This is a genomic window from Hymenobacter sp. HDW8, assembly GCF_011305775.1.
Lineage (GTDB): Bacteria > Bacteroidota > Bacteroidia > Cytophagales > Hymenobacteraceae > Hymenobacter > Hymenobacter radiodurans.
The window spans coordinates 3,217,137-3,273,470 of sequence record NZ_CP049907.1 but is presented as its reverse complement, the minus strand read 5'-3'; the positions used below and the strand labels follow the sequence as shown (position 1 = coordinate 3,273,470).

Genomic DNA, 56,334 nt, shown 5'->3' with positions numbered 1-56,334 from the left:
GCGTGGGCCTGATGGTTATTGTCTGGAGCCTTTGGACTATCTATAGAGCCTTGAGTTAATCAGTGCTTATTCCATAAAAAAAGCCCCCCATGATCAACTAGATAATATTTCCGTTCTGGTCACGACGGCGAAAAGCGTTTAACTCGGCAGGCCGACGATTCTGATAGAAGCGCTGCTCATCGTAGGAAGGTTGATTATAGAAAGTCTCAGAACCAGTTTCGGGTAACGGCAGCTTCAGGGCCCGCAACATCGCCTCTTCGTAGTCGCGGCTGATTTGAATCTCGGAATAAGGCGGATATTCCAATACCGATTCCATCGTCAGGGCCGGGACAAACACGTTATCCCCCTCTTCGTCTAAGGCAGCTACGCCAATGGGCAGCAGAATATGACGCTCGTTCTTGTTGATGCGCAAGTTGCTACTTAGCTCAATGTCGAGGTAGCGCACTTTCAGCGCGTCTTCTTCCACTATCAGCTCTGCTACTTCGCCAAATTTCTGTCCGTCGGCGCCGCGCACGCTCCAGCCGCGTACATCGGGGCTACTATCTGCTACTTCAAAATCGGTCAGGTCGCGCAGACGGCGTAGGTGCATACCCTCGGCAGGTGGAATAGGGCCAGAAGTTGGTTCCATGAGTAAAGCAATAAAAGGCAGATAGGTGAGCAGCTATTTCCGAGAAAAGCCGGTATTATTTCATGGATGAAATCAGACGGCAGGCTTGCTTAATGTGCTAACTACATCGGCGGCCCGCACCAGAAACTCCCGTACCGCGGGCACTTCCGCCTCTGTAATCTGATTGGGCAACTCGTCAGCTCGTTGTACCAGCTCAGCCACAGGGCGAGCTAAAGCAGGATAAGCTTTTTGCTGCATTGCCTGCATTAAAGCGGCTGCCGCCACCAACCCCGGTCGTATGCTAGCTTGGGGGTTCTCGCTCAAGCGACTAGTGGCACTGGTAAGGTCGTTGCGTTTTTCGGTTATGTTATTATCGCGCAAGTCGTTGCGGTCAGCTAGATCGACGAGCGTAGCCGTGAGCAGTTGGAGCCCACGCCGTCCATAATCGGGAGTATCATCTTCATCGGCCGCAAATCGGGCCAATTCCTCAGCCGAAGCCGGCGTTTCTTCGGCAGCCATGTCCGTAACGGCTTGCGTGCCGCCATCGGCGGGCGGGGGCGTAGCGCGTGCTTGTGCCTCCGCATTGGTATCGGCTGGGGCAATGGCGCCTGTTGCGGGCGGCGCAGTAGCGGCGGGCTCCGAATCAGCGCGAAGTAAAAAGTAGGCTCCTACTGCCAACGCTGCCAGCACTAGCAAAATCAGTAGCCACGGACTGAACGAGTTTTTTTTGCGTTGGATATTTATTTCTGCCATAAGTCAGGTTAAAGCAAGTATGTGGAATGCAGTACGGACGGCAGCCAAAATAGGTACTGAATGCGGCTGACAGCTATGAGCATTCAAGCTACCAGTATATATTAACACCTTGGAATACATAACTCTAACGCACCTCATTTAATATTACCACGGAAGTAAAAAAGCCCCCCAGACTAGTCTGGGGGGCTTTTTTACTTCCGTGGTAAGCGACAAGTTTAAGCAGGCACTTTCCGATACATCTTAGCCAACTGCTCAACGGCAAATTTGACTTCTTCCGCCGTATTGTACTTACTCATCGAGAAACGGATGGCGCCCCGCTTGGGGTCGCAGTTTAGGGCGCTCAGCACGTGTGAACCCGCATTGGCGCCGCTCGTACACGCTGACCCTCCGGATACCGACACCCGATTAATGTCGAGATTAAAGAGCAGCATCTCGTTTATATCTGAGGGGGGCAGGCTAACGTTTAGTACCGTGTACAAGCTCTGATCAGCTTCGGCGGAAGTACCATTAAACTGCACATCCTCGATTTCTGCCCGCAAAGACGTTATAAATAAGTCTTTCAAGCTTTGAATATGGCGCTGATGGTCCGCCATATCCCGATAGGCAATTTCCAGTGCCTTGGCTAGTCCTACAATGCCGTACACATTCTCAGTGCCAGCTCGCACGTTGCGCTCTTGGGAGCCGCCGTGGATCAAGGGAGTAACCTGCGTACCGGAGCGGGTATACAGAAATCCTACTCCTTTTGGGCCGTGAAATTTATGCGCCGAACCGACCAGAAAGTGCGTTTTGAGTTGCTGCACATCGTGGCGATAATGACCCATGGTCTGCACCGTATCCGTATGAAAAATAGCGTTATGCTGCAGACATAGCTCGGCAATAGATTCTACGTCGTTGAGATTACCGATCTCGTTATTGGCATGCATCAGACTAACGAAAGAGCGCGGATGTGCCGCCAATAGCTCAGCTAAATGCGCCAAGTCTAGGCGGCCACGCTCATCGTGCCGTACGTAACTCAACTCTATATCACCGCCTTTTTCCAGCGCCTGCAATGTATGCAGCACGGCATGGTGCTCTAGGGGCGAAGTAATAGCATGGCGCAGCCCCAGTGTACGAACACTTCCGAAAGCAGCATAATTATCAGCCTCAGTACCACCCGACGTAAAGGAAATCTCCGCGGGCGCCGCATTTATCAGATGCGCGATGGTCTTGCGCGCATTCTCGATAGCAGCCCTTACCTGTCGCCCATGCCCATGAATGCTGCTTGGGTTGCCGAAGTGGTTTTGCAGAAAGGGCATCATAGCCTCCAGCACCTCAGGGTCGAGGGAGGTGGTAGCGGCATTATCGAAATAAACGGCTTGCTGAGTCATAGGCACCGATAAATAGCACAGGGAAATGAGTACATGGAGTTGAGCTAGACAGCCAGCACAGAAACACCATTCCGTATCCAGCTATCTTATCAAATCTATGCTTTAGTGGAGAGAATCTCTTTGATGTCTCCGATGATCTTGTTAGCCAGATGATCGGCGGTAGCATTCGACTCCGACTCGGCGTAAATGCGGATAATGGGCTCCGTATTGGACTTGCGCAGATGCACCCACTCTTTATCAAACTCTATTTTAACGCCGTCGATGGTATTGATGGGCTGCTTCGAGTAGCGCTGCTGCACCTGCTCCAAAATCTTGTCGGTGTTGATGTCGGGCGTTAGCTCGATTTTATTTTTCGAGATGTGATAATTCGGATAGGACGCCCGTAAGCGCGTCATCGTCAACCCAGATTTTGCCAAGTGAGTCAGAAATAAAGCAATTCCCACTAGCGCGTCGCGGCCGTAGTGCAGCTCGGGGAAAATGATTCCCCCGTTACCCTCGCCACCAATAATAGCGTTGGTTTGCTTCATCATATTTACCACGTTCACCTCGCCAACGGCAGCAGCGGCATAATTGCCCCCCAGTCGTTCCGTCACGTCGCGCAGGGCACGGGTGCTGCTCAGATTGCTAACGGTATTGCCGCCACCGTTCTGCTTGAGCACATAATCAGCTACGGCCACTAAGGTGTACTCTTCGCCGAACATTTCGCCGTTTTCGCTTACCAGCGCCAAGCGGTCTACATCAGGGTCTACTACGATACCGAGGTCGTAGCTACCTTTCTCGAGCACTCGCGCAATATCCCGCAAGTTTTCGGGCAAGGGCTCTGGATTGTGGGCAAAGTCGCCAGTAGGCTCGCAGTGCAGCTTCTCGATTGTTGAGACGCCCAGAGCTTCCAACAAGAGTGGCACGGCTAGTCCGCCACTGGAGTTTACGCAATCAATTACCACCCGGAATTTTTTCGCCCGGATGGCCTCTACATCTACCAAAGGCAAAGCCAGTACGGCCTTCACGTGCTTTTTAAGGAAGCTTGAATCCGTGCTGTATTGGCCCAGCTTGTTTACCGGCGCAAAATTAAATTGCTCGGCATCGGCCAAGGCTAATACTTGCTGACCATCTTGGTCAGAAATAAACTCACCTTTATTATTGAGCAGCTTCAGCGCATTCCACTGCTTAGGGTTATGGGAAGCAGTCAGAATGATACCGCCACCGGCTTTCTTGGCGGGTACGGCCAGCTCTACAGTAGGCGTAGTGCTCAGGCCCAAATCTATTACATGGACGCCTAATCCCTGCAAGGTCGCGGCGACTAGTTTGCTCACCATTTCGCCCGAAATGCGGGCATCACGGCCAATAATGATGGTGTTGTTCTGCGTGGTATTCAGTACCCATGTTCCGAAAGCGGCAGCATATTTTACTACGTCGATGGGCGTAAGGCCCTCTCCCGCTGCGCCCCCAATGGTGCCCCGAATACCCGAAATTGATTTTATTAGTGCCACAAGCAATGGTTATTTTAAGACGCAAAAGTAGACAAACGCGCTGCTTTCTCTATGAAAGTAGTTTTAGGGTCATGACAATTTTTAGTCCTTAAATCATTTCCTATCGTTGATAATCGAGTGCTTTTGCCTGCAGAAATATTACTGTATGCTGAAAGTGAGCGTATATTTGATTTAATGGAAAATTCTTCCCCTTCTCGTCGTTCCGAGCAAATAGCTGCTTTTAGCCGTCTACTGGATGTGCTTGATCGGCTACGCGCTGAGTGCCCCTGGGACCGTAAGCAGACTATGCAAAGCTTACGACACCTCACTATTGAAGAAACCTATGAGCTTTCTGATGCTATTCTGCGCGATGACTTAGCAGATGTGCAAAAGGAACTCGGAGATGTATTTCTGCATTTGGCCTTTTATTCAAAAATAGCGTCCGAAAGTGGCCGTTTTGATATTGCTGACGTCCTTAACGCCCAATGCGATAAACTAATTTTTCGTCATCCGCATATTTATGGCGATACGCAAGTGGCGGATGAGGAGGAGGTGAAGCGCAACTGGGAGCAACTAAAGCTGAAAGAAAAAGGAAACACCTCCGTGCTGGGCGGAGTACCCGTATCACTGCCCGCGCTGGTGAAGGCTATGCGCATCCAAGAAAAAGCCCGCGGGGCAGGTTTTGATTGGGAAGAGCCAGCACAAGTCTGGGAGAAAGTACAAGAAGAATTAGGTGAGTTCGGAGCTGAATTTGCCCCCCAGAACGCTGAATCTATTGATTCGGAGCGGGCGGCAAGCGAGTTTGGCGACTTATTATTTTCGCTGGTAAATTTTGCTCGCTTTGCCGGAATTAACCCTGAAGAAGCACTAGAACGTACTAACCGTAAGTTTATTCAGCGCTTTCAATACCTTGAAACAGAAGCCGCCCGCGACGGGCATCAGCTCACCGATTTAACCCTGGCAGAGATGGATACGTACTGGGAAAGGGCCAAAAAACTGCCTGCTTCAGCTACGTCTGAACAGGGTGAAAAATAGCTTTTTTTTAAGTCGCACACCGTTTTAAACCGTTTAAACCCATATTTCATTTGGCGGCACGCTGGTTTTTATTTAGGTTTGCCATGCATAGACCTTCTGAGAAACTAGGCTCCGCACACGAGCAGACCCATATTTTATTCCCATTATTGGGGGGCAAATATGAGGGTGAGCGGAGCCGCTGCTGTCTTTAGGCTATTCTTTTTTCACCAAATACCCCATTCATTTTCTCCTTACCTCTTCAACCTTTCACTACCAACCCCCTAATCCTCCGGCACAATGGAACAGAAGAATGCCATGAACAAAAACGTGCGGCCTGCCGCCGCTACCGCTGCTCCTAAGGACGACGCGAAAGGCGGATCAGCGTTCGCCGCCATCGTAATTCCGTTGGCACTTATAGTCTCGATTATTATCTACATGTTCGTTTTTGGCAATGGTGCCAACTTCCAGGGCGGTAATAATGAGAACAACCCAATCGAAGGTAACTACCTCGGCATCGTGTATAAAGGAGGCTTTATCGTGCCTATCCTGCTCACCTTGTTCTTGCTCGTTATCACCTTCTCGATTGAGCGTTACCTGACTATAAGTAAGGCTAAGGGTACCAAGAGCATCGAGAGCTTCGTTCGTTCAATTCGTCAGAAATTGAATGTAAACGACATCACCGGTGCACTAGCTGTTTGCGACCAGCAAAAGGGCTCGGTAGCCAACGTTGTTAAAGCTGGTTTGCTGAAGTACCAGGAGATGTCGCGTGAGCGTGGCATGGACAAAGACCAGAAGATCCTGTCAATCCAGAAAGAGATCGAAGAATCTACTGCTTTGGAATTGCCTATGCTGGAAAAGAACCTGGTTATTATCTCAACCATCGCTTCTATCGCTACACTGGTAGGTCTGTTGGGTACGGTTGCTGGTATGATCAAGGCCTTCTCGGCTCTGGCACAAGCTGGTAACCCCGATGCTACAGCACTTGCAAACGGTATTTCGGAAGCACTGATCAACACGGCTCTGGGTATCCTTGGCTCGGCGCTGGCTATCATTGCCTACAACTACTTTACAAGCAAAATTGACGAGCTGACGTACAGCATCGACGAAGCTGGCTTCAGCATTATTCAGACGTTTGCCGCTCAGCACGGCGAAAAGGAAACTTACACGGCATAAGTTGCGGTTAACGCACTAAAGCCTAGGGTTCCTACGTTTCTGAATTCAAACTAACAAAGCCAGAAATGCCTAAAGTAAAGCCCCATAGAACGTCCCCCTCGTTGGATATGACCCCGATGGTGGACTTGGCATTCCTGCTGGTGACATTCTTTATGCTCACCACCAAGTTTGCCCCGAGGAAGTGGTTATGGTGGACACACCATCTTCTACCTCAGACCTTAAGTTGCCCGATACCAACCTTATCACGCTTTCGGTTGATAAAGACGGCAAAACCTATTTTGCACTGGACAGTGAGCCTGCAAAAATCTTGATGCTGGAAAAAGTGGGTGCCAAATATGGTATCTCCTTTACACCCCAGCAAAAGAAGCGCTTTGGCCAAATGACCAGTTTTGGTGTACCTATTCAGCAGCTTGGCTCCCTCCTCGACCGTAGCAAGGAAGAGATTAAGGCCGTTAAGCAGCCGGGGATTCCAACTGACTCTACGAACAATCAAATCATTGATTGGGTGATACAGGGAAGAGCTGCTAACCAACAACTCTTCAAAAAGCCGGTTTACATCGCCATCAAAGGCGATAATAACGCGGATGTACCGACGGTTCGCAAACTTATCAAGTACATGCAGGATAAGGATATCAATCGCTTCAACCTGATTACTGACTTGGAGATGAAGCCCAAGGCATTAGTCGGAAACTAACCTTCCGTAGCGAAATGTCAGAAATACAACAACAAGCCGACTCCGGAGGGAAAGGCGGGAAGAAGCGGGCCAAGAAAATGTCGACCAAAATCGACATGACACCCATGGTTGACTTGGCCTTTCTTCTTCTTACCTTCTTCATGCTCACGACTACGTTCAATAAGCCGAACGTAATGCAGGTGACGATGCCGGTAAAGCCTAAGGATGGAGATCCACCATCCGAGATCAAATCATCGAATGCGATGACGGTAATCTTGGGGGAAACCAACAAAGTGTATTACTACGAAGGTCTATTGGCCGACGATGTAAAGCCTGAGTTGAAGGTCACCAATTACGGCGCTACTGGTATTCGTAAGGTGTTGCTCGATCGTATGCGTGCCAATCCTCAAACTGTAGTACTGATTAAGCCCGCGCGGAAATCGGTTTACAAGAACATGGTTGACATTCTGGACGAGATGAACATCACAAACCAGAAGAAATACGCACTGGTGGATATTTCACCAGCTGATACTGTACTTATAACCAAGTCAGGGCTATGATGGATAATGCGCAATTGGCCCGTGCTTCCTTCGACGATATCGTCTTTGAAGGTCGCAACAAGGCCTACGGAGCGTTTGTGCTCCGCCGCTTGTATAGCAAGCACTTAACCCGCGCTCTTCTTATTGGTATCGCCATCTTCGCAGTTCTCGTAAGCTTCCCCATTATTGCTCGCATGTTTGAGGGCAGTAAAGCAGAGGAAGATGCTAAGAACTTAAAGGTGAACGAGTTGATGGAAGCGCCACCACTGGATAAAGCAGTGCCGCCACCGCCACCGCCGCCACCACCAGAGGCGCCACCACCGCCACCGCCCAAGCTCTCCACGATTAAGTTTACTCCTCCTGTCATCAAGAAAGACGAGGAAGTAGTAAAGGAGGAAGAAATTCCGGATCAGGATGAGTTGAAGGATAAGGTGGTTGCTACCGAAACCGTGAAAGGTAACACCGATGAGGTGGACCTAAGTGGTTTGGAAGGTGAAGGCGACGCAGCAGTAGCTGAAGTAGTAGACACGAAAGTGTATACCTACGTAGAGCAAATGCCGCAATTTCCTGGTGGTAATGATGCTATTGTTGGTGCCATTCAAAAGGCCATCAAATACCCAGCATTGGCACTACGCAACCAAGTAGAGGGCAAGGTTTTCGTAAACTTTACCGTAAACCCACAAGGTGAGGTAACGGATGTGAAAATTACCAAAGGCATTGGGGCCGGCTGCGACGAAGAAACTGTTCGCGCTGTGAAGACTCTGCCTAGGTTCGCTCCTGGTAAGCAGAATGGCCGTGCAGTAAGCGTATCATTTACTGTTCCAGTAACCTTCGCTATCAAGTAAGTCTCTTGCTTTTCGAAGCTCAAAACCTCAAGCAACCGCTGTGTTGCTTGGGGTTTTTATTTGCATAAATATTTTTGTCGGCATGCATACTAGTTGAAATATATAGAGCGTTGAGAGTTTGAAAGCCGAAGCGGAAGCAGATGAGAAGTAGATAGTACAAGGCTTGGGTAATAGCGTGTTGCGGCCTCCTTTCACCTTTAAGCCTATACAACCCATGAAAACCCTCAATCTGCTCACCGCCACCCTCGACGATATCGTCTTCGATGGCCGCAACCAAGCGTATGGCGCCTATCTACTGCGTCGGCTGTACAATCGGCACCTAGCTACGGCGCTGGCTGCTACGTTAGCACTCTGCCTAGTGCTACTAAGCATCCCTATACTGGTGCAGCGCCTCTCTCCAGCAATTGCAGACGTGGCATTGCCAGCCGATCCTGGAATTATCAAGCTTGAGCCTATCATTTTGCCCCCACTGATCTTGTCAAACCTCAGCCAATTACTCCGCCGGCAACGCGGGCAGTAGTAACAAGGATTAATCTGCCTAAAGCGATGCCGCAAGTAGTGGCAGACAATGCGGTCACGGAGCCACCGTCAACACAAAATACAACTAGCGATATTACGCCCGCCGACGCTGTTGTCGGCCCTGTAGCTATTCCGGGCAATGATACTGGCGTGATTACCGATCTGCCAAGTATAGGTGCTGACTCAGGCAAGACGGCAGCAGGCGCCATAACGAAGCCCTTCCTAACTGCCGAAGTGATGCCTGAGTTTGCGGGCGGTCCGGAAGCGTTACGGCGCTATATGCAACGCAACTTGCGCTTTCCAAGTCAAGCGGCGAGCGCTGCCATATCGGGACGGGTGTACGTTTCCTTTACGGTGAACCCTGATGGCAACATATCCGATGTATCGGTGATTAAGGGACTGGGCTACGGGACAGATGAAGAAGCAGTACGGGTAATAAGTAAAATGCCCCCCTGGTCGCCTGGTCGCCAAAACAACCACGCCGTTCCAGTGCGTTACACAATGCCTATAACCTTCCAGTATCAGTAAACTAACTTTGCCAGTAAGGATTGCAGCTTCTTACTGAATAGAATATCCAGGGCGCAAAACCATGTGCCCTGGATTTTTTGTGTCCGCTTAGCCTTAAAATATGCTATATGATATATATTTTGGGCTGGGCAGCGAACAATCTACCTACATTTATACGTTAAGGCACTAACTGCATACTTTTCCCGTTAGATCACGCCTATGTTGAATCGCCAAACAACGGATGAACGCTTGGGGAAGCGCGGCGCTCACAATGTAATGCGCTACTTTTCGCTGTTCATGGCCTTAGCTTATATTAGCTTGGGCATTTTCCTTTGGTTTGCCTCGCCTGAGGCTTTTTCGTTGTCGCCGGCCGTACAACGCACGCTGGGGGGCATTTTTGTCCTCTACGGAATTATTAGATTTGTCCGCACCTATCAGCAACATTTCAAGAAATCCAATGACACTTCTGCACGCTAACTGGCGAGCAGCCGGCGCTTTGCTTCTGCTCTCCGGCTTACTCAGTACAGGTTGCAATCAAGGAAATCCTGCTGACAGAGACACGCCAACTAGTGGTCGTCTCAACATCAGTGTGGATGAAACGTTTGAGCCCATCGTGCGGTCACAGGTCGATACTTTTCAGAAGCTTTACCAATCAGCTACTGTTACGGCAGCTTATAAGCCTGAAGAGGCCGTTATGCAGGACTTGATGACGGATAAGGTCCGTGCTGTAATTGTGTCGCGGCAATTGACTGAAGCCGAAAGAGCCAATTTCAAAAAGCAGACGATCACGCCGCGCATAACCAAGATTGCTACGGATGGCTTGGCGATTATCGTGCACCCGAGCAATCCTGACTCGCTGCTCACGCTGGCTCAACTGCGAGCTATTTTTACTGGTCAGACGGCGAAGTGGACGCAGGTAAGCGGCAAGAAAGGGCTAGGCGACATTAACGTCGTGTTTGATGCTAACCGCTCCAGCACCACCCGTTATGTACAGGATTCAGTAACCCAGGGAACGCCTTTAACAAAGCGCGTGTTCGCGGCAAAATCGAACCCTGAACTGCTTGATTACGTTGCTACGCATCCCGACGCAATCGGCGTGGTGGGAGCCAACTGGATAAGTGACCGTGACGACTCGTCTGTGCAGAGCTTTCTGCGCAAGGTGCGGGTAGTGGGCATAAGTGCCCTCGACAACCCAAAAACACCTGACGATTACGTGCAGCCCTATCAGGCTTATTTGGCCCTCAAGACGTATCCTTTGCGCCGCGAACTGTATGTTATCAACCGTGAGGCCCGGACGGGCCTCGGCAGTGGATTTGCTTCGTTTGTGGCTGGCACCAAAGGCCAGTTGATTATTCTGAAGTCGGGACTGATGCCGGCCACCGGCCAAACACGCATCGTGACCACTTCAACTAAGTAAACTTTAAACTCTTTCACTCACTCTTCTTCACTAACCCTTTTGCTCATGAACTTCAAGCCCTGGAAGCTTTCGTTCCTCGTTGCCTTGTCGGTTTCCGGCTCTGCCGCTTTCGCTCAGAGTGCGCAGACCGCACAAAAGTCACTCGAACTGGAGCGCTACAATGAAGCCCGTGGTGCTCTGCTCCGTCAAGGTCAGTCGCCTGAGGCGATGTACGAGTTGGGTCGCCTGTACCAAATGCGGGAAATGCCTGATTCAGCTGCTTTCTACTTCAGCAAAATCACTCCAAATGCCGATTCTCCTATGTCGTTGGTAGCCGCTGGTCGTGCTGCGCTGGCGAAAGGGAATGAGGCAGAGGCGGCAAACCAGTTTGACAAAGCGGTAAAAGCCACCAAGAAGAAGGAGGCATTCAACACGCTAAAGCTGATTGCACAAGCTTACGCTGAGTCTGATGTTAAAGACACGGCTAAGGCTATAGCCTATGTAAACGCTGCACAAACGGCGAACAAAGGCAAGGACGATTTGGGGCTAATGATTGCTCGCGGCGACATTTACCAGAAGTCTGAGAATGGTGGCGGCGAGTCAATGGGTAGCTACGATCGCGCGTTGATCGTAGATCCAAACTCGGTGATGGCTAACTACCGTAAAGGTCAGTTGTATGTGCGTTCGCGTAACTTCAACGAGGCTCGTACTTCTTTTGAGAAGGCTATTAGCCTCGACGCGAACTTCGCCCCTGCTTATCGCGATCTGGCTGAGATGTACTACTTCGCCAAGCAGTACGACTTAGCGCTGTCTACCTTTCAAAAATATATGTCGATAGCGGAGAAGACGCCTAGCACGAATGCTAAGTACGCTTCTTTCCTCTACCTAACTGGTAAATATCCAGAGGCCCTGACTGAAATACAAAACGTATTGAAGATAGACCCGAATAACCTGACAATGAACCGTTTGCTGGCTTACTCTCTCTATGAGAACAAGCAGAACGACCTAGCATTGCCAGCGATGGAGAAGTACATGAAGATGGCCCCCGCCAACAAGATTATCCCCGAGGATAATGTCTATTATGGCAAAATGCTGATGGGTGCTGGTCGTACGGATGAAGGCGTTGCTATCATCGAGAAGGCTATTCAGGCTAATCCAGATAAAGCTGGTGATCTGCAAAACGACTTGGCTCAGGCTTACCTTGCTAAGAAAGACTATGCGAAGGCTATTGCCACGTACCAAGCTAAAATTGCCGCTCAGGGCGATAAGCCTGAACTAGCTGACCAGATCTATCTGGCCCGTGCTTATGAGCAAAACAAGCAGTTTGCTGAAGCTGACAAACTCTATGGTGCGGTAGCAACAGCTCGTCCTACCTACGTGCCAGTATATTTGATGCGTGCTCGTGCTAACTTTGGTCTGGATCCAGATTCCAAGCAAGGTACTGCTAAGCCTCATTATGAGAAGTTCATTGAGGTAGCCAAAGCAAACGACCCTACTAAATACAAGGAAGGTTTGGTTGAGGCTAACAAGTATCTTGGCTACTACTACTATCAAAAAGGCGAGAAGGCCACTTCACTGCCTTATTGGAAGGAAGTAATAGCTTTGGACCCAAATGATACGCAGGCTAGCACCGCTATCACTGAGATTACGAAGCGTAAGAAGTAATTACTTCAATGATCCATAAAAAAGCCCCCCCAGCATATGCTGGGGGGCTTTTTTATGGATCATTGAAGTAATGCAGCCTAATTAGGCCTACTCATTAGCATCGGCGGCAAACTTCTCCCACTTCTCTAGCACGGTAGCAAAATCGGCTGGCAACTCCGACTCGAAGTGTAATTGCTGACCCGTATCAGGATGCTCGAAGCCTAAGGATTTGGCGTGCAATGCTTGGCGAGGCATTATAGCAAAAGCTTTCTCAACAAAAGCCTTGTAGGAGCCCGTACGCTGTCCATACAGGATTTTGTCGCCCCCATAGGTGGCGTCGGAGAACAGTGGGTGGCCAATATGCTTCATGTGCACCCGGATCTGATGCGTACGTCCGGTTTCGAGGTTGCATTGCAGTAGCGCTACATGCCGGAATGTTTTGAGCACTTTGTAATGCGTAACAGCGTGCTTTCCCTGCTCACCATCAGGAAATACGGCTTGTACCTTACGATCTTTCGCGCTACGGCCTACATGGCCTCTTATAGTGCCTTCCATCTCCTTCGGAATCCCCCAAACCAGTGCCAGGTACGTGCGCTCGATAGTATGATGGAAGAACTGCTGCGAGAGGTGTGTCATAGCCCACTCCGATTTGCCTATTACCAGCAGGCCTGATGTATCCTTATCAATGCGATGTACTAGTCCAGGACGTATTTCGCCGTTGCGGCCCGTAGGAAGATTCTGCAGATGGTGGGCCAATCCGTTGACCAACGTGCCCTGCCAGTTTCCGAAAGCCGGATGCACAACCAATCCGGCGGGCTTGTTTACAAGTAACAAGGCCGAATCCTCGTAGGGAATATCCAGCTCCATCGGTTCAGGTACCACCTTAAACTCCCGGGGCGGCTCCGGCAGCGTGATGGTGATAATGTCATACGGCTTAATCCGGTAGCTGGCCTTAACCACTTTTTCGTTCACCTGCACTGCCTCAGCCAGAATAGCATTCTGAATCTTGGTGCGCGAGGTGTGCGAAAGTCGATTCAGCAGAAACTTGTCTAAGCGCAGCATCTCCTGCCCCCGATCTACCTGAATACGGTGGTGCTCATAGAGTTCGTCGCCGCCCTCGCCCATTTCTTCGTCAGCCAGATCATCGGGGGGCAAATTTTCAGTAAGCATAAGTAGCTGGTACGCTTTTGTTAATCAGGTCTCAAAACAAGAAAGCCGGAACATTAAGTCCCGGCTTTCTAAGGCAATAGGATAAAGAAAGATTACTTCTTTTTGCCCTTCTTAGCAGTGTTTGCTGCTGGCGTAGCAGCCGGTGCGGCTGGTGTAGTCTTAGCCGGTGCAGCAGCCGCAGCTTGATTGGCACCAGGTGTTACACCCATTTTCTTGAGGATCATGTCGGAGATATCGCCTTCTTTAGGGCCGTGCAATAGCACTGGGCTAGCACCATCCGAGTTCAATACATAGGTATAGCCGTTTTCAGTGGCTACAGCATCAATTGTCTTTTGCAACTTATCCAAAGCTGGCTTCAGCAGTGTTTGCTGCTTCTGCTGGAGTGAGTTGTCGGCGCTGCGCTGAAACTCCTGAATAGAGCCCTGCAGGCCCGTCAATTCTTTCTCCTTATCAGCGCGCACCACTTCCGTCATAGTGTTAGCAGTCTTCTGATAAGCTTCAGCCTTTGTCTGGTAATCGGCAATTTTGCTCTTCAACTGAGCCTCCAACTGCGAGCTATATGCTTTCAGATCTGACTCGATCTGCTTGCTTTCAGGCATCTGGCTGAGCACATAGTCCACGCTAGTGTATCCGATCTTTAGCGGAGCCTGGGCTAGGGTAGTCGTAGCGGTTGTGAAAGTAAGGGCGGCCGCGGCCAAAGCAAAGCGGATTTTGTTCATGGTGGTCATTAAAAGGGAAGTTGCAAGTTAGAAAGTCAAAGTTAATTTTTTCGTTTTACCGGCTGAGCCGGCTGCCGGGTGCGAGGGGCCGGACGGGTAGCAGCTGGGGCATCAGTCGCCTCAGCATCTACACCATCGGTGGGCGTAGTTGGCGTTTCTACCGTCTGTACTGCGCCCTTTTTACCAGGTTGGTTCTTTTCTTCAGAAGCTAAACCCAGTTCCTCCAGTACAAATTCAGTGTAGTCATGGACTGGATTCGTATAGAGCATGGTTAAGTCGCCAGCCTTATCAAATACAATTGCCAGCTGTTTCTTCTTCGCCACCCGTTCGATGGCCTCAAACACTTGATCCTGAACAGGTTTAGTTAATTCTTGGCGCTTTTTGAATAATTGCCCTTCGAAACCAAAGATCTTATTCTGATACGCTTTTATTTCCTGCTCTTTCTTTAGTATTTCATCCTGCCGCTTCTTTTTTGCAGCTTCCGTCAATAACACTTCTTCTGCCTGATAAGTGCGATATAGCTTATCAAGATCCTTCTTTTGGTTCTCGATATCTTTTTGCCAGTTACCGGACAGCGTATTCAACTCCTGCTGGGCAGCAGCGTAGGCCGGCAGTTTACCCATCACAAACTCGGAATCTACATACCCAAACTTTTGCGCTTGAGCTGCAGAAGCCGTTAGTAATCCTGCTAGTACAATGAAAAGAGAAGAAAGTAGCTTTTTCATGGCAGAGATTTTAAGAATCTAGCTAACTGGCTAATGAATTAGCGAATCTGCTGGCCAATAATGAAGTGGAAAATACCCTCCTTCTTAGTCTGGCCAGGCACCGTGTCAAGTGGTAAGCCATAGTCGAACCCGAGCAAACCGAATGCCGACATAAATATGCGGGCACCAACCCCTACCGAACGGTACAGCTTATAAGGATTGTAATCGGTATACTGATCAAAAGCATTACCGGCTTCTGCAAAGCTCAACACATACACCGTTGCTGCCGGATTAAGCGACACTGGATAACGTAACTCCATTACGTATTTATTGTAGGCTACACCTCCACTCGAAGCCTGTCGAGCCGTCGGAATAGAATTGGCATCTCCTGGGTCACCATACCCACGCAGACCGATATATTCTGTACCGATGAGGAAGTTAGAGGAACCCCCATAACCTAAGCCCGAGCCACCTAACTTGAAGCGCTCGAAAGGTCCAATCTGCCGATCAGAGCCATACGAGCCGATGTAGCCAAAGTGAGCCCGAGAATTGAGTACCAGCTTCCCAACGATTGGGGTAAACCACGAAGCGTCGAACATCCACTTATGAAACTCAACCCACTCATTCACGGAAGGATGAGCACCATTGAACACCGAGTACGGAGGTGTTAAATTCACGCTAAGCGACAGCGACGAGCCACGACGAGTGTACGTTGGATTGTCGATGCTATTGCGCGACAGCGTGGTGTTCAGTGTGATGTTATTCGCGTTGCCGGTACCATTCCGGAAGAACTCCGTACCAAAAGCCGGATAATTTTTCAGATCATATTGACTAACTGATAGCGAATTGCTGAGTGTAAAGTAGTCATCAGGGAAACGCAGCTGCCGGCCTAAGCCAAGAGAAGCACTATTAACCTTGATATACCGATCAGTACTAGCGTCAAGAGCTTGTCCCAATCGCTGAATGCTCTTATTCAGGCTAAAGGTGAGCGAATTGCGCTTACGACCACCTAACCAAGGCTCGGTGAAAGAGAAAGAATAGGCTTGATATTGCAGACCATTGGCTTGCACGTTCAGAGCTAAACGTTGTCCGTCGCCGGCTGGCACCGGCTTCCAGTTGCGAAAGTCACCGGCTTTGCGCAGTGAGAAGTTGTTGAAAACCAAACCTACGGTGCCAATAAAGCCTGCATAGCCACCCCAGCCGCCCGAAAGCGTGATCTGATCAGAAGGTTTCTCAACTACTGTGTAGTTGATGTCTACTGTACCCTCTGCTGGATTAGGTACGGGGTTAATACCAACTTTTTCTGGGTCGAAGTAGCCGAGCGTCGATATCTCCCGCTGCGAGCGAATTAACAGTTCCCGGTTGAATTTGTCCCCCGGTAGCGTCCGTAGCTCACGGCGTAGTACATGGTCGCTGGTTTTGGTGTTGCCTGCTATGTTCACCTCTTTAATGCGGGCCTGAACACCTTCGCTTATCCGCATTTCTAGGTCAATAGAGTCTCCTTCAATCTTGGTTTCTACCGCATCAATATTGAAGAACAGGTAGCCATCATTCATGTAAAGCGACTGCACATCCTGCCCCGTAGGGTTATAGCTAATCCGCTTCTCGAGCTCTTCCTTGTTGTAAACGCTTCCCTTCTTGATGCCTAGAACCGACGCCAGTGTCTTATCATCATACAGATAGTTGCCGTTCCAAGTGATATTACGGAAGTAATACTTGGGGCCTTCATCTACCGTAATTCGTAAGGCCAACCCGTCATCCTGACGAATCAACGTATCAGAAACAATAACAGCGTCCCGGTAGCCTTCAGCATTATAAAACTCCAGCAGCTTTAGCTTATCCTCTTCGTATTCAGCCCGTTGAAACTTACCTGCCGTCAGCAGTTTATACGACTTTTTAGCTTTTGTCTTCTTAAGCTTCTTCTGCAGCTTCCCATCAGTGAATGCTTCGTTACCTTCAAAAGCAATATCACGAATACGAATTTTATCCCCTTTATCTACTTTGATTTTGAGTACGACACTATTAGAAAGACTTGAGTCAGGTACTTGCGTAATGCTAACCTTGGCATCAAGAAATCCTTTGTTTGTATAGAATTTGCGTACCTGAGTGCGAGTGTTATTTAGTAAAGCATCCGTAACCACTTTACCCCGGATAAGCTTGATCTTATCGCGCAGTTCATCACCTTGGCCTTTACTAATTCCTACAAAGTCGAATTTAGATAGGCGAGGACGCTCACTAAGGAAGAAATCGAGGAAAACACGTTGACCATCTATACGAGTAACGGATACACTCACATCACCGAGAATACCCTGTTCCCACAAGCGGCGAATAGCTTTGCCAATCTCCTCTCCCGGGATAGTTACTGGGTCGCCAACTCGCAGACCTGTGATGCCAATAAGCGTATTTGCATCCAGATACCGCGCCCCACTAATGGTAATACCCCCTAGCTCGTAGCGCTGAGGCTCGGCAGGTGCTGCTGCAGGAGTTTGGGCCTGCAACTGTCCGATGCCAACTATGCCAAGCGACACTACGAGGGCTAGTCGCGTGATAAATTTATTAAGAGAAGCAATCATTCTAAAAACTTACGAAACGGTTAGTTGCTCACTGGTTTTGCCAAACCGGCGCTCACGGCGCTGATAGGACTGAATGGCATCGTAGAAGTGCTCACGCCGAAAGTCAGGCCACAACAAATCAGTGATATAAAGTTCAGTATAAGCTAGTTGCCAAAGCAAAAAATTACTGATACGCTGCTCACCACTTGTCCGAATGAGCAACTCGGGGTCAGGAATGCCCCCCGTAGCAAGGTATTGGGCTACAGTTTCCTCATCCACGGCCGCGGGCGCTAGTCGGCCAGCGGCTACTTCCTCGCTAATGCGTCGCATGGCTTGAGTCAGGTCCCAACGGCCACTATAACTTAACGCTAGTACCAGCGTCATGCGAGTACCAGCACGGGTCAACTCTTTAGCTTCGGCTAGTTCACGCTGACAGGATGCTGGCAAACTATCGATCTGCCCAATAGACTCCAACCGAATACCGTTTTTGAGTAGGGTGGGGGTTTCCTGGCGAATAGTATGCACTAGAAGTTGCATCAAGGCGGTCACCTCATAAGCTGGCCGAGCCCAATTTTCGGTCGAAAAGGCGTAGAGCGTCAGATACGAAATGCCTAGCTCGGCAGCCGCTTCTACGGTGTCCCGCACAGCTGTAATAGCGCTTTGGTGGCCAAAAATCCGAAGGCCACCTTTTTGCTTAGCCCAACGCCCATTGCCATCCATAATAACGGCTACGTGGGCAGGTAAATTCTGAGAGTCAATTTCGGACCGAGAGGCCATTGCTATTTTTTGCGTAAAGAGGCTGCAAGTTACGCAAATGGTTGCATTTGCCTTCCGTATATGAGCGCTATAGGTATTCTGCGCTTTATTCGGGGCAATAGATTTTGTAGAATGTATAGGATATGCTTACCCCATTGTAGAAATACCAGTCTTTGGTATGAGGATTCGCTATAAAATCGTTTTGGTCGCCTAAGTGATCTAATTTATCCGAAAATGTCTTGCGAGCGCCGGCCTCTAATCCGAGATTCCACCGAGGAGATAAAGCATACTTTATACCTGCACCAACCGGAATCGCAACACCGAGCATACCTCCGCTAGTGCTAGGAATATTAAATCCCTGGCCCTCAAATGTCGTTTTGGTGTTGGCGTAAAATCCAGCAACTCCAATAAATACATAGGGCGTGAAGTGAATCTTGTCCTTGCGATTATGGTAATTGAAGAAGTTGTATTCCACTACGCCCGACACTTCAGCCAAGCCACCCTTCATAGTAGCTTGCCGATAGCTATTTAAAGGTGCGGTCGCATCATTTACACCTTTAACATTTTCGTCATTGGCTTGTAGCATTCCGCCCGTAAAAGCCCCCCGAAGCGTAATTGGCACTGAAATATCCTTTCGATAGAAGATAGTCAGAGCTGGTCTGTTATTCTCGAACTGATAATTCGGTGAGAGTTCACCTTTATAATTTAGCCCCCCAATACCAATACCTAACTCACTGGTATTTTGGGCGTTAGCAGAAGCAATAAAAAAAACACTCCCTACTTGCACAAGGCAAGTAAGGAGTGTTATGCGGAGAAACGATTGCAGCATCAGACTGACTCTTGAGTGAAATAGACAGCCAGATACTGGTGGCTATCGGAATTTAGGGCTCTTCACGCGTGGCTGAAGAATATAGTTAAGCGTGATACCAGTAACGATGTACCAGTCATCTTCATTGCTTTTACCACGCATATTTCCTGGATCATCAAAGCCAGCAAACTCGCCAGTGCGGCTAAGCGTAATGTCTCGACCAAAATACTGAGCAGCAGCGCTACGAAGATCAGCGTCCTGAGCAAAGTTACCGCTTACATCATCAATGTAGTCAGTGAATGTCTTGCGCCAGCCTATTTCCAAGCCGATATCAAAGTCCTTATTGATTTTGTAGCGAACGCCGCCACCAAATGGAATAGATATCTGTGTTTTGCTGTATCCTTCTGTTTGCCCTTCAGTATTCAGGGGCTGAAGCTCTACATAATCACCAGGATTCAAAGTCGTTGCGTTATCCTTCACTAAGCCCTTGGGGTTATGGTAGAAGGCAGCAACACCTGCAAATACGTAGGGCACAAAATCAGGACGCTTTACGTACGTATTGCGGTTCTCGATCAAGTCGAAAACACCAATTGCTGATAATTCAACTATGTCGTTGCGGAAGGCGAAGTTACGGTTGTAGCGATACTTAGCATCCGAATCGTTTTGGTTTGCAGCTTTCGTGTCGTCGCCAGTGATACGGCCATAAGACAGACCAGCACGACCAGATATCCGGGGGGCAAAACGGCGTGTGAAAGTCAAACCTATATTAGGCCGTGTAGCAGCAAAACGGAAGCTGGGAACGCTAGCCTTCGGTACAATATCACCGAAATAGTTCATGGCGTTCAGGCTTACCCCTACGGAATTGTACTGCTTCCGTCTGTTAAACTGCTGAGCGCTTGCCTCGTTGGCTACTAGTGCAAGCACGAGCAACACAGCTAAGGTGTGGGTAAAGAAATGCTTCATAATCAAACCAGGTTTAGTAATATCAGATTTTGAGAGAGCAGGGTAGCCAATAGGCACAGTAGCAGTCGGCGACAAAAGTAGGGGTTGTAAAGAACTTTAAAAACAAATATTACAAATAGCCTTTCACTTATACGGGTGTTCCAGCAGGGTTTCGCCGATCCAGACCCCAATTCAGCTTACTGCGCAAGGTGGTCAGAAAATTAACGTGATTCAATTTTACGAGTCGTGCCCCGAAGTTTTCCCGGCGTACAGCAATTTGCACATTAGCCTCCACGGGAACCGAGCGGGAATCAAGCGACAGCAGGAAATTATTGCTTCTACCTTCTATTTCAAAGGAAATCACGCTACGATCTGACACGATAAGAGGACGCACATTAAGATTGTGCGGACATACGGGTGCAATAATGAAATTGTTAGTTTGCGGCAACATTACAGGCCCTCCACAGCTCAAAGAATAACCGGTAGACCCCGTTGGAGTAGCTACAATCAGGCCATCTGCCCAATAGGAATTCAAATACTCACCATCTATGTAGGTATGCACCACAATCATAGACGACGTATCACGCTTGAGAATGGAGAATTCGTTAAGACCAAAATTGATCTTGCCGAAAACCTCCGGATCCGTTTCTACGCGAATCAAACTTCGTTCCTCAATTACGAAATGTCCCTTATATAAGGCGTCAATTGCCTGCGCGATGCGCTCTGGGGTGATGGTAGCTAAGAAACCGAGCCGACCAGTATTAATACCTAAAATCGGAATTTGCAGGCTTCCAACATAGGTTACTGTATCCAATAGAGTACCGTCGCCACCGATACTGAGGATAAATTGTACGCCCCGCAGAGAATCACCACGCTGAAAAACCGTAATTTTTTCGGGCAAGCGAAGCCGAGATGAGAGAGAAGAGTGAAACGACTCAGCAATAAGAATATCAGTCTGACGAGATACCAGATCATCTAGCAAAGCCTGAACGAAAGGCAAGGTTGAGTCGTCGAGGGGCTTACCAATTATGGCGATTTTCATAACAAAAGAGTAACCTGCGGTAAACCGTCGGGGTAGAATTTAGATAGGAAAATCGGTACGAAAGAAGAACCCGCCTTCGCCTCGGCCATTACGGGTGTATTCTACCGTTAGTACCCGATCGTAGTAGGTGACAAAATGCAAACCTACCCCAGCAGCCCCTAATAATTGGTTAGGCAACCTGTTTTCAGGTATGGTTGTACGAGCTAGCACGTACCCAGCATCGGTAAAGGTATTCAAATAAATAACCAAGGGTAAGGTGTTTATCTTGGAATTAGATATACCCTGCAACTTGATTTTACCAGCATCGAAAAGTCGGTAAGACACACTTTGTCGCGCTAATCCGTAATGGCGGCCGTCTACAACATAAGCATCATACCCACGCACATGGGCATCGTAACCAAGCGCTCGGTTGTCGGCGTAGCCTATCCGCTGGACCAGCCGCAGTTGGCCTTGCAAACTATAGTTATAGTAAAAATTGCCCCCAGAGCGAAATATTGAGCATAACGGCCTACGAGGGTAGTAATATCAGGGTTATTTGATGTCAGGAAAAGACGATGGAACAGTGCTACTTGAGCAAATCGGCCCGTGAGGGGATAAGCAAATGTATTCCGTTGATTCAAGGTGCTGGTGAGTTTGAGCTCCAAGTACTCCCGCCGCGACTTATTCAGAAAATACACAGGGTTTAGCTCAACAACTGAATCGGAAACCTGCTCCTTATAATAAGCCACATCGAAGGCAGAAAAACGCTGCACCGATTGGCGCCACCGTAGCCCCAGCGAACCATACTGGCGCATAAGCGGAAACCCATCTTCGGGGCGAAATGTCACGAGCCGGTCGCGAAGAGTGGCATAGTCGAGGGCACGGCTGCGGGCGTAGGAAATGCCTGCCCCAAAACCAATACGTCGGCGCGGACCATAGCCAGGTGCTTCATAAAACAACTCATAACGGCGGTTGAAGCCCAACTGCACATTAGCGCGTACTTCCTCATTGCGGCCCCGAAAGTTTTTGCGCACAATGTATAGCCCATAATTAACCCGACGCCATCGATCGGGGCGGTCCAGCCAGGCGTTGAAATTGCGCTCAGCAAACGAAAGTGTGGGAATAGGAAAGGTGTACCACCGCTCCTGCACTGCGAACAACACTGTGATTTCGCCATTTCGGCAAACCGTCTGCTGAATGACGCTATGAAATAGCCGCAGGTTGAATAGTCGCAGGCGGTTACTTTCCAAACGAGCAGCCAACGTAGCAGCGGTCAGTGTGTCACCTTCTTGGAAATCCAACTCAGCGCGTAGCACTACTTCCTTGGTTACTTCATTACCTGCAAATAAAATGGTGCCTACACGCACAACAGCATACTGCGGGCATTGCGCCTGCAGCAAGCTATCAGCTGGAGCGCGTCTTACAGAGTCAGGAAACGGGCCGGGGGGCAAAATACTGCTACCCAGCAGTAAGGAAAGCAAACAAGCGAGCAGGCTCAAGTAGGTAACAATAGAGATGGAGAATCGGGGGGAGCGCAATTCCCATTCCGCAATGCCAAGAATGGTTCTGATCCTGCAATATCTATCTGCTGACCTATCATTCTATGCACTTCCACTGCTCGTTCCCTCAAAGATTTGCTCTTAAAGGCTTAAATACTTCAGGAGGGCATCGAAGCGGTCCTGCTCACCCTCGCCTACATCAGTAGAACCGCTAAACTGAGCGGTGATAACGTAGCCAAACCGTTCCAGCGTAGCTACAATGCGGGTAAGAGAGGGCGTATTGAGCTTAAGCGTTAGTCGGATTTTATATGGGTCGTTTTCATCCTGCGCGACGTGGGCGCTTAGAATTTTAGCGTTATTTTCCTCTACGTACCTGCTTATTTGAGTAAGAGAATAATCGCGCTCATCCATAGAAAGCACTAAAATGCCCCCCTGCCCTACAGCGATAGGCATTTGTCCGAGCGCGGCTAGCGTATCACCAACCGTCACTACGCCCATATATTCACGCTGCTCATCGAGGACGGGCACCAGCTGAATTTTATTCTGGATAGCTATTTCCATGATGCTATAGAAATGTTGATCGTGCTGCACATGCACATCGGCATAGCCCAGCGTCAGGTGGCTGAGCAACTCCTCCGTCTGGTCATAGTCCAGCAGATCAGATTCGGTAATAAGACCGCGGTACTGGCGGTTATCGACGACGGGCAGCTGCCCCACGTGAAACTCCTCCAGCCATTTGGCAGCCTTCCCGGTTGAGTCCGTCACTTGTAGTGCCGGAATCATATGGTTGAGCAATTCTTCGGCAAGCATAGAATGCATGTGTAGGCTGAGAAACGGAAGTAAACGTGGATAAGCTACGAACCAAAAGGCAAACAAGCGCCAAGGAGCAAACTTTGTTTCGCTAAGTTGGCTCCGAGTTGCAAACAGAAATGAGATTTGCCTTCTATGATACGGAACTAACGACCTGCTGGCGCTTAGTGCTATGCAGAAACTGACGGAGCCGAGCATTAAACGCCTCGGGACGCTCCATCATGGGCGCGTGACAACAGTGGTCCAGAAAATGCAGCTCCGAGTTGGTGATGAGGCGGTGGAACTCGTGCGCTACTATCGGGGGGGTAATTGTATCGTTAAGGCCCCAGACGAGCAGGGTTGGCACCTGAATTCGGCCTAAGTCTTTGGCTAAATTATGGCGCTGCGCTGAGCGAGCGATGTTAATGATACGAAGCACTTTGATGTTCGAGTTCGTAACGTTAAATACCTCATCTACTAAGTCTTTGGTCGCTAATGTAGGGTCGTAAAACGTGTAAGCTACCCGCTGCTGCACGAAACCATAGTTACCCCGTTTTGGAAACGAGCTACCCATCGAGTCTTCAAATAGACCACTACTGCCAGTGAGCACTAGGCGTTGCACCTGCTGCGGATTGTGCAGGGTGTAAACCAGCGCCACATGACCGCCCAGCGAGTTACCAAGTAATGTAAAAGGCTGATGCAAGCTCATTTCGGCCACAAATTCCTCTACATATCCCACCAATCCAGGCACGCCAGCCTTGGTAAGAGGCATCTCATAAATCGGCAGCATGGGGATGATGACGCGGTAGTCGCGCGCGAAATCACTCACGACGTCCTGCCAGTTGCTCAGGGCGCCAAACAAGCCGTGCAGGAGCAGGAGCACCTCGCCGGTGCCTTCCTCCACGTACTGAAATCCATTCTTTTCCTTAATCTGCAATTCCATCATCTCGGCTTCTCAGCGGGCAGACGCGGGTACGGCGGGTGCCGACCGAGCGTCCATTGCAATGATACAACACTTGACCCAATTGCCGAGCAAGGCTAAGCCGTGACTCGTCAGTAATGCTTCGGGATGGAATTGTACGCCGTAGAGCGGCAATGAGTGGTGACGCAAGGCCATTATTTCTTGATGTTCATCCGTAGTGTGAGCCAGCGGCACTAGTGTTTCGGGCAAGCCGCTGATTAATAAGGAGTGATAGCGCGTAACTTTAAGCTTGGGAGGCAAATTTTGAAATAACATCTCCTGGGGGGCAAATTCGATTTCCGAGACTTTGCCGTGCATAGGCCGCACAGCACGTTGCAGTTTTGCCCCAAAAAATTCGCCTAATGCTTGGTGCCCTAGGCACACGCCTAGCATCGGTACCCGCTGATGATACGCTTGGATTAGTTCGGGCATTACGCCTGCTCTGCTCGGGGTACCTGGCCCGGGCGACAACACGATTGCATCGAACTCCAGCTCCCTGATAGCTTCCAGAGGCACATCGTTGCGCACGACTTGAACCTGCACCTGCAACTGCTGCAAGTAGTCCAGCAGGTTGTAAGTGAAGGAATCGAAGTTGTCGAGCAGAAGAAGCCGCACAGGATAACTAACTAGTTGAATAACTAAGAAACTGAGCTGTTAATAGGTTGAAAGGTTGCAAGCTTAAAGCCTTGCTTGTTCACCTTACAAGCGACAAACAAATTAGCTTCAGTAATAGCTCAATAGTTCAGCTCTAAAATACCCCCCGCAGGCGGGTTAGAAGAGTACTAGCGAAAGGCATCACAAAACCCACCACCTCTAAGGCTACTGGGGTGGCCTGTCGCACAACGGGGAGCATTTGCGAGTCGCCAGTTATGGTGGGCGAGAGCAGATTTACCCCAGCTAAGCCCAAACCGTGCAGAAGCAGGCTTAAACCCAATATCCATTTTAACGCCCCAGCAGCGCCGCCCAGCAAGTTGTCGAGCAAGCCGAGCGGGGTCAGATGCACGGCACTCTTTACAAAACTGCCTAACAGATGAACTCCCCAAGCAATGAGTACGCACACCAGCAAGAATGACACGATGGGGAGTAGCCCAAAGGCCTCGCCCACATAATGCCGAACCAGCGGAATAGCATCGTTGAGCAGGCTGAGCCCGCCTACTACTCCCAGCACAAAGGCCAACAGCGACGCGACTTCCAACACTAAGCCCCGCCGAAATCCCTTCACTGCGCCCACGCCCACCACCAACAGCAAAAAGAGGTCGAAACCAGACATTTTGGAAGGGGCTAAAAAATTAGGAATTGGAGCTAGAAATAGATTTAAGCTCCCAACTCCTTAAAAATTACACGTTTGTATTGTTCAGCAAGTGACCTACAACTTGCGAAATCATGCGCCCGTCTGCTTGGCCACCTAACTCGCGAGCTGCTACCCCCATTACTTTGCCTAGGTCTGAAGGACCAGTGGCGCCCACGCGCTGAATAATATCAACGAGACGCTCAACCAAATCGGCTTCGGAGAGTTGCTGAGGTAAATATTCTTCGATGATGGCCAACTCCGCCAGCTCAATTTCTTCGAGGTCGGAGCGGAACTGCTTCTGGTAGGTTTCGGCGGCTTCGCGGCGCTGCTTGGCCTGCTTGGTGAGCAGCTTGATTTCGGCCTCAGGCGTGAGGGCTGCGCCGTGGGCACCTTCAGCTGTTTCGGCCAGCAGGATCTGCGCCTTGATGCTACGCAGAGCCGTGAGGCGTACTTTATCTTTGGCAAGCATTGCCTGCTTAATAGCGGCGTCAATAGTTTCTTTCAGGGCCATATTAGGGAATTTTAAAGTAAAAAAAGCCGCCAGTGACGAACGGGCGGCGAGCCAACGAACCAAAAAAAGCTCCCGTAAAATCGGCGTACTTTCGCGGTGCGCTGGCTTCAGATCAAAGCCAATTTTCGCTTTTTAAAGAGATGACAAAACTAAGCGTAAACATAAACAAAATCGCTACCCTGCGGAATGCCCGCGGCCACAACCGCCCCGATGTGCTGCAAGTGGCCCGCGACTGTGAGCGGTTCGGTGCGCAAGGCATCACGGTGCACCCACGGCCCGATGAGCGCCACATCCGCTACCAAGACGTGCGCGATCTTAAACGGATTGTGACCACCGAGCTAAACGTGGAAGGCAACCCGACGCCCGATTTTATTAATCTGGTGCGGGAAGTGCGCCCCGAGCAGGTAACGCTTGTGCCTGACGCACCCGATGCTATTACTTCCAACGCAGGCTGGGACACCGTCGAGCATCAGATTTATCTCTTGGGCGTTGTGACGGAACTCAAGGCGCTGGGGTGTCGGGTTTCCATTTTTCTCGATCCCAATCCGGCCATGGTAAAGGCTGCCGTAGGTACGGGCACCGACCGGATTGAGCTCTATACGGAGGCGTATGCCCAACAATTTCATGCTGACCCAGCCGCGGCTATTGCGCCTTATCGCACCGCGGCTATTCTGGCGCAGGAGCTTGGTATTGGCCTGAATGCCGGCCACGATTTAGACCTGGACAACCTGGCTTACTTAAAGCAAAACTTGCCCGGCCTGGAAGAAGTGAGCATTGGGCACGCGCTCATCTGTGATGCGCTCTACTTCGGGTTGGAAAACACAATTCAGCTGTACCGCCGGCAATTGGTGTAGGAACGCATCACGCCCGCTGTGGCGTTAGACCGTGCGCTTTTCGCTTACTTTATCAGGCTGTGTATCCCCCAACTTCAACTACATGCCCCGTCTTTCCCTCTCCGATTTTCTGCAAGGCTCGCCCGACGTGCCCATTCTGGATGTGCGGGCACCGGTAGAATTCGCCCACGGCCACATTCCGGGAGCCGTGAGTTTGCCCCTATTTACGGATGAGGAACGGGCCCGCATTGGCACCGCTTACAAGCAGGTTAGTCAGGAGAGAGCCATCCATATCGGTCTGGATTTCTTTGGCCCGAAGATGAGCAAGATGGTGAAGCTGGCGCAGAAAATTGCCCCCCAGAAGGAAGTGCGGCTGCATTGCTGGCGGGGTGGCATGCGCAGCGGAGCCGTGCTGTGGCTGCTAGAGTTGGCCGGTTTTAAAGTACATCTGCTGGATAAAGGCTACAAAGACTACCGCCGCTGGGCGCTAGCTCAATTTGCTCAGCCGCGTTCCTTGTTCGTGCTGGGTGGCCTGACGGGCAGCGGTAAAACCGACGTACTGCACGAGCTAGCCCGCCAAGGTGAGCCCATTGTTGATCTGGAGGGTTTGGCCAGCCACAAAGGCTCGTCGTTTGGCAGCATTGGGTTGTCGCCGCAGCCTACGGCCGAGCAATTTGAGAACGACTTGGCTCTTGCATTGGCAAATTTGCCCCCCAACGCCGTGCCGTGGTTCGAAGATGAAAGCTTGTCTATCGGCCGCGTGACCATTCCAAAGCCGCTTTTCGAGCAAATGCGCCTTGCTCCGCTCGTAGTGCTCGACATTCCGCGGGCGGTGCGCACCAGTAAGCTAGCAGCTGAATATGGCCGCGAAGACCCCGCCGAGCTTGCTGGGGCCATTCAGCGCATCAGTAAGCGTTTGGGTGGTTTGGCAACGAAGGAAGCGTTGACAGCCATTGAGGCGGGCGACATGGAGAAAATGGTGGACATCGCGCTTGATTATTATGACAAAACCTACGGCCATGGGTTAAACACCAAAATCAACAGCACTATCGTGCGTGTTCCATCTAACACCTGCGACCCGGTAGTGAATGCGGAACTGGTACGGGCCGCGGCCAAAACGGTAGTCGCACAGTCTCTTTTTGCTTCTCGGGGCGTGGCTTAATTCCAACTTCCACCGTAAGCTGCAAAGCGCTACGATACCCTTCTTATTTAATCTATGATCTCCGAAGAAATCGACCAAATCCGCCTCACTCAGTATAGTCATGGGGCAGGCTGCGGCTGCAAAATCGCGCCGAAAGTGCTTGACCAAATTCTGCATACCAGCATTCCGCAGCCCCAAAATGATAAGTTGCTAGTAGGCAATAGCTCCCGCGACGATGCAGCCGTGTTCGATATCGGTGGCGGTCAGGCCATTATCAGTACCACCGACTTTTTCATGCCCATCGTAGATGACGCCTACGACTTTGGGCGTATTGCCTCGGCCAATGCCATCAGCGACGTGTATGCCATGGGCGGCCGACCGGTTATGGCTATTGCCGTGCTAGGTTGGCCCATCGATAAATTGCCCCCGAGGTGGCGCGTCGCGTTATTGAAGGTAGCCGTAGCATCTGCGCCGAAGCGGGTATTCCCCTAGCGGGCGGCCACAGCATTGACTCGCCAGAGCCCATTTTTGGCTTGGCCGTGACTGGTATGCTCGATATTGCTAACCTCAAGCGCAACGACACGGCAACGGCTGGCTGTGAGTTATATCTAACCAAACCGTTGGGCGTAGGCATGATGACCACAGCGCAAAAACGCGCCATTCTGCGGCCTGAGCACGAGCAAATTGCCCCCCAGCAAATGATGCAGCTTAACAAAATTGGCTATGAACTTGGGCAACTAGCCGCCGTGCACGCCATGACCGACGTGACTGGTTTTGGTCTGCTCGGGCACTTGGCGGAGGTATGCGAAGGCAGCAACGTGACGGCAGAAATTGACTTCGCGAAAGTTCCTTTGCTCAAGGAAGCAGAGGAATACCGTCAGCAAAAAGCAGTGCCCGGCGGCACAATCCGTAACTGGGACAGCTACGGCCACAAAATCGGGCCGGTAACAGATGAGCAGCGTCAGTGGCTTTGCGACCCCCAAACGTCGGGTGGCTTGCTGGTGTGCGTAGCGCCGGAAGGACGCGAGGCAGTGGGGGGCATTTTTGCCCAGTACGGCCTTGACTTGCAATCCTTTGGCACGCTGCGGCCACATACGCCGGGCGAGGCCTGGATTCAGGTTCGGTAAGCGGTGAAGATATTCCAGATACTGCGGCCCCTGCTGGAAATTGGGGTGGTCGTGTTTGCCATTGTCTTCGGGCTACGCTTTATCACCAGCTTTTTCTCACAGAAAAGCAAAGTCTATCGGCCTACATTTCTGCGGCAATTTTACCTGCTATTCTGGCCGTTGCTGTGCCTAGGCGTGGGCTTGCCTAATTTGGGCTTCTACTTTTACACGACTCACTTAGCGCCCCACGAAGCCGTTTTGCTGCTGGCTCTGGCAGCCGTACTGCTGGGGTTTTCAATGCCAGCATTGCTGCTGCACGCTCAATATTACGCTCGCAATCTGCACACCACGCTGGTTTTTGACCCAAAGGACAATCGATTGGAAGTGTATGAAGGCCGTGTGCGCATTCCGTTCCGACAAAGCGAACTGGTGCGTGTGGAACGCGTTACTTGCAAGTCGAAGCGACTATTTTGGAGCAACTACGACTTTCTGCGCCTGCACCTACGCACTGGCGAAGTACTCACGCTTACGTCTTTGCTACTCAACCTCGCCCCACTGACGGAATTCTTGCGTAATACGCCCCTGGAGGACCGGCAGCGCTGGTTTTGCTGGACCTGAGTGACCGAATTGGCAACGCATCAGCCCCGAACGCGTTTGCTTACTAGAAGATTTGAACCTCGCTATCTATGCAATTACACTACCGCGAACAGGGCCAAGGCACACCGCTGGTTATTCTGCACGGCCTTTTTGGTACCCTCGACAACTGGCAAACCTTGGCGAAACGCTGGGCGGAACATCTTCGGGTTATTGCCGTGGACTTACGCAACCACGGCCGTTCGCCCCATACTGAGGAGCATACCTATGAGTTGATGAGTGAGGACGTGCGGGAGCTTTTCACCCAACTCCAGCTCGAAGCTCCTACCCTACTTGGCCACAGCATGGGGGGCAAAGTAGCCATGCGCTTCGCCCTCGACTACCCTGATTTGCTAGCACAACTGGTGGTGCTGGATATTGCGCCCAGCTTCTCGGATATGCTCCACCAAGACAACATTTTGGCGGGCCTCCACGCTGTAGATCTACCGCGCGTAGAAAACCGGCAGCAGGCCGACGAGATGATGGCCCAGCATATAAAGCAGGATTCGGTACGGCAGTTTCTGCTAAAAAACCTTTACCGCCGCGAAGACCATTCGTTTGGATGGCGCCTTAACCTAGAGGCGCTCACCTCACATATGGCACACGTCGGTGCGGAGATAAAAGCCCCCCAGCCTTTCCTGAAACCCGCTTTATTTGTTCGGGGAGGCAAATCGGATTACATCACGACGGAGGACAAACTGCATGTTATTCCGGCACTTTTCCCCAATTCGCAGGTTGAAACCATCCCTGATGTAGGCCACTGGCTCCACGCCGAAGCTCCAGACAAGGTGTTTGAGCTGGTTAATGCCTTTATGCAAGGTTAAGGAACTAACCTCTTGCACTACATATCAAATCCGACTTCTCTTGCCCGGCATCCTCTATCTTATTCCTACTATTCTAGCCGATGATACGGCCGCACAGGTCCTGCCGGCGCAGGTAGCTACGCATGTGGCCGCGCTTTCGTATTTTCTGGTAGAGAATGCCCGCACGGCCCGGCGCTTTGTGAAGAGCGTGGCCCCAGCGCACGTAATCGAAGATCTGCGCTTCACGGTAATTGATAAAGACTCGTCGGAAGCAGAAATCAGAGCGGCGCTGAAGCTGGTATCCGCCGGCCAAGATGCGGGCATTTTATCGGAAGCTGGCTGTCCTGGTGTGGCTGATCCGGGCGCAGAAGTGGCGCGGGTAGCGCACCAATTAGGCATTCAGGTAGTGCCGTTAGTGGGTCCTTCGTCGTTGTTGTTGGCTATAATGGCCTCCGGCTTGAACGGGCAAAGCTTTGTATTCCACGGTTATTTGCCCATTGAAAAAGCCAAGCGAATCGCAGCGTTAAAGCAATTAGAGCGGGCGGCTCTTACCCAGCATCAAACGCAGCTTTTTATCGAAACTCCTTACCGCAATATGCCGCTGCTGGATGACTTGCTGGCGCATTTGCAGCCTACTACCCGCCTATGCATTGCTGCCAGCCTCACGGCGCCAAATGAGTTTGTCCAAACGCATACCGTAGGCGATTGGAAGGGAAAGCTACCCGAGATTCATAAGCAGCCAGCCGTCTTTCTACTTGGTAAGTAACAGGTAGTAGAATCCGATTCTACTTAAATACCTGATACACAATCAGCGACGACACGTAGGCTAGGCCGGTCATATAGACTAGCTGCATCAGGGGCCATTTCCAGCCTTTCGTTTCGCGGTACACTACGGCCAGCGTGCTCATGCATTGCATGGCAAATACATAGAACACTAGTAGAGAAAATGCACGAGCCGGCGTAAAAAATGGCTGCCCATTTTCGTCTTTCTCCGCGGCAAGCTTTTGTTGCACCGTGCGCATGTCCGCGTCTTGGCCTACGCTATAAATCGTAGAAATGGTCCCTACAAATACTTCACGGGCGGCGAAAGACGTGATCAGCGCAATGCCAATTTTCCAGTCGAAGCCTAGGGGACGAATAGCCGGTTCCAGCGTTCGGCCAAATAGCCCAGCATAAGAGTTCTCCAGCTTCTCAGAGGCAATGCGGTTATCGGTTTCTTCCGGCGACAGTTGCTGCTGGACGGCTGTAGCACGGGCCTGCTGCTCAGCTTTATCCAGGGCGTCGCCCGGTCCATACGATGCTAGCACCCACAGAATAACGGAAATGGCCACGATGACTTTACCTGCCTGAAACACGAAGGTTTTGACCTTCTCGACGATGGTAATACCCACGTTTTTCCAGCGAGGCCAGCGGTAAACCGGAAACTCCATAATAAAGTAGCTCCGCTCCTGGGTTTTTAGGAGGAACTTCAAGGCCAAAGCTGAGAATATAGCCGACAGGAAGCCTAATAGGTACAAGCCCATCAGCACCACGCCTTGCAAGTTGAAGAAGCCAAGTACTTTTTCATCAGGTACCACTAAAGCCGTCAGAACGGTATAGACCGGAATACGAGCCGAGCAACTCATCAGCGGTGTGACGAAGATGGTAATGATGCGGTCTTTCCAATTCTCAATGGTGCGGGCGCTCATTATAGCGGGCACAGCGCAGGCCACGCCCGAAATGAGCGGCACTACACTCTTCCCGTTCAGCCCGAACTTGCGCATGATGCGGTCCATCATGAACGTGACGCGGGCCATGTAGCCCGTTTCTTCCAACACCGCGATGAACGCAAACAGCAACGCAATCTGTGGAATGAAGATTAAAACGCCCCCCAAACCCGCAATAACCCCTTCAGTGAGCAAATTAATAAGCGGCCCGTTGAAGTTGGTTTGGATAAGTGAGTTGATCAGCGCAATGCCCTGATCAATCAGGTCCATGGGGTAGCTGGCCCAGGCAAACACCGCCTGAAACATCATAAACAGCACCCCGAAGAAAATCAGGTAGCCCCAAACCCGATGGGTCAGGACCTTGTCAAGTTTATTGCTGTACGGCTCATTGCGCTCGGTGCGCGTCACTGATACCGTGTTGAGCAGAATCTCATTAATGCGAGCGTAACGGGCAATGGTTTCTTGCGCCTGGCGAGCAGTAGGCTCGAAACCATATTGTTCCACCAACTCCTGCACGTATTGGCGCTGATCGGGCGTCAGAAAGCTGATGTGCCGGAACTGGTGCGCGTAGTGCAACGCCAAATAATCGTTGTGCAGATTGAAGTAATACCGAATCTGCCGGATCATGGGCAACAGTTCCTCCGCGGGCTCATAGAAGCTCACCGTAGGCGCATTGAGGTGTTGCGCCATGACAATCTTAAGCGCGGCCACACCAATGCCCTTGCGGGCGTTCATAGGAATGACGGGAACACCTAGCTCCTGCTGCAACTCCGCAATATCAATCTGGACGCCGTGCTGCTCAGCTACGTCCATCATGTTGAGGGCCAGCACAGCCGGCAAGCCCAAATCGGCGAGTTGCGTGAATAGCAACAGGTTACGCCGCAGGTTGGAAGCATCTACCGTGACCACCACGAAATCGGGATACTGCGCCGATTCGCGGTCGTAAAGCAAGTCGGTGATAACCTTCTCGTCCAGGCTCTTCGGGTACAAAGAATAAGTGCCCGGTAAGTCGATAATTTCAGCGCGGTGCTGGGGCGTGAGTTGGCTAATACCGGTTTTGCGGTCAACCGTTACGCCGGGAAAGTTACCGACCTTTTGGTTCAGGCCCGTAAGCTGATTGAACAGCGAAGACTTACCCGAGTTTGGATTACCTACTAAGGCAATACGCGTCAGCTCTCTGCGGGAGTGAGGCGTATGTATAGTGTCAACGCCTGGAGCGACGGCCGCCGGAGCGGATTCTGTATGTATAGTTGCCAGGCGAGCCATCCGCGCCGGTTAGTTTTTCAATAAAATGGTAGCCGCTTCGCTCACTCGTAGCGAGAGCGTATAATCTTCGTCGCCGAGTACCAGCGTGATGGGGCACCCCAACGGAGCGCGGCTATTCAGGCGCACCTGTGTGCCCGGAATGCAGCCCATCTCCAACAGCTTCAACGCCATCTCGGGGTCTTGCAGGCAGCAAATCGTCGCGCTCTCGCCCAGACGAAGGTCTTTCACACTACGTTGGGTCGTAGCGGCAGCGGTAGTAGAACGGATGGCCACGGGCAGGATCGGTTATTTAGACAGGATTCAAACAAAGGTACGCCCCATTTAGGTTTCGGCCAAAAGATGGTTTTCTTCATCTGTATATAAGAGGGCGCTATGAGTGTCTTAGAATTATTCCATCAGAAAATTGCACAGGTATAACTATTCAAGGAAAACAGGGATGACATTGGCACATTCATTGTAGTTTTGGGGTACAACTACTCATTCCTGCTATGTTCAAACGTGTACTTTATCTAGTCGTTTCTGCTCTAATGCTGCCTTATTTCAGCTTTGCGCAGGCCGATAGAATTTCAGGTCGGGTAGTTGATAAAGAAACGCAGGAGCCTATCCAGTATGCTTCCATCGGCTTGAAAGAAGAGCAGGCAGGTGCTTTAACCAACGAATACGGCTATTTCCAGATAGCCATGCCGGAAAAAAATCAGAAAGATTCTCTGATTGTAATGGCGTTGGGCTTTAAGCGTACAGCCATTCTGGTTAGAAAAAGCGACAAGAATCTGGAGGAAATTATCATTGAAGTGCCAAAGCGCGACTATTTGCTGAACGCAGTCAAAGTTGAGGCCAGTAAGGTGAAGCCTATCGGACTTGGTGCCCGCTCCAATACACCCGGCGATGGCATGATTCAAGGGATGCCAGGCACCCAATATGCTTTTTACGTCAAGAATGACAAAGGCAAGAAACTAGGTTTAGTACGCACAGTATCATTCTTTATTGGTGAGCACGGCTTCCCCCGTGAGCCCTTCCGCATCCGGATTTATGCTCCCGATGGCAACTACAGCTCGCCAAACTCCGATTTGCTCACCGAAAACGTCGTGGTATCGGCTATTAAAGGTGGCGCCTGGTACACAGTTGATTTAACCCAGTACAACATCGTAGCGCCGGACGAAGGATTCTATGTTGCTATGGAGTGGATCGTGACGGGCGACAAGTTCTACACCACCAATTTTATGGACACTTACACTCCTTATGGGCAGATCTTACGGCCAACGTTCGAGTTCAAGGAGAGTCGGACTTGGAACTACACCATTGGGCGCGGCTGGAGCTTAATAACCTTGGCTAACAATGGCATGCGTTACAATGCCATGATTAAGGCCGAGGTAGATATGTACAAGTAACATTTACCTGCTTTCCTCTACTTATTAAGCTGTTTCTAAGGTCAGCTTTTACCTACCTATTTCTCTTACAAACTTGTCTTCCGGTCTGTAAACTTCCCATTATGTTCCAACGCATACTATTCACCTTTACCCTCTGTCTGTTGCTTCCGGCACTAAGCATGGCCCAGGAGACTCGGCTATCCGGTCGCATTATCGACAAGAAGACAAAAGAGCCCATCCCCTTTTCTTCCATTGGTTTGAAGGTGGAGCAGAGTGGTGCTCTTACCAACGAAATCGGCATCTTTCAGATGAACGGCCCCACCAAAAATGCGCAGGACTCCCTGATCGTTCTGGCGCTGGGGTATGAGCGCACGGCAGTGCTGGTGAAGCGTGGCGTTAGCCAAGCCGACATGGTAATTGAAGTTTCCAAACGGGTGTATGAACTGGCTGAAGTAAAAGTACAAGCCAGCAAGGTGAAGGACTTGAAATTAGGCGCACGCTCCAACACGCCCGGCGACGGCATGATTCAGGGAATGCCGGGTAGTCAATACGCGTTTTTTGTAAAAAATGAAAAAGGCAAAAAGCTGGGTAACGTGCGCTCCGTTTCTTTTTACATTGGGGAACACGGCTTTCCGCGCGAGCCTTTCCGGGTGCGCATCTATGCTCCCGATGGCAACTACAGCTCACCAAACTCCGATTTGCTCACTGAGAACGTCGTGGTATCGGCGCCGGGCGGCGGACAATGGTTTACCATTGATTTAACTCAGTACAACATCGTAGCGCCGGACGAAGGGTTCTATGTTGCTATGGAGTGGATCGTAAGCGGTGACAAGTTCTACACCACCAATTTCGACGATAACTACACTCCTTATGGGCAGATCATGCGGCCAACGTTCGAATTCAAGGAGAGTCGGACCTGGAGCTATACGCTCGGTAAAGGCTGGACACTGATGACCATGTCGGGCGCTGGCGGCTTGCGCTACAACGCCATGATCAAGGCGGAAGTAGATATGATTAAGTAATTCTTATGTTATCCAATCATTAGCTTATTGACTAATAAAAAGCCCCCCAGAGAAATTCTGGGGGGCTTTTTTGTGCTAACAGAGCTCAACTCAAGAGTCCTCTTTACTTATTGATCACGGCTATTTCAACGCGACGATTCTGCTGGCGACCAGCGGCCGTTGCATTCGACGCGACAGGTTTCGACTCGCCCATGGGCTGAATAGCCACGCGCGAAGCTTCGATCTTACCGTTCTGAACCAGCCAGTTTTTCACAGCCTCAGCACGCTGCTCACTTAGCTCTTTGTTGTACGACTTGGTATCTCGCGAATCAGCATGACCAATGATACGCAGCTGCTTACCAGCCGACCGTTGCCCAATAGAAGCCGATATCTGCTCCAATGCTTTGGCCGCACTCGGCTTAATGGTAGCCTTATCAGTATCGAACAGCACTGTTTCCTCGATGCCATACACGCTGTACTGGTCATTGCCACGCACTGACACGTCAGGAAGATTAACTTCTGGGAAATCGACGTCGGGCAAATCCAGGGCATCCGTATCAATCAAGTCACCGTCGGCAACCGCGACGGCAGGACCAGCCTCACCTTCCCGATAGACCACTGCTGTATCAGCAGTAGCTTCTTCGGGCTCATTTTTGGTGGCCGGATTTTTCAGGTTGTCGCAGCTAGCCAATAAGGCAGCGGCGCTAAGAATTGCAAACAGGGACTTTTTCATAGCAGAAGAACCGTTGTGGAACCCTGTTCTACGCACAGGGTTCCACAACGGTTCTTTGAGGCTATTGCCTTGCTTGCCTTCTATTTAGCTTTCTCGGTAGCTTGTACTATAATCCACTGCCGAATTGCCTCCTGAGCCTGAGGGGAGAAAGTTGGCTGCGGTTGGCCGTTCACCACTGTCCACTCTGATGGGTCAGCCTGAAACATATGATTTACACCAGGCAATTTGCGGCTATTTACCGAAGAACTGCTTTTCAGGCCTTTCTGCAGCGAATTAAGATTGACGTCGGCTTCGATATAAGTGTCGGCAGTACCAGAAAGCAATAATACAGGGCACTTCACACTAGGCAATTTATCAGCTGGATTAAAATCCAGGAAATAGCGATACCGGTCGGTGGTCAACAAGCCAGCGCTAATCTTAGCCGTGGCCATGTCGATAGATGGATTCGTTTCTCGTAGCATGATAGCTACTAAGCGTTGAGCCTTGGCGTTATCTGGCGTTTGACGAATAACATCTAGGATGGCTTGGCGGCGCATAACGCCTATTTGCATTTGCGTCACGCTAGCCCCCAAAGAGCGATATAAATCGGCTTGCTGCTGCAGCACTAAGTCGCGGCCGGATATTCCACTGGCGGCCATTGTAACCACGAAATTAGGAGCCTCTTCATCGGCGGCGGCTAACAAAGCAAGGTTGCCACCCTCTCCATGTCCAACAACCCCAACTTTAGCAGCATTAATCTCAGGACGGCTACGCAGTGCACGCATAGCTGCCTGTAGGTCGGTTAATAAGGCGGGAGGTGTTGCCTCATTATAGTCACCACCTGATTTACCAACTCCTCTATCGTCGAAGCGAAGCACGGCGATACCACGACGAGTCAGGAAGTCGGCCAGCGCGCCCATGGGGCGGTAGTCACCTACCGTGGCATCACGATCTTGGGCTCCCATATCCGAAATCAATACAACAGCAGGAAATGGGCCTTCACCAGCTGGCACCGTGAGCATACCGCCCAAAGTTAGATTAGCGTCGGTATTGGGCACAGCTATTTCCTCCTCGCGATAAGGAGGCGTGAGCCGGGCGCTTTTAGCCGTGCTAATCGGGGCCGACGTGTAACCAAGTGTCAAGGCTACCTGGTAGCCAGGCTGTTGCCAAGTACCCGTTAAGGCTTTCCCATCAGCGGAAACCAAGCCCATGAACTGACTGCCGGCTTCGGGAGCCATGAATACGATGGTATCACCTCGTACTTCCACGCTGACCGCCATACGGCTGATCTTTTGCTGCGGTACATCAAGCGTAGCAAAGAAAGAGCCCCCCGTGAGCGCCACTACCCTGAATACTACCTCCAACTGGCCTCCGGGCACAGGTAAAGGACCCTTCCACAATCCATCTAATGCTGGTGCCGCCGCTCGAGCTGGAGCTGCCATAAGCAGTGCAATTACCAGACAAAAGCTTAAAAAAGATGAGTAAATAATTTTCTTCATGCAAAAAGGGGTGAGTAGTGGAGTAGGCTAATCGGGGCCGACCAAATGGCAACCTTCATACATAAGATGCTGCCACATCAGATCGGAAATTCCGCCCTATACAAAACATGCACCAGAGGCACGAAAAAATGGCACTGAGAACAGAAAAAAACTTTTTCTGTTCTCAGTGCCATTTTATTTATAAACCAAGAATAAGAGAGTTGCTTTTCGGTAAGTTTACATTGCAATAGAAATCCACTTATAATATAAGTGCATTGGCAACAACTATTCAAAAGCCACCTATTAACCCAAAGATTGCTTAAGAAAATTTAGAATTTCGTCAGTGATTTTTGGTCGCTATATCGACGCTAGGGATACTTATTTCTATTTTACATTTTTAAATTATGCTAAGGGATAGAGAGAGAAATATAGAACCTTTATTTACAAAGCAATTATTCACTTATGAATATGCGCTTTACCCGCTCGCTTACGTTGGTCAGTAGCTCATAGGGAATGGTGCCGATGCGGGAAGCCAACTCTACTAGTGGCATCTCCTCGCCAAATACGACTACTACGTCGCCGGCTTGTGCATCGGGAATGTGGGTGACATCGACCATGCACATATCCATACAGACGTTGCCGATGATTGGCGCCCGTAGGCCGCGTATCACTACTTCGCCCACGCCGTTGCCAAAACGCCGATCATAGCCGTCGGCATACCCAATGGCTATAGTGGCCGTGCGCCGCTCAAAGTCGGTAGCGATACCCCGACGCCCGTAGCCAACTGTTTGACCAGCAGGCAACTTTTTAACTTGAGAAATGACCGTACGCAATGCGCTAACGGGTCGTAGAGCCGCTGAATCCTGGCCCGATGCTTCTACTCCATACAGGCCAATTCCCAGGCGCACCATGTCGAGATGAGCCTGCGGAAAGCGGATGATGCCAGCAGAATTTAGCGCATGCTTCAACATAGGGTAGCCTAAAGCCGCTTCCACCAGCGGCGTCATTCGCTGGAAGGCGGCTAGCTGCTGGTGCGAAAAATCGTTGTGCTGCTCTTCGTCGGCGCCGGCCAAATGGGTCAGCATACTGGCTACATGCAGCTGGGGGGCTTTTTTCAGCAATAAGGCACACAGTTCATCCAGATCTTCTTCAGCAAAGCCCAACCGCCGCATACCCGTGTCGAGTTTCAGGTGAATAGCTGGCATCGGCTGCTCTTCAGCGGCCAGAAGATAATCGTGCAGCCGCTCGAAGGAGTAGATTTCGGGCTCCAAATGATATTGATGCAGCTTTTGGAAGCTGTCGGGCGACGGGTTCATCACCATAATCGGCAGGCTAATGCCGTGTTGCCGCAGTTCTACGCCTTCGTCGGCATACGCTACGGCCAGGTAATCAGCCCGGTGAAACTGGAGCAGGTTGGCCACTTCGTAGCTGCCGCTGCCGTAGGCAAATGCCTTGACCATTACCATCAGTCGGGTGCCGGGCGCGAGGCGGGCGCGGTAGTAATTAAGGTTGTGCACCAACGCATCCAGGTTTACCTCCAGCACCGTACCGTGGATTTTTTGCTGAAAAGCAGCCACAATCCGCTCAAATTCAAACCGGCGGGCGCCTTTCACCAGAATCGTTTCGTGGCGAAACTGCTCCGGCTGAAAAGCCGCCAGAAACGCTTCTGTACTGGCATAAAAAGCCCCCCGGAGCTCGCTAAATAACTGCTGGTGCGCGCTTATTGCCTGGCCGACACCAATAATGCGACCCACGCCGTGAGCAGGCAGTTGGGCTGCAATCCGAGCGTACAACTCCGCTGCCGGCAAGCCCGACTCGAGCACGTCGGAGAGAATGAGCGTGCGCTGCCCGCGGCGAGGTTGGCGGGCCAGGGCATCCAGGGCCAGCGTGAGGCCCGCCAGGTCGTTGTTGTAGGTATCATCGAGAACGTAGCAGTCGTTGAGGGCCTGCTTCATCTCCAGGCGCATGGCTACGGGCAACAGCCGGTCGAGGCGGCGCTGAATCTCGGCGGTTGGCACGGCGTACCACAGCAGCACGGCCAAGCAATGCAGGGCGTTTTCTACCGAAGGCTCATCGGCGAAGGGCAAGGTAAACGTGTATTCCTCAACTCTCGGGCGGACCAAACGCACATGCACCACCGTGCGCTCGGCGCTGGCTTCCGTTACTGTAACGCCCAAATTGGCTTCCTGCTGATGCTGCCGACTCCAGGTAAAGGTGCGGGCCGGACCAAGCATCTGCTGGGCAGTACTGTGAATGGCTTCATGGTCGCGGCAGTAGAAGAGCGTATCTACCGCTTCAAAAAGCTGCATTTTCTCCTGCACTTTCTCTTCCGCCGAAGAAAAACCCGCATCGTGCGCCGTACCGAGGTTGGTGAAGATGCCGAGCGTGGGCTGAATAACAGCCGCGAGCTTCGCCATTTCGCCCCGCTCCGAAATACCCGCCTCAAAAATTCCCAGCGTGTGCGTTGCGTTCAGTTCCCACACGGATAGCGGCACGCCCACTTGCGAATTGTAGCTGCGCGGGCTTTTACAAATCAGCTCATCGGAGCTGAGCAATTGGGCCAGCCACTCTTTTACAATGGTTTTGCCATTGGAGCCCGTGATACCAACTACCGGAATGGTAAACTGCTGCCGATGCCAGGCCGCCAGCGCCTGCAAAGCCGCTAGACTGTCCTGAACCAGCAGAAAGCCGGCCTCGGGGAATGCCAATTTGCCCCCGGTATCTCCTCTACCCTATCAACTACAAACAGACGCACGCCGCGCTTATACAGGTCGGGCAGGTAGCGGTGGCCGTTGTGCTGGGCCCCGCGGATGGCAAAGAACAGGGACCCGGCCGGCTGCCCCACGCGCCGGCTGTCGAGCAGCAGGTGCTGCACGCGACTCGCCTCGGGAGGCGTTTGGAGCAAGGTGCCGCCGGTGAGAGCGGGCAGATCGGAGAAGGATAGCATAGAGAGCAAAGGTACGGCGTGTGGTATCTTTGCGGTCTTTACCGTTTGTTTCTTCGTTGTGCAACTTACTCGCTACCACCTAGCCGCCCTCGCGGCTTTTCTTATTTGGGGCTTTTTCCCCATTCCGCTTCGTATGCTTGCAAGCTACAGCAGCGGGCAGATTCTTTTTTTTCGGGTCCTCATTTCCCTCCTGATTTTACTGATTATTAATCTGCTGTTCCGCACTTCGGCCGTGCGTGCCGCGTGGCGCAAGTGGCGCACAGCACCCGTAGGCGAGCGACGCGGGGTAGCTGGCAGCACCTTGCTGGGGGCATTTTGCTTACCTCCAACTGGCTGCTATTCATTTATGTCATCAATAAAGTAAGTGTGCAAGCAGGCTCCTTCGCTTACCTCATCTGCCCTATTCTGACGGCGTTGCTCGGGTTTCTGGTGCTGCGCGAAAAGCTGCGGCGCAATCAGTGGCTAGCCATTGGGCTGAGCGCTTTGAGCTGCGCGTTGCTGGGTACGGGCTCGGCGCGCACGTTGCTGATGAGCTTGGTGGTGGCGTCCACTTACGCCCTGTACCTTATCACCCAGCGCCGCCTGCAAGGCTACGACCGGCTAGTGCTGCTCACGGTGCAGCTTTCGCTCGCTGCCGCCTTCATTTTGCCCACCGCCAGCCTATTAGGCGCTTCTCCCCTTGCCGGTTTTCACGACCTGCATTTGCTTCTGATAACGGCTATTTTAAGCGCTGTTTTTACGGTGCTGCCGCTATTTCTAAACTTGTATGCCCTCAATACGCTGCCTTCAGGCACGGTGGGCATTCTGATGTATCTGAATCCGGTGGTAAGCTTTCTGCTGGCTTTTCTTTATTTCAATGAAGCTGCGACTACTATTCAGGCCATCGCGTACGCTATTATTCTGGGCTCCGTTGTGCTGTATAATATGCGTTTTGGGACCGCAGCAATAAATAGTAAGCCCAGCAATTGATCCTTTTGTGCGTGGGTTGAGTTACTATAAAACACCTTTTCACGACGCATGCAGCAGCCCGCTAAGAAATTTTATACGCCGCCCGAAGCGCTTCAAAAAATAGCCGCTTTCTGCACTTACCAGGAACGCACGTTCAAGGAAACCGAAGAGAAACTGCGTAGTTACGGTCTCACTGAGGATGAAGCCGGCGAAATCATCATTCGGCTGAGCCGGGAGAAGCTACTGGACGAGGAGCGCTACGCCAAAAGCTTCGTGCGGGGCAAATACCGGCTCAAGAAATGGGGTCGCCGCCGCATTCTGCAGGATTTAAAGTTCAAGGGCATCTCTGAGTACTGCATTAAGCAGGGCATGAAGGAGATAGACGGCGACGAGTACTACCAAAACCTGGTTGACGTGCTGGAAAAGAAGGACCGCCAGGAAAAGGAGAAGAATCCCCGCGTGCGCCGCCAGAAGCTCCAGCTTTTCATGACCAGCAAAGGCTACGAGTCCGACCTAATCAAGATGGCTCTAGATGATCTGGGCAAGGATAAGACCGACGATGAAGACGAATAACGATAGTTAACTATAAAGCAAAAAAAGCCCCCAGAAGATTTCTGGGGGCTTTTTTACGACTATTTGCTATTAATAAGGTCTTGCATTGTGGGCCATTTCTTCTGCTTGCTCCACGGCTTCGGCGCTTTTGCTTTCATTGGCTTGCGAAGCACCTTGGGCACCACTAGCGGTTTGCTTTAAGCCTTCGGCCAGACGATTGCCCCAATCCGGGTCGCAGTTGGTGCACAACTCAATCATCTTTTTCTGGATCACCTCATTAGCGTCGCTTAGTGCGCCCACCATATTGCTGATCAGATCGTTGCGCTCCCAATCTTCGTGCAAGCGGTACCGTTCGCCGGCTTGCTTGAAGTTGTTCTGCCGATCGATGGTCTGACGGATCAGGCGACCCGTGTACTCCGGCGTGTGGTCGGGAGCCGTGCGGGGTGCTTCCTTCAGGCCATTGAGCGAGGAAGGCTCGTAGTTGATGTGGTTATTCTGGCCGGGCGCCGAATCGACGTGGTAAGCCATCTGACCATCGCGCTGGTTAGTGGCTACGTGCTTCTTAGGCGCGTTGATGGGCAATTGCAAGTAGTTGGTACCCACGCGGTAACGCTGCGTATCGGAATACGAGAACGTACGACCCTGCAACATTTTGTCGTCCGAGAAGTCCAGACCATCCACCAGCACACCGGTACCGAATGCTACTTGCTCTACTTCTGCGAAATAATTCTCGGGGTTTTTGTTGAGCGTCATCTTGCCTACGGGCAGATGCGGAAATTGATCCTCAGGCCAGATCTTGGTGTCGTCAAGCGGATCGAAGTCTAGCTCCGGATGCTCGTCGTCGCTCATGATTTGCACGCGCAGCTCCCACTGCGGGAAGTTACCCTTTTTGATGTTGTCGAACAGGTCCTGGGTGGCGTGGTTGAAGTTTTTGGCCTGAATGGCCTCCGCTTCAGCTTGCGTCAGGTTTTTGATGCCTTGCAGCGGCTCCCAGTGATATTTCACCAGTACAGCTTCACCGGCTTGGTTTACCCACTTGTAGGTATTTACGCCCGAACCCTGCATCTGCCGGTAGTTGGCCGGAATACCCCAGGGCGAGAACAGGAAGCTCACCATATGCATGGCCTCCGGCGTGTTGCTGATGAAGTCGAAGATGCGCTCCCCAGTCTGACGGTTGTGTACTGGGTCAGGCTTTTGGGAGTGAATCAGATCCGGGAACTTCATCGCGTCGCGGATAAAGAACACCTTCAGGTTGTTACCTACAAGGTCCCAGTTACCATCTTCGGTGTAGAATTTCACCGCAAAGCCGCGCGGGTCGCGTAGGGTTTCGGGCGAGTGCCCACCGTGGCCTACCGTGGAGAAACGCACAAACACCGGCGTCTCTTTGCCCTTGGTATTGAACAGCTTAGCACGTGTATACTTCTCAATAGGCTCGTCGCCTACTTTGCCGTACGCTTCAAATACGCCGTGGGCGCCGGCGCCGCGGGCGTGCACCACGCGCTCCGGAACGCGCTCCCGGTCGAAGTGGCTGATTTTTTCGATAAACTGATAGTTCTCCAGCGTCGCGGGGCCGCGGCTGCCTACGGTACGCGTGTTCTGGTTATTCGTGAGGGGATGCCCCTGACGGGTAGTAAGGGTCTGAGCATTTTCGCCGGCCGCCGTACGCGTATCCTGCGAAGTACCAGCGCCGGTTACGGCTGTACCCGTACCGTTGCCAGATGTGGTATTCTGATCTTGGTCCATAGTAAGCTAGTGTTAAGTGATTAGTCGGTTATACGAGAGTTGTCCGAAGACAATCTTATATAATTACTGTCAAAGATGCTGTTGTTGGAAGTATAAATCAAATCATTTGTTTTGATAATAGTATCAGCAACGCTTATAGTTTATCTTCGAACGGTGAATTTGCAACAGCTGGAATATCTTATTGCACTTGATACGCATCGGCAGTTTGTGGGCGCCGCTAGCAGCTGCCACGTAACGCAACCGGCCTTGAGTATGCAACTTCAAAAATTGGAGGATGAGTTGGGTGTGCTACTCTTCGACCGCAAGAAAAAACGTCTGGAGCCTACAGTTGTGGGTGTTAAAGTAATTCAGCAAGCGCGCCACGTGCTCCGCGAAGTGCAGCTGCTGCGCGAAGTAGTAGAGGTGGAAAAAGGCGAGCTGGTAGGGGAAGTCCGGCTCGGTATTATTCCTACGCTGGCTCCCTATCTGGTACCGCTGTTTTTGGTGGCTTTAGCTGAGCGGCATCCCCAGATGCGGGTAAGAGTGGAGGAGCTTCAATCAGAAGAACTAGTTCGCCAACTCAAAGCGCATCAGCTCGACATAGGGCTGCTTATCACGCCGCTGGACGACCAACAGCTACGTGAGTTACCGCTACTGGAAGAACCATTCCTGGGCTATGTATCGGCCTCACACCCCTTGTATGCGCACGTCACCCTCCGCCCCACCGACCTTTCGGGATCTGGATTGTGGCTGCTACAGCAAGGCCACTGCTTTCGCAATCAGGTGCTCACTATTTGCGCGCCGCCCGATGGCGCACACCCGTACAGCTACGAAAGCGGCTCTATCGAAACCTTGAAGGAACTGGTACGCCGCAACAATGGCTACACACTAGTACCTGAGCTTTCGGTGCTGGAAGAAGCCGATACTAACCCGATGGTAAAGCGTTTTGAGGCTCCGGAGCCGGTGCGTGAGGTCAGTTTAGTCGTGCATCATGGCTTCGTGCGCACCCAGCTGCTCACCAACTTGCAGCAGCTCATTTTGGAGAAGGTACCCGAGCGACTACACGCCGGCCGGGCTACCCAGAAAATAAAGTGGCAGTAAAAAAGCCCCCTAGCGCTTTGCTGGGCGCTGGGGTGGAGCTATTTGCTGGGTCAGCACCACGCGGCGGCCGGTCATGGTTTCGAGCATGGGCCGCAGAATCTTTTCGGCGTTTTGAGTCGTCTGCGGCAAGATTCCCGATTGCAGAGCTGTTTGGCGCACGTTGCGCTCGGCGTAGCGGTAGCCTTCATCGATGAGCTCAGCATCCTGAAAAAACGAGTTCTCAGTGCTGTATACTTTGCTTTGGCTATGATCGACGCGCCAAGTGCACAGCTCAGGTGCGGGCAACGCCACCCGGATGATAGAGTCGCCCTCAAACACGACATCCTGGGCGCGCACCTTGGTCATATCGAGGCAGCCCACCGCCTCTCCCGCCACGATAAGTGCCACTTTGGAGTCAGGCAGAAAGCGGTAGGTGCTTTTGCGGTACTCTACCACGTCTTTAAAGCGAAAACGCACCAACTCCATGCGGCCCAGGCTTTCCACTTTGGTCAGCACCGTATTGTGGGTCACGGTGATTTGCGGAGTAGGCCGCAGCGGATTTTGTAGCTCGGCCAGCGTGGGCTGCACTTTCTCCCACAAAAACCAACCTAGCCCCACCAAAAACAACAACGGCACTAAACGGCGGAGCAAGCGAATCATTCAGGCGGGGAACAACGGTGAGTAGAAAACAATAGCAACAACTGGCCTGCATACGTTGCCAGTCACTGTTGAGTCACAACAACTATCCGGTTGCTTTTAATTCGCCGCGCTAAGATCTACTTCACTTCTTGGTTATGAATCACATCCGGCCACCACGCGCTTCGCTGCCCAAAACGGGCGCTAAAACCAGCCCATGCCTGCAAACCGCCCGTATGCACGGCCACCACGGTACTGCCCGCAGCGAAGTAATCCTGGTTTAACAAATCCAGGACGCCGTACAGCAGCTTGCCCGTGTACAAAGGATCGAGCAGGATGCCGTGGCGCTGCTGAAACTGCTGGATGAAGGTCAGTAGCTCGGGCGAAAACTTGGCGTACCCCCCGAAATGATACTGGGTCTGTACCGACCACGGAGCGGAAACCGTTTGGCCAGCGGCGGTTGTCAACGCCTTGATGTCATCTTGCAGAAAACCGCCGTTTTTCAGCGCCGCCACGCCGACAGCTTGCTGCTGCGGGCTTAGCGCCGCCAAAAAGCCCCCCAGCGTGCCGCCAGTGCCGCAGGCTACGCACAACGCATCGAAGGAAATTTGCGCGCTCAGCTCGGTCACTAACTCGGCGCAGCCACGGAGGGCGAGTTCATTGGTACCGCCTTCGGGCAAGACGTAAGCAGGGCCCGTTTGACCCAGCAAGTCAGCCTGAAAAGTGGGTTCCTGCTTCTGCCGATAGGCGTCGCGGTCGAGGTAGCGCAGGGTCATGCCGTCGGCCGCGGCTTGGGCCAGCGTAGGATTCAGGGGACTGCTTTCTTCACCGCGCACCACCCCGATAGTGCGAAACCCATAGAGCCGACCAGCGGCTGCCACGGCAGCTAGATGATTAGAAAAAGCCCCCCCGAAGGTCAGGAGCGTATCGTGGCCTTGGGCGCGAGCTTCCAGCAAGTTGTACTTAAGCTTGCGCCACTTATTGCCGGGCAATTCTGGATGGGTTAAATTATCGCGGAGCAAGATCAACCGAATGCCACGCCGACGCGCGGCCGGCTCATCAAGCTCCTGGAGAATCAGCGGCGTGGCGGTAGTCATGAGCTGAAACCCCCAAGCGGAGGTGTTGGATTACGCGGCTACCAAATCCTGATCAGCCAATACTGGCCGCTTCTTCCAGATATAAAGAACTACCCCTATCAAGCCCAGAATCAGAGTAATGGACGAAACCAGCGACACGGTATTACCGATGGCATACGACTGAGGCTCAAATTTGAACTCAATCGTATGTTGGCCAGCGGGCACCGGCATAGCGCGTAGCACATAGTTAGCCCGGATATGCGGCAACAGTTTGCCGTCGATGTACGCGTTCCAACCGTCCTTATAATAGATTTCGGAGAACACGACAAAGCCATCCTGCGCAGCATTGACCTGATATTTCAGAGCGTCCGGCGAATAGTTGGTCAGGCGGATGGTGGAGCCGGCGGCGTTGTAAGAAGTTTTGGAGACTGGGAATTTCGAGGCATCGATGACAGCCGTGGTAGCCGGATTGAAGTTGCTAAGAGCCGCAATTTCCTGGTTGGGGCTCTGCACTTTCTGAATTTCGCTTATAAACCAGGCGTTACCAAGTGCAGCCGGATTGCGCTGTACCTGCGAAGGCTGATTGGCTTGCGGATTGGGGGGCGTAATCAGGTAGCGGGTATTCAGCATGTTGAGCACCTGCGTGTTATTCTGCGAAATCTGCCGCTCAATCAGATCCTGGTAGCGGCGCAGCTTAGCGCCGTGATACCCACCAATGCTCTTGTGGAAATAAGAAGTGTTGGCTTCGTTGAATGGGTTGTTCAGATTCAGCACACGGTAGCTTAAGTCCTTGTCCTGCAAAATCTGCTGATCCTGAGGCGTTGGCACAAACTGCTGCGTAACCGTTTCGCGCTGAAAGTTGGAATCGTTGAGGTAGCGCTTATCTACTGCCCACAGGTCGACGAGGGTGAGCCCAGCCATCACTGCAGCAGCGGCCGTAGCGGAGAGCTTACGCTGAAGGAAAAAGTATAAAACGCCCCCGCGGCCAGGATAAAGAACAATGAGCGCAACACATCGGCGCGGAGCAGGCTAGCGCGGTCTTCGCGAATGGCATCGAGTGGGAAGCCACTTTGCTGCAATTGCGCATCTATAGGAGACGCATAATTGGCGCCTAAGCTGAGCAGCCAGGCTAAGATGCACAAGCCCGCCGTGCCAGCTACGGCGTAGAGCAGCTTGCGCTTGAAGTCAGAGGTTTCGGCGGAGTCGGCGGCGGGAAGCGTGAGGGCTGGGTGGCCAGCTACTGGCGCCGCCGCTGTGCGGTGGGCGCGCAAGACGCGGGCCAGCGCCAACACTGCTAGCAACGGCATAGCCAATTGGGCAATTACCAAGGCCATCGACACCGACCGGAACTTGTTGTAGCCGGGGAAGTAGTCGAACATCAGATTGTTGAAGGTCTCGAAGTTCTTACCCCAGGCCAACACAATGGACAAAATGGTACCGATCAATAGCCAAGTGCGCAAGCGCCGGTCGGCCACAAACAGCCCCAACACAAACAGCAAGCAGACCACTGCGCCCACGTACACGGGGCCGCTGGTGCTGGGCTGGTCGCCCCAATAGAGGGGAAGTTGGCTTAGATAATCGCGAAGCTGAACAGGTGGTACACCGAGTTGGGTAAGTGCCTTGCCAGTGGCCGAGCTTTCGCTCAGTGCGCCTTGGCTAGCGCCGCCGAAATAGTTAGGAATAAGCAACGTAATAGATTCGCTTACCCCGTAACTCCAGTTGAAGGCGTAGTCACGATCGAGGCCGGAGCCGCTGGGAGCATCATCGGAAGTGGCAGCAGCGGGGGCGCTAGGTGAAGGCGTGGTCAGTTCGGAGCGGCCCCGGATAGAGTACTTGCCGTATTCGGCCGTGACGTAAAGGCGACCGAAGCTGACACCAATGGCTAATAAGGCTGCGGCGCCTAAGAGAGCCGTGCGACCGAGAAAGTCAGGTAGGCGCTTTTCGCGGAAGGCATAAACTAGCTCTACAATGCCAAACACCAGCACCAGCAACAGCAGGTAATAAGTGATTTGGAGGTGATTGGAGCGCACATTCATGGTGAGGCCCAGGGCGAATAAGGCTGCGCCCAGCCAGCGGTTGCGCCGAAACGTGACCAGCAGCCCTGCCAGCACCAGCGGCGCGTAGGCAATAGACAATGACTTGGTATTATGGCCAGCGGCCAGAATAACGAGGTTGTAGCTGGTGAAGCCCAGCGCAATAGCACCCACTACCGCCACCAAAGGCCGCACCCCTAGCGCAACAAACAGGATATAGCCGCAGAGCAACGCCAGAAATAGGTTGGCCACTACGGCCGGCAGATTCAGAGTAAAAATCTGGTGCAGATAAGTCGATAAATCGCCGGGAAAGCGGGTACTGATGAGGTAAGTGGGCATTCCGGAGAACATAGAGTTAGTCCAGAGAGCCTCCTTGCCAGTCTCAGCCCGGTAGGTTGCCGCTTCCTGCGAGCCGCCGCGGAACTGCACAATGTCATGCTGGGCGAGGGTTTGGTCATTCAGCACCAGAGGCGAGAAGTACACGCAAGCCAGAGTCAGAAAAAACAACACGGCCAGCAGGTGGGGCAGCATCCGCCGCCACAAGGGCACGGCAACGGGAGAAACAGTAGTCATCAGCGAAAAGAAGAGTCGATTAACGGCCAAAAAGCCCCCAGGGCTTGGCAAAGCACGCCGAAGGTAGGTCGTTTATTTTATTCCAGGAAGTGGACGGTTTCGGCCAAACGATTTTAGTGGGCATAAAAACGCCCCCCAGTTGCGCAGTTTAGAAACCAGGCGACTGGGGGCGTTTATGAAAGCAGGCTATTTTACTTCCTCGTATTCCACGTATTCACCGCCGTTGAATTTGGTATCGGGGCGGGCTTTTGGCTTAGGGGGCGCAAACTCTACGCGCACTTCGCCGGGAACTGGCGCCGGACCGGGAGGCGGCCCGAACGGTGAGGCTTGGCCGAAAGGAGGTGCCTGGCCAAACTGCTGACCGTAGCGACGAACTTGTTTTTTGATGAACATTCCTACCACCAAACGCAGCACCACGGGCAGCACGAAGCGCACGAGCAGCGAAATGATGAGCAGGGTTAGGAGGAACTTGGTCATGGGCGGGAAGGCGAGGAAACGGGTTGAAAGTAAAAATCGGACGTAACGGCGCTGGTAAGCTGCTCAGTCGAGCACGGTACAAGTTCAGAACGCGGCGAAAGCATAAATGGTTTATAGCCCAGCTCCGCCAGCAAATTAACAACCGCTTGCCGATTCTCCAGACCATTCAACTCTGTTTGAATAAGCGGCCGAAAGCGGCGCAAGGTGGCTTGTAGATGGCGGAACACTTCGTGCTCAAAGCCTTCCACGTCGCATTTCACAAAATCGAGGCGGGGCAAATCGGCCAGCAGTTCGTCGGGCACGCGCATGGGCACCTCGTAGGTGCGGGCGTAATTCTCGTTGGGGTTGGAGGCTGCTACTTTGGTCATGCCATGGTGCAGCAAACCATCGCGCTCGGGCGTGCCCATTTGCACAGTCATATTTTGCCCCCCGAGGGCGTAAGGCAATAACGTCAGGTTGTTGTGGCCACTTAGGCGCACATTGTCCCGCCATATTTTTTGAAAGTCAGGAATAGGCTCTACGGCCAACACCTGCCCTTCCGCGCCTACCAAGCGGGATAAAGCCACGGAGTAATACCCCAAGTTGGCACCAATATCCAGGCACACGAAACCGGGCCGAATGATCTTCTCTAGAAAAAACAACTCCGGGTATTTTGCCCGGCCCCAGCCTGCGCTCACCAACCCCAAATACACGCGGCTCACGAAGCGGATATAGCGCTCGAAGCCGAGGGCCTGGACCAATAATTTGCGAAGCTGTTTTACCATAGCAGCGGCAAAGGTAGCACGTCCGGTTACGTGGACGCACTACCCTACGCTTTGCTCCGCCCGGTGGCTTACTTTCGGCGCTTGCGCGTGGCCCGCGCCACACCCGCCGCGGCCAGCCCACCAATCAGATACCAAGCTACGGTCATCAGCTTGGTTTGCGGGGTGCGGTTGCTAGGAGCTTCGCCCAAGCCCATGGGGCCGGGCAGCACCACGCCTCCTATGCCAGCGGCTAAGCCGAGCACCAGCCCGCGTTGCCAGGCATTTTTGCCAGTCCCTACTAAGCTGTAGTACAAGCCGTTGGAAAGCAGGTCGCCGGCCATGGTTAGGTTGAATAAGGTGTCATGGTCGGGCTGGGGGCATTTGCTTTGCCCAGCAGCTTGCGCAGGCCGCGCATCCCCAGCACATCCATGCGCGGGGCAGTGTCAGGAATAAGATGACGAGCGGTTTCGTGCACGGCCGTTAGCACAACGGCGCCCGCGAAGCCATTACCCAAGGCGCGTACTACAGTAGCAGATTTCATGTGGCAGGAGGTTCAAGATCAAGTTAAGTACGGCTATTGAGGCCAGACGCTTTTTCCAAACGCATAAGCGCTGCGGCACGTTGCCCGGCTCTGGGTAGCGGTTGAGGTTAGAAAAAAGCCCCCTAGCCTTGCACTAGTTTCCGGCTGCTGCCTATCTTTGTTGGCCTGAGCAGCTAGTGTTCAGTAGACGCCTCTTTAGCTCAGTTGGTAGAGCAGCTCATTCGTAATGAGCAGGTCGTTGGTTCGAGTCCAATAAGAGGCTCTTCGTAAAAAAGCCCCCAGAGTCGCGGATGCGCTTTGGGGGCTTTTTTTTGCACCGCTGTTTAGCTGAGCAACGCCATTGGGGTTCTAAAAATCAGCGCCGGAAGTACACGGTGAAGGTAGAGCCCACGCCAAGTTGGCTTTCCACCTCAATTTTGCCCCCCGCGTTCTCCATTATCTTCTTCACCATGTACAGCCCAATGCCGGAGCCCTCTACATGGGTGTGGTAGCGCTGAAACATGGTAAACAACTGCCGCTCCCGCGTCAGGTCGAGGCCTAGGCCGTTGTCTTGCACTTGCATAACATCATATGCAGCCTCCGTGTGGCAACTAATCCGCACACGAGCCGGACGGTTGGGGTAGCGGTATTTGAAGGCGTTGCTCAACAGATTATACACTATCGAGCGCAGGTTTTTCTTTGAGAAGGAAAGCGTAGGGCAGCTGTCTACATCCACTTCCAGCTCTGCCTCCACCTGCTCCATCAGAGGCAGCAAATCAAGCCGAACCCCCTCTATCACGTCGGCTACATCAATAGTTATGGCGGGCTGATCGTGCTCCTTTTGCAGCTTCGATACTTCCGTCAGGTGGTCGATGGTCGTTTTGAAACGATCAACGGCACCATGCATCAACGACAGAATGAAATTTACGTCGCCCTCCTGACTGCTGGGGGCAATTGTTGTTGCAATGCGTGCAGTAAGCCCTCGATATTGGTAATCGGCGCTTTCAGATCGTGGGAGGCGGTATAAATGAAATTATCCAGGTCCACGTTGGTGCGGCGGAGCTGGTCGTTGGTGGTTTCCAGCTCTGCATTGGCAGCGGTCAGCTCTTCGGCCAGCATCTGCGTCTGCTGCCGGCTGGTTTCCGTAGCCTGACGCGCCTCCACAGCCTCCGTAACATCCGTGACCATGGAGAAAAATCCAAGCACCTGTCCTCCCCGGATATCCGGCACGTAACTCGTTCTTATGTATCGAACAAAATCTTCCCGATAGGGCATTCTTGCCTCAAAATCCAGCCGCTCTCCCGCCAAGGCCCGCTCAATGTATTGGGTTACTCCTTGGTAGGCCTTGTCGCCTATTACTTCATAGATAGGGCGGTTTACCAAGGTTTCCGGCCGTTGTTTAAACCATACGTCATAGGCCTCATTAGCAAACTGATAGCGCTGTTCCTGATCTATATAGCTGATCAAGACCGGCAAAGCATCTGTGATAAGGCGCAGCTTTTGGGTGCTGGCCTCACTCGCCTGGCGAGCCGCTACCTGCTCCGTTACCTCAAAGGCAAACACGAGCACCCCATCAATCTGGCCGTGCTCATCATAACGAGCCTGTTGAATAAAATTGAAATAACGGTCTTCCAGCACTCCATCTTCCGTACGGGCAAAAGGAATGAGCAACGCATGCTCTTCGTGAGTGCCACCCTGTTCGTATATACTCCGAAATGTTTCGCCGGCTCGATTACCGATTACTTCTGGCAAGGCCTCATAAATGGACCGGCCTAGCAGCCGTCGGCGAGGAAATAGTTGCTGGTAGCTAGGATTTACCAATTCGTAGATGAGGTCAGGACCGTTGAGAATGCAAATGGCAGCGGGAGCCTGCATAAACAGCCGCTCCAAGCGTTGGCGCTGACGCTCGGTTTCGGCTTGGGCGCGCTGTAGTTCTGCTGTGCGCCGTTGTACCCGCCCTTCCAGCTCCGTGTTGAGCTGTTTAAGTTCTTGCTGGGTGCGAGACAGCTCGGCGTTGTTGGTAAGAAATTCCTCGTTTGCAGCATGAAGCTCTTCATTGGCAGCCGCTAACTCCTCATTAAGGTCCTGTACTTGCTGGCGGCTCCGCTCTACCTGTTGGCGGGCTTTTACCTGTGCCGTTACCTCGTAAGCAAACACAAGAATGCCCATAATCTGGCCGTCCAGATTGCGAGTCGCCTGATAAATAAAGTTGTAGTAATTCTCTCCTAGGTCGTTGGTGCCGGTGTTGGCATGATCGAGCTGCACCAGCATTTCTTGAGCGTAGAATGTTTCACCGGTACGAAAAACCTTATCGAGCAAGCCAAAAATAGGTTGCCCGGCCAGCTCCGGCATCGCCTCACGGATAGTCCGCCCCACTAAAGTGCGCTCGCCTACCAGTTGCTGGTAGGCAGGATTAACGAGGCCAAATCGGTGCTCAGGACCTTCAAATATGCAGATCATGGCCGGTGCCTGCATAAAAATATTGTGTAGCTGCTGGCGCTGGAGGTCGGTTTCGGCCCGGGCTACTTCCGCCTGATGCGTAGCCGCCGCCAATTCGAGATTGGTAGTTGCCAACTGTTGGTTTAAGCCCTGCAATTGCGCTTCATCCTGCTCCATTTGCCGGCGCGTCTGCACCAGCTCGCTCACCTCGTAGGCAAAGACCAGAATGCCATCAATAGTGCCCGAGGTATCGCGGGTAGCTTGGTTGATGAAGTTGAAATAGCGCGGATTGGGCCCTTCGTAGTCGGCCTGAGAGAAGTGGATAGGAATTTCGTTGCCGTAAAATGTCTCGCCCGTACGGTACACCTCATCGAGTAAACCAAAAAAAGGCTCGCTTTCCAGCTCCGGGAGCGCTTCCCGGATGGTTTTGCCCAGCAGCTGTCGCCCCCCAAATAATTGATGATAGAGCGGATTGGCAACGGTAAAAATATACGTAGGCCCGGAGAGGCGGGCAATGCAGGCCGGAGCCTGGTTAAACAGCGTATCCAACTGCTGGCGCTGTGTTTCGACGCGGGCCAGTCCCTCCAGCTCCTGGCGCTGACTTTCGCGGCGGGAAAGCTCTACGGCACTCCGATCCTGATCGGCGGTATTAGTGAAGCTTACTACCAGCTGCTCTCCACTGCGCTGAGCGGCCAGATGAAAGAAGTTGTCGAATCCGCCGACCTGATAGGTAGTTTTGTACTGGTCGGGTTTGCCGGTTTCAAATACCTGCCGGTAGAAGGCCAAGACCCCGTTGGACAATGCATCGGGGAAGTGAGTTTTTATCGTAGCGTAGGGCTGCTCAAGCGGCCCCACCATGCGCAGTCCGGCCGGATTGATGTAGTCAATTGTAAAATCTACAATCTCTTCGCTTCCAGCCTTATAGACCGGCGAAAGTAAATTGACAGCCGTCAGGGATATATCTAGTAGCGTGTGCAGCAGAGCACTAGGATTGGATAAGGCAGGCAACGGCACGGGCATATCGGGCATAGCAAATGCGGAAAACACTAAACTAAGCTGCTAAAAGGGGGGTCCCAAGAGGAGGTTTTGACTGCCGGGGGGCTTTTTTCATGTATCAGCGAACAGATGCGGTACTCCCGGGCTGACACTGCTGACAGACCCCCGTCATCAGGTATTCGCGCGATGTTGCTTGAAAGCCCCCCGGCAGCGCTACAGCCGGAATAGCCACTTGATTAAGGCAATACGTGTGCAAGCAGGCGGAGCACTTAAAGTGCACATGATCATCGGTGTGGGCGTGGCGGGCGCATTCGCGCGAGCAAAGTGCATAGCGCAGAATATCAGTGTTGTCGATAACGCGATGAATTACCCCTTTTTCCTCGAAGGTTTTCAGGGTTCGATACAAGGTAATACGATCGGTGTTAGCGTCCAGACCTTGCTCCAGATCATGACTGGATTGGGCGTAGGTTTTGGCCAAGAACGCCCGCAATACAGCCCGCCGCACGGGCGTTTGGCGCAGTCCGTGTTGGGCGAGCAAGGCAGTAGCAGAATCGGCAGCGGACATAAGTATTCGAAAATGTTAACGCATAAGCGCAATTACCGGCGGTTTCGTTCGGCTAGTGAATGGTAAAAATACGACCTGATATCGTTGCGAGGTCCCTTATCATGAGGGCAAAGCCGCAGCGGCCGAAGCATTTGTATCAAAAAAGGCCTGCTTCATGGAAGCAGGCCTTTTTCACTGGACAATAAACAAGCAGTTTATTTGGCGGGCATCAAAACCGCATCAATGGAGTGCACAGTTCCGTTGGTAGCCTTGATATCGGGAGTTGTCACGGTAGCAGTGCCGCCCTTCGCATCGCGAATAGTAACAGTCCCGCCTTGCAGACTCACGGTAAGCGATTCACCCTGAACCGTTTTGATTGTTTGACCATCTTTCAGGTCCGCCGCCATTACATTGCCGGGCACTACGTGATAGGTCAGGATTTTAGTGAGCTGCTTTTTGTTCGCAGGCTTCAACAGGTTATCTACTGTTCCAGCCGGCAGCTTTTCGAAGGCCGCGTTATCGGGGGCAAATACAGTAAATGGTCCTTTGGCTTTCGCTTGTTCGGCTAAGCCCGCAGCCTTCAGCGCAGTTAATAAAGTAGTATGCTCAGTTGATAAAGCGGCACTGGCAGCTAAGTCTTTTTGGGTTGAATTAGCCGTGGCGGCAGGGGCCGTTGTCGTGGTTTGGGCAGTGGCGATGCCGGTAGTGCCTACAAGAGCAAATGCGCTGAGGATGATGAGTTTCTTTTTCATAGTGAAAGTGGCTGGTAGAAA

The 56,334-nt window shown here is 52.0% G+C and carries 60 protein-coding genes, 1 tRNA gene and 1 pseudogene (1 of these 62 cut by a window edge); 24 read left to right on the top strand and 38 right to left on the bottom strand.

The window, feature by feature from the left end; translation table 11 throughout:
• A protein-coding gene (locus tag G7064_RS13940; protein WP_166074060.1) for a sulfite exporter TauE/SafE family protein crosses the window boundary here: on the top strand, positions 1 to 59 show its end. It extends 745 nt beyond the left edge of the window; the window shows 59 of its 804 coding nt (coding positions 746–804); the start codon falls outside the window, past its left edge; it ends in the stop codon at positions 57 to 59.
• Positions 60 to 97: 38 nt separating this feature from the next.
• On the opposite strand, the gene G7064_RS13935 is transcribed toward G7064_RS13940, so the two are convergent.
• The 4 genes from G7064_RS13935 to glmM all read right to left on the bottom strand — a co-directional run bounded on the left by G7064_RS13935 (position 98) and on the right by glmM (position 4,217).
• Positions 98 to 628, bottom strand: a complete 531-nt coding sequence (locus tag G7064_RS13935; protein ID WP_166074059.1) for a PRC-barrel domain-containing protein — start codon at positions 626 to 628, stop codon at positions 98 to 100.
• A 72-nt stretch (positions 629 to 700) separates the two neighbouring features.
• The gene (locus tag G7064_RS13930) at positions 701 to 1,360 is read right to left on the bottom strand and encodes a hypothetical protein (RefSeq protein WP_166074058.1); all 660 of its coding nucleotides are present in this window, start codon (positions 1,358 to 1,360) and stop codon (positions 701 to 703) included.
• Positions 1,361 to 1,575: 215 nt separating this feature from the next.
• Complete coding sequence (locus G7064_RS13925; RefSeq protein WP_166074057.1) at positions 1,576 to 2,727, bottom strand: cysteine desulfurase family protein; 1,152 nt, start codon at positions 2,725 to 2,727, stop codon at positions 1,576 to 1,578.
• 95 nt (positions 2,728 to 2,822) lie between these two features.
• Positions 2,823 to 4,217, bottom strand: a complete 1,395-nt coding sequence (gene glmM, locus G7064_RS13920) for a phosphoglucosamine mutase (RefSeq protein ID WP_166074056.1) — start codon at positions 4,215 to 4,217, stop codon at positions 2,823 to 2,825.
• A gap of 174 nt (positions 4,218 to 4,391) precedes the next feature.
• On the opposite strand from glmM, the gene mazG reads away from it, so the two are divergent.
• From mazG to G7064_RS13870, 11 genes are all read left to right on the top strand, one after another.
• The gene (gene mazG / locus G7064_RS13915; protein WP_166075141.1) at positions 4,392 to 5,231 is read left to right on the top strand and encodes a nucleoside triphosphate pyrophosphohydrolase; all 840 of its coding nucleotides are present in this window, start codon (positions 4,392 to 4,394) and stop codon (positions 5,229 to 5,231) included.
• Positions 5,232 to 5,507: 276 nt separating this feature from the next.
• Complete coding sequence (locus G7064_RS13910) at positions 5,508 to 6,383, top strand: MotA/TolQ/ExbB proton channel family protein (RefSeq protein ID WP_240731509.1); 876 nt, start codon at positions 5,508 to 5,510, stop codon at positions 6,381 to 6,383.
• A gap of 65 nt (positions 6,384 to 6,448) precedes the next feature.
• A complete protein-coding gene (locus G7064_RS22445) occupies positions 6,449 to 6,694 on the top strand; it encodes an ExbD/TolR family protein (RefSeq protein ID WP_317172769.1) in 246 nt (81 codons plus the stop codon).
• Positions 6,607 to 7,077 carry a biopolymer transporter ExbD gene (locus G7064_RS13905; RefSeq protein WP_240935501.1) on the top strand — a complete coding sequence of 157 codons (471 nt, stop codon included), beginning with the start codon at positions 6,607 to 6,609 and terminating at the stop codon, positions 7,075 to 7,077. Before G7064_RS22445 ends, G7064_RS13905 begins: the two co-directional genes overlap by 88 nt.
• Positions 7,078 to 7,091: 14 nt before the next feature.
• A complete protein-coding gene (locus G7064_RS13900; RefSeq protein WP_166074055.1) occupies positions 7,092 to 7,616 on the top strand; it encodes an ExbD/TolR family protein in 525 nt (174 codons plus the stop codon).
• Positions 7,613 to 8,440, top strand: a complete 828-nt coding sequence (locus G7064_RS13895) for an energy transducer TonB (protein ID WP_240731510.1) — start codon at positions 7,613 to 7,615, stop codon at positions 8,438 to 8,440. Before G7064_RS13900 ends, G7064_RS13895 begins: the two co-directional genes overlap by 4 nt.
• Positions 8,441 to 8,654: 214 nt before the next feature.
• Entirely contained in the window at positions 8,655 to 8,960 is a 306-nt protein-coding gene (locus G7064_RS13890) for a hypothetical protein (protein ID WP_166074054.1), read from the top strand.
• A 26-nt stretch (positions 8,961 to 8,986) separates the two neighbouring features.
• A complete protein-coding gene (locus G7064_RS13885; RefSeq protein WP_166074052.1) occupies positions 8,987 to 9,487 on the top strand; it encodes an energy transducer TonB in 501 nt (166 codons plus the stop codon).
• A gap of 198 nt (positions 9,488 to 9,685) precedes the next feature.
• The gene (locus tag G7064_RS13880) at positions 9,686 to 9,943 is read left to right on the top strand and encodes a hypothetical protein (RefSeq protein WP_133274218.1); all 258 of its coding nucleotides are present in this window, start codon (positions 9,686 to 9,688) and stop codon (positions 9,941 to 9,943) included.
• Positions 9,924 to 10,883 carry a PstS family phosphate ABC transporter substrate-binding protein gene (locus G7064_RS13875; protein ID WP_166074051.1) on the top strand — a complete coding sequence of 320 codons (960 nt, stop codon included), beginning with the start codon at positions 9,924 to 9,926 and terminating at the stop codon, positions 10,881 to 10,883. The genes G7064_RS13880 and G7064_RS13875 overlap by 20 nt, the downstream gene beginning before the upstream one ends.
• Before the next feature lie 45 nt (positions 10,884 to 10,928).
• Positions 10,929 to 12,527: a tetratricopeptide repeat protein gene (locus G7064_RS13870; RefSeq protein WP_166074050.1), complete on the top strand. Its 1,599-nt coding sequence runs from the start codon at positions 10,929 to 10,931 to the stop codon at positions 12,525 to 12,527.
• 87 nt (positions 12,528 to 12,614) lie between these two features.
• Here G7064_RS13870 and G7064_RS13865 read toward each other — a convergent pair whose 3' ends face one another.
• From G7064_RS13865 to G7064_RS13795, 15 genes are all read right to left on the bottom strand, one after another.
• A complete protein-coding gene (locus G7064_RS13865; protein WP_166074049.1) occupies positions 12,615 to 13,676 on the bottom strand; it encodes an RluA family pseudouridine synthase in 1,062 nt (353 codons plus the stop codon).
• 92 nt (positions 13,677 to 13,768) lie between these two features.
• Complete coding sequence (locus G7064_RS13860) at positions 13,769 to 14,395, bottom strand: OmpH family outer membrane protein (RefSeq protein ID WP_240935500.1); 627 nt, start codon at positions 14,393 to 14,395, stop codon at positions 13,769 to 13,771.
• Between the two features lie 41 nt (positions 14,396 to 14,436).
• Positions 14,437 to 15,120 carry an OmpH family outer membrane protein gene (locus G7064_RS13855; protein WP_166074047.1) on the bottom strand — a complete coding sequence of 228 codons (684 nt, stop codon included), beginning with the start codon at positions 15,118 to 15,120 and terminating at the stop codon, positions 14,437 to 14,439.
• Positions 15,121 to 15,158: 38 nt separating this feature from the next.
• On the bottom strand, positions 15,159 to 17,672 hold the full coding sequence (gene bamA, locus G7064_RS13850; protein WP_166074046.1) for an outer membrane protein assembly factor BamA: 2,514 nt from the start codon (positions 17,670 to 17,672) through the stop codon (positions 15,159 to 15,161).
• Between the two features lie 9 nt (positions 17,673 to 17,681).
• On the bottom strand, positions 17,682 to 18,428 hold the full coding sequence (locus tag G7064_RS13845) for an isoprenyl transferase (protein ID WP_166074045.1): 747 nt from the start codon (positions 18,426 to 18,428) through the stop codon (positions 17,682 to 17,684).
• A gap of 85 nt (positions 18,429 to 18,513) precedes the next feature.
• A complete protein-coding gene (locus G7064_RS13840; RefSeq protein ID WP_166074044.1) occupies positions 18,514 to 19,194 on the bottom strand; it encodes a DUF6089 family protein in 681 nt (226 codons plus the stop codon).
• 84 nt (positions 19,195 to 19,278) lie between these two features.
• Positions 19,279 to 20,253: a DUF6089 family protein gene (locus G7064_RS13835; RefSeq protein ID WP_166074043.1), complete on the bottom strand. Its 975-nt coding sequence runs from the start codon at positions 20,251 to 20,253 to the stop codon at positions 19,279 to 19,281.
• Between the two features lie 52 nt (positions 20,254 to 20,305).
• Positions 20,306 to 21,199: an NAD kinase gene (locus G7064_RS13830; RefSeq protein ID WP_133274229.1), complete on the bottom strand. Its 894-nt coding sequence runs from the start codon at positions 21,197 to 21,199 to the stop codon at positions 20,306 to 20,308.
• Between the two features lie 39 nt (positions 21,200 to 21,238).
• Positions 21,239 to 21,655: a hypothetical protein gene (locus G7064_RS13825; protein WP_166074042.1), complete on the bottom strand. Its 417-nt coding sequence runs from the start codon at positions 21,653 to 21,655 to the stop codon at positions 21,239 to 21,241.
• Positions 21,622 to 22,677, bottom strand: coding sequence for a POTRA domain-containing protein (locus G7064_RS13820; RefSeq protein WP_166074041.1), 1,056 nt, complete (start codon positions 22,675 to 22,677; stop codon positions 21,622 to 21,624). Before G7064_RS13820 ends, G7064_RS13825 begins: the two co-directional genes overlap by 34 nt.
• 141 nt (positions 22,678 to 22,818) lie before the next feature.
• Positions 22,819 to 23,496: a CBS domain-containing protein gene (locus G7064_RS13815; RefSeq protein WP_166074040.1), complete on the bottom strand. Its 678-nt coding sequence runs from the start codon at positions 23,494 to 23,496 to the stop codon at positions 22,819 to 22,821.
• 124 nt (positions 23,497 to 23,620) lie between these two features.
• The gene (locus tag G7064_RS13810) at positions 23,621 to 24,409 is read right to left on the bottom strand and encodes an alpha/beta fold hydrolase (RefSeq protein ID WP_166075140.1); all 789 of its coding nucleotides are present in this window, start codon (positions 24,407 to 24,409) and stop codon (positions 23,621 to 23,623) included.
• 12 nt (positions 24,410 to 24,421) lie between these two features.
• Complete coding sequence (locus tag G7064_RS13805) at positions 24,422 to 25,042, bottom strand: anthranilate synthase component II (RefSeq protein WP_166074039.1); 621 nt, start codon at positions 25,040 to 25,042, stop codon at positions 24,422 to 24,424.
• Between the two features lie 133 nt (positions 25,043 to 25,175).
• Positions 25,176 to 25,697, bottom strand: coding sequence for a CvpA family protein (locus tag G7064_RS13800; RefSeq protein ID WP_166074038.1), 522 nt, complete (start codon positions 25,695 to 25,697; stop codon positions 25,176 to 25,178).
• 67 nt (positions 25,698 to 25,764) lie between these two features.
• The gene (locus G7064_RS13795) at positions 25,765 to 26,229 is read right to left on the bottom strand and encodes a GatB/YqeY domain-containing protein (RefSeq protein WP_133274234.1); all 465 of its coding nucleotides are present in this window, start codon (positions 26,227 to 26,229) and stop codon (positions 25,765 to 25,767) included.
• A 140-nt stretch (positions 26,230 to 26,369) separates the two neighbouring features.
• Here G7064_RS13795 and G7064_RS13790 point away from each other — a divergent pair, with 140 nt between their 5' ends.
• The 6 genes and pseudogenes from G7064_RS13790 to G7064_RS13765 all read left to right on the top strand — a co-directional run bounded on the left by G7064_RS13790 (position 26,370) and on the right by G7064_RS13765 (position 31,511).
• Positions 26,370 to 27,083 carry a pyridoxine 5'-phosphate synthase gene (locus G7064_RS13790; RefSeq protein ID WP_166074037.1) on the top strand — a complete coding sequence of 238 codons (714 nt, stop codon included), beginning with the start codon at positions 26,370 to 26,372 and terminating at the stop codon, positions 27,081 to 27,083.
• Between the two features lie 82 nt (positions 27,084 to 27,165).
• The gene (gene mnmH, locus G7064_RS13785; protein WP_166074036.1) at positions 27,166 to 28,224 is read left to right on the top strand and encodes a tRNA 2-selenouridine(34) synthase MnmH; all 1,059 of its coding nucleotides are present in this window, start codon (positions 27,166 to 27,168) and stop codon (positions 28,222 to 28,224) included.
• 54 nt (positions 28,225 to 28,278) lie between these two features.
• Positions 28,279 to 29,330: pseudogene (gene selD / locus G7064_RS13780) on the top strand (selenide, water dikinase SelD).
• 3 nt (positions 29,331 to 29,333) lie between these two features.
• Positions 29,334 to 29,927 (top strand): hypothetical protein, encoded by a 594-nt coding sequence (locus G7064_RS13775; RefSeq protein ID WP_166074035.1) that lies wholly within the window; start codon positions 29,334 to 29,336, stop codon positions 29,925 to 29,927.
• A gap of 68 nt (positions 29,928 to 29,995) precedes the next feature.
• Entirely contained in the window at positions 29,996 to 30,766 is a 771-nt protein-coding gene (locus G7064_RS13770) for an alpha/beta fold hydrolase (protein ID WP_166074034.1), read from the top strand.
• Between the two features lie 40 nt (positions 30,767 to 30,806).
• Complete coding sequence (locus G7064_RS13765) at positions 30,807 to 31,511, top strand: SAM-dependent methyltransferase (RefSeq protein WP_166074033.1); 705 nt, start codon at positions 30,807 to 30,809, stop codon at positions 31,509 to 31,511.
• 19 nt (positions 31,512 to 31,530) lie between these two features.
• Here G7064_RS13765 and feoB read toward each other — a convergent pair whose 3' ends face one another.
• Both feoB and G7064_RS13755 read right to left on the bottom strand, forming a co-directional pair.
• Positions 31,531 to 33,717, bottom strand: coding sequence for a ferrous iron transport protein B (gene feoB, locus G7064_RS13760; RefSeq protein WP_166074032.1), 2,187 nt, complete (start codon positions 33,715 to 33,717; stop codon positions 31,531 to 31,533).
• A gap of 9 nt (positions 33,718 to 33,726) precedes the next feature.
• Positions 33,727 to 33,990 (bottom strand): ferrous iron transport protein A, encoded by a 264-nt coding sequence (locus G7064_RS13755; protein WP_240731514.1) that lies wholly within the window; start codon positions 33,988 to 33,990, stop codon positions 33,727 to 33,729.
• Between the two features lie 215 nt (positions 33,991 to 34,205).
• Between G7064_RS13755 and G7064_RS13750 the strand changes: the two genes are divergently transcribed.
• Both G7064_RS13750 and G7064_RS13745 read left to right on the top strand, forming a co-directional pair.
• Entirely contained in the window at positions 34,206 to 35,105 is a 900-nt protein-coding gene (locus tag G7064_RS13750) for a carboxypeptidase-like regulatory domain-containing protein (RefSeq protein ID WP_133274240.1), read from the top strand.
• A 101-nt stretch (positions 35,106 to 35,206) separates the two neighbouring features.
• On the top strand, positions 35,207 to 36,106 hold the full coding sequence (locus G7064_RS13745) for a carboxypeptidase-like regulatory domain-containing protein (protein ID WP_166074031.1): 900 nt from the start codon (positions 35,207 to 35,209) through the stop codon (positions 36,104 to 36,106).
• 103 nt (positions 36,107 to 36,209) lie between these two features.
• On the opposite strand, the gene G7064_RS13740 is transcribed toward G7064_RS13745, so the two are convergent.
• The 4 genes from G7064_RS13740 to G7064_RS23085 all read right to left on the bottom strand — a co-directional run bounded on the left by G7064_RS13740 (position 36,210) and on the right by G7064_RS23085 (position 41,222).
• Complete coding sequence (locus G7064_RS13740) at positions 36,210 to 36,818, bottom strand: OmpA family protein (RefSeq protein ID WP_166074030.1); 609 nt, start codon at positions 36,816 to 36,818, stop codon at positions 36,210 to 36,212.
• A gap of 80 nt (positions 36,819 to 36,898) precedes the next feature.
• Positions 36,899 to 38,239, bottom strand: coding sequence for an alpha/beta hydrolase family protein (locus G7064_RS13735; protein WP_166074029.1), 1,341 nt, complete (start codon positions 38,237 to 38,239; stop codon positions 36,899 to 36,901).
• Positions 38,240 to 38,727: 488 nt separating this feature from the next.
• On the bottom strand, positions 38,728 to 40,983 hold the full coding sequence (locus G7064_RS13730) for a bifunctional UDP-N-acetylmuramoyl-tripeptide:D-alanyl-D-alanine ligase/alanine racemase (protein ID WP_317172768.1): 2,256 nt from the start codon (positions 40,981 to 40,983) through the stop codon (positions 38,728 to 38,730).
• Positions 40,938 to 41,222, bottom strand: a complete 285-nt coding sequence (locus tag G7064_RS23085; RefSeq protein WP_317172767.1) for a Mur ligase domain-containing protein — start codon at positions 41,220 to 41,222, stop codon at positions 40,938 to 40,940. Before G7064_RS23085 ends, G7064_RS13730 begins: the two co-directional genes overlap by 46 nt.
• A 315-nt stretch (positions 41,223 to 41,537) precedes the next feature.
• Here G7064_RS23085 and G7064_RS13725 point away from each other — a divergent pair, with 315 nt between their 5' ends.
• Positions 41,538 to 42,191, top strand: coding sequence for an EamA family transporter (locus tag G7064_RS13725; RefSeq protein ID WP_166074028.1), 654 nt, complete (start codon positions 41,538 to 41,540; stop codon positions 42,189 to 42,191).
• A gap of 48 nt (positions 42,192 to 42,239) precedes the next feature.
• Positions 42,240 to 42,743 carry a regulatory protein RecX gene (locus G7064_RS13720; RefSeq protein ID WP_166074027.1) on the top strand — a complete coding sequence of 168 codons (504 nt, stop codon included), beginning with the start codon at positions 42,240 to 42,242 and terminating at the stop codon, positions 42,741 to 42,743.
• A gap of 69 nt (positions 42,744 to 42,812) precedes the next feature.
• Here G7064_RS13720 and G7064_RS13715 read toward each other — a convergent pair whose 3' ends face one another.
• The gene (locus G7064_RS13715; protein WP_166074026.1) at positions 42,813 to 44,465 is read right to left on the bottom strand and encodes a catalase; all 1,653 of its coding nucleotides are present in this window, start codon (positions 44,463 to 44,465) and stop codon (positions 42,813 to 42,815) included.
• A 153-nt stretch (positions 44,466 to 44,618) separates the two neighbouring features.
• Here G7064_RS13715 and G7064_RS13710 point away from each other — a divergent pair, with 153 nt between their 5' ends.
• On the top strand, positions 44,619 to 45,545 hold the full coding sequence (locus G7064_RS13710; RefSeq protein ID WP_166074025.1) for a hydrogen peroxide-inducible genes activator: 927 nt from the start codon (positions 44,619 to 44,621) through the stop codon (positions 45,543 to 45,545).
• Between the two features lie 9 nt (positions 45,546 to 45,554).
• On the opposite strand, the gene G7064_RS13705 is transcribed toward G7064_RS13710, so the two are convergent.
• From G7064_RS13705 to G7064_RS23075, 8 genes are all read right to left on the bottom strand, one after another.
• Positions 45,555 to 46,184, bottom strand: coding sequence for a DUF4230 domain-containing protein (locus tag G7064_RS13705; protein WP_166074024.1), 630 nt, complete (start codon positions 46,182 to 46,184; stop codon positions 45,555 to 45,557).
• 116 nt (positions 46,185 to 46,300) lie between these two features.
• Positions 46,301 to 47,257 carry a 1-aminocyclopropane-1-carboxylate deaminase/D-cysteine desulfhydrase gene (locus G7064_RS13700; protein ID WP_166074023.1) on the bottom strand — a complete coding sequence of 319 codons (957 nt, stop codon included), beginning with the start codon at positions 47,255 to 47,257 and terminating at the stop codon, positions 46,301 to 46,303.
• A gap of 30 nt (positions 47,258 to 47,287) precedes the next feature.
• Positions 47,288 to 48,157: a YfhO family protein gene (locus G7064_RS22440; protein WP_240935499.1), complete on the bottom strand. Its 870-nt coding sequence runs from the start codon at positions 48,155 to 48,157 to the stop codon at positions 47,288 to 47,290.
• The gene (locus G7064_RS13695; protein ID WP_240935498.1) at positions 48,157 to 49,842 is read right to left on the bottom strand and encodes a hypothetical protein; all 1,686 of its coding nucleotides are present in this window, start codon (positions 49,840 to 49,842) and stop codon (positions 48,157 to 48,159) included. The genes G7064_RS22440 and G7064_RS13695 overlap by 1 nt, the downstream gene beginning before the upstream one ends.
• A 186-nt stretch (positions 49,843 to 50,028) precedes the next feature.
• Positions 50,029 to 50,319 (bottom strand): DUF4834 domain-containing protein, encoded by a 291-nt coding sequence (locus tag G7064_RS13690; protein WP_166074022.1) that lies wholly within the window; start codon positions 50,317 to 50,319, stop codon positions 50,029 to 50,031.
• A complete protein-coding gene (locus G7064_RS13685; RefSeq protein ID WP_166074021.1) occupies positions 50,316 to 51,083 on the bottom strand; it encodes an FkbM family methyltransferase in 768 nt (255 codons plus the stop codon). Before G7064_RS13685 ends, G7064_RS13690 begins: the two co-directional genes overlap by 4 nt.
• Positions 51,084 to 51,151: 68 nt before the next feature.
• Positions 51,152 to 51,403 (bottom strand): hypothetical protein, encoded by a 252-nt coding sequence (locus G7064_RS23080; protein WP_317172766.1) that lies wholly within the window; start codon positions 51,401 to 51,403, stop codon positions 51,152 to 51,154.
• Between the two features lie 2 nt (positions 51,404 to 51,405).
• A complete protein-coding gene (locus G7064_RS23075; protein WP_317172765.1) occupies positions 51,406 to 51,603 on the bottom strand; it encodes a hypothetical protein in 198 nt (65 codons plus the stop codon).
• 189 nt (positions 51,604 to 51,792) lie between these two features.
• On the opposite strand from G7064_RS23075, the gene G7064_RS13675 reads away from it, so the two are divergent.
• Positions 51,793 to 51,865, top strand: a tRNA-Thr gene (locus tag G7064_RS13675).
• 93 nt (positions 51,866 to 51,958) lie between these two features.
• Here G7064_RS13675 and G7064_RS13670 read toward each other — a convergent pair.
• From G7064_RS13670 to G7064_RS13655, 4 genes are all read right to left on the bottom strand, one after another.
• The gene (locus G7064_RS13670) at positions 51,959 to 52,489 is read right to left on the bottom strand and encodes a sensor histidine kinase (protein ID WP_166074020.1); all 531 of its coding nucleotides are present in this window, start codon (positions 52,487 to 52,489) and stop codon (positions 51,959 to 51,961) included.
• 17 nt (positions 52,490 to 52,506) lie between these two features.
• Positions 52,507 to 55,050 (bottom strand): PAS domain-containing protein, encoded by a 2,544-nt coding sequence (locus G7064_RS13665; RefSeq protein WP_166074019.1) that lies wholly within the window; start codon positions 55,048 to 55,050, stop codon positions 52,507 to 52,509.
• An 85-nt stretch (positions 55,051 to 55,135) separates the two neighbouring features.
• The gene (locus G7064_RS13660; RefSeq protein ID WP_166074017.1) at positions 55,136 to 55,582 is read right to left on the bottom strand and encodes a Fur family transcriptional regulator; all 447 of its coding nucleotides are present in this window, start codon (positions 55,580 to 55,582) and stop codon (positions 55,136 to 55,138) included.
• Positions 55,583 to 55,776: 194 nt separating this feature from the next.
• Positions 55,777 to 56,313 (bottom strand): fasciclin domain-containing protein, encoded by a 537-nt coding sequence (locus G7064_RS13655; RefSeq protein ID WP_166074016.1) that lies wholly within the window; start codon positions 56,311 to 56,313, stop codon positions 55,777 to 55,779.
• Positions 56,314 to 56,334 lie beyond the last annotated feature (21 nt).

Bases quoted from the DNA above. Each gene is read 5' to 3' on its own strand.
- G7064_RS13935 (WP_166074059.1), bottom strand. From the start codon at position 628: ATGGAACCAACTTCTGGCCCTATTCCACCTGCCGAGGGTATGCACCTA.
- G7064_RS13930 (WP_166074058.1), bottom strand. From the start codon at position 1,360: ATGGCAGAAATAAATATCCAACGCAAAAAAAACTCGTTCAGTCCGTGG.
- G7064_RS13925 (WP_166074057.1), bottom strand. From the start codon at position 2,727: ATGACTCAGCAAGCCGTTTATTTCGATAATGCCGCTACCACCTCCCTC.
- mazG (WP_166075141.1), top strand. From the start codon at position 4,392: ATGGAAAATTCTTCCCCTTCTCGTCGTTCCGAGCAAATAGCTGCTTTT.
- G7064_RS13910 (WP_240731509.1), top strand. From the start codon at position 5,508: ATGGAACAGAAGAATGCCATGAACAAAAACGTGCGGCCTGCCGCCGCT.
- G7064_RS22445 (WP_317172769.1), top strand. From the start codon at position 6,449: ATGCCTAAAGTAAAGCCCCATAGAACGTCCCCCTCGTTGGATATGACC.
- G7064_RS13900 (WP_166074055.1), top strand. From the start codon at position 7,092: ATGTCAGAAATACAACAACAAGCCGACTCCGGAGGGAAAGGCGGGAAG.
- G7064_RS13895 (WP_240731510.1), top strand. From the start codon at position 7,613: ATGATGGATAATGCGCAATTGGCCCGTGCTTCCTTCGACGATATCGTC.
- G7064_RS13890 (WP_166074054.1), top strand. From the start codon at position 8,655: ATGAAAACCCTCAATCTGCTCACCGCCACCCTCGACGATATCGTCTTC.
- G7064_RS13885 (WP_166074052.1), top strand. From the start codon at position 8,987: ATGCCGCAAGTAGTGGCAGACAATGCGGTCACGGAGCCACCGTCAACA.
- G7064_RS13880 (WP_133274218.1), top strand. From the start codon at position 9,686: ATGTTGAATCGCCAAACAACGGATGAACGCTTGGGGAAGCGCGGCGCT.
- G7064_RS13875 (WP_166074051.1), top strand. From the start codon at position 9,924: ATGACACTTCTGCACGCTAACTGGCGAGCAGCCGGCGCTTTGCTTCTG.
- G7064_RS13870 (WP_166074050.1), top strand. From the start codon at position 10,929: ATGAACTTCAAGCCCTGGAAGCTTTCGTTCCTCGTTGCCTTGTCGGTT.
- G7064_RS13865 (WP_166074049.1), bottom strand. From the start codon at position 13,676: ATGCTTACTGAAAATTTGCCCCCCGATGATCTGGCTGACGAAGAAATG.
- G7064_RS13860 (WP_240935500.1), bottom strand. From the start codon at position 14,395: ATGAACAAAATCCGCTTTGCTTTGGCCGCGGCCGCCCTTACTTTCACA.
- G7064_RS13855 (WP_166074047.1), bottom strand. From the start codon at position 15,120: ATGAAAAAGCTACTTTCTTCTCTTTTCATTGTACTAGCAGGATTACTA.
- bamA (WP_166074046.1), bottom strand. From the start codon at position 17,672: ATGATTGCTTCTCTTAATAAATTTATCACGCGACTAGCCCTCGTAGTG.
- G7064_RS13845 (WP_166074045.1), bottom strand. From the start codon at position 18,428: ATGGCCTCTCGGTCCGAAATTGACTCTCAGAATTTACCTGCCCACGTA.
- G7064_RS13830 (WP_133274229.1), bottom strand. From the start codon at position 21,199: ATGAAAATCGCCATAATTGGTAAGCCCCTCGACGACTCAACCTTGCCT.
- G7064_RS13815 (WP_166074040.1), bottom strand. From the start codon at position 23,496: ATGCATTCTATGCTTGCCGAAGAATTGCTCAACCATATGATTCCGGCA.
- G7064_RS13810 (WP_166075140.1), bottom strand. From the start codon at position 24,409: ATGGAATTGCAGATTAAGGAAAAGAATGGATTTCAGTACGTGGAGGAA.
- G7064_RS13800 (WP_166074038.1), bottom strand. From the start codon at position 25,697: ATGTCTGGTTTCGACCTCTTTTTGCTGTTGGTGGTGGGCGTGGGCGCA.
- G7064_RS13795 (WP_133274234.1), bottom strand. From the start codon at position 26,229: ATGGCCCTGAAAGAAACTATTGACGCCGCTATTAAGCAGGCAATGCTT.
- G7064_RS13790 (WP_166074037.1), top strand. From the start codon at position 26,370: ATGACAAAACTAAGCGTAAACATAAACAAAATCGCTACCCTGCGGAAT.
- mnmH (WP_166074036.1), top strand. From the start codon at position 27,166: ATGCCCCGTCTTTCCCTCTCCGATTTTCTGCAAGGCTCGCCCGACGTG.
- G7064_RS13770 (WP_166074034.1), top strand. From the start codon at position 29,996: ATGCAATTACACTACCGCGAACAGGGCCAAGGCACACCGCTGGTTATT.
- feoB (WP_166074032.1), bottom strand. From the start codon at position 33,717: ATGGCTCGCCTGGCAACTATACATACAGAATCCGCTCCGGCGGCCGTC.
- G7064_RS13750 (WP_133274240.1), top strand. From the start codon at position 34,206: ATGTTCAAACGTGTACTTTATCTAGTCGTTTCTGCTCTAATGCTGCCT.
- G7064_RS13745 (WP_166074031.1), top strand. From the start codon at position 35,207: ATGTTCCAACGCATACTATTCACCTTTACCCTCTGTCTGTTGCTTCCG.
- G7064_RS13740 (WP_166074030.1), bottom strand. From the start codon at position 36,818: ATGAAAAAGTCCCTGTTTGCAATTCTTAGCGCCGCTGCCTTATTGGCT.
- G7064_RS13735 (WP_166074029.1), bottom strand. From the start codon at position 38,239: ATGGCAGCTCCAGCTCGAGCGGCGGCACCAGCATTAGATGGATTGTGG.
- G7064_RS23085 (WP_317172767.1), bottom strand. From the start codon at position 41,222: ATGCTATCCTTCTCCGATCTGCCCGCTCTCACCGGCGGCACCTTGCTC.
- G7064_RS13720 (WP_166074027.1), top strand. From the start codon at position 42,240: ATGCAGCAGCCCGCTAAGAAATTTTATACGCCGCCCGAAGCGCTTCAA.
- G7064_RS13715 (WP_166074026.1), bottom strand. From the start codon at position 44,465: ATGGACCAAGATCAGAATACCACATCTGGCAACGGTACGGGTACAGCC.
- G7064_RS13705 (WP_166074024.1), bottom strand. From the start codon at position 46,184: ATGATTCGCTTGCTCCGCCGTTTAGTGCCGTTGTTGTTTTTGGTGGGG.
- G7064_RS13700 (WP_166074023.1), bottom strand. From the start codon at position 47,257: ATGACTACCGCCACGCCGCTGATTCTCCAGGAGCTTGATGAGCCGGCC.
- G7064_RS22440 (WP_240935499.1), bottom strand. From the start codon at position 48,157: ATGGCTGGGCTCACCCTCGTCGACCTGTGGGCAGTAGATAAGCGCTAC.
- G7064_RS13695 (WP_240935498.1), bottom strand. From the start codon at position 49,842: ATGACTACTGTTTCTCCCGTTGCCGTGCCCTTGTGGCGGCGGATGCTG.
- G7064_RS13690 (WP_166074022.1), bottom strand. From the start codon at position 50,319: ATGACCAAGTTCCTCCTAACCCTGCTCATCATTTCGCTGCTCGTGCGC.
- G7064_RS13685 (WP_166074021.1), bottom strand. From the start codon at position 51,083: ATGGTAAAACAGCTTCGCAAATTATTGGTCCAGGCCCTCGGCTTCGAG.
- G7064_RS23080 (WP_317172766.1), bottom strand. From the start codon at position 51,403: ATGGCCGGCGACCTGCTTTCCAACGGCTTGTACTACAGCTTAGTAGGG.
- G7064_RS23075 (WP_317172765.1), bottom strand. From the start codon at position 51,603: ATGAAATCTGCTACTGTAGTACGCGCCTTGGGTAATGGCTTCGCGGGC.
- G7064_RS13670 (WP_166074020.1), bottom strand. From the start codon at position 52,489: ATGCATGGTGCCGTTGATCGTTTCAAAACGACCATCGACCACCTGACG.
- G7064_RS13665 (WP_166074019.1), bottom strand. From the start codon at position 55,050: ATGCCCGATATGCCCGTGCCGTTGCCTGCCTTATCCAATCCTAGTGCT.
- G7064_RS13660 (WP_166074017.1), bottom strand. From the start codon at position 55,582: ATGTCCGCTGCCGATTCTGCTACTGCCTTGCTCGCCCAACACGGACTG.
- G7064_RS13655 (WP_166074016.1), bottom strand. From the start codon at position 56,313: ATGAAAAAGAAACTCATCATCCTCAGCGCATTTGCTCTTGTAGGCACT.